Consider the following 57,671-nt stretch of genomic DNA (forward strand, 5'->3'; position numbering starts at 1 on the left):
GTGGCTTGTTACGTTCAAACTTGGCCTTTGCCATGGGTATTTCCTCTTTTTTTGGTGAATGATCAATAAAAAGCTGTTTAATGGCTCATAATAGAATTAAATCATCATAAACCTAGCTATCAACCGCACGAACCACTGCTTAAACAGTGCTCCGAACTAATTCTTGTATCCGTTATTATACGCTGACTTGTCTTAAATAGTCATACATCTCTCAATCGAAAACAACTTCTCTCTAATTAGTAGATATAGAGCTCGATTGATTATAACCTTTCTTATAACCGTATAATTATCTTGATATGCAAGGTCGCGATATTAGCTGACCGACATCATCAAACAATCCGTAAAATCCGTTAACATATGGAACAGCAATCCAGTTCCAATGATATTAAAAGGCTTACGAAGAAAGAGTAAAACAAAATACACTAGCATCGCATAATAAGTATGTAACGGATGAAAATTAATGCTACATCTATTTGCCTGAAATATTGGATTTGCTACCAGATGATCTATATCAACCAACATGGTTGCAAGCAAAATCAGATATGCTTTTTTCCACTCTTTTTTAAAAAACGCAATCGCGATAAAAAGAGGGAAACCAAAGTGCAAAAAGTAATGTATTAATGTCTGCATACTGGCCTATTAGCTTTAGTCTTCTCTATATAAGACCATCAAAACCAATATTTATTAATATACTGACAGCACTAAAAGGCAACACCTCAGTGTCACCTTTGAATCATTGTCTACCGCACTACTGTTATATATTTCAATATTCTATAATTTCGATATCGACGCAAAGTTATATAAATAGCAAAACAAGCATAAAAGGTATAAACAATAAATGGAGCTCATATCGAGAATTGAACTCGAGACCTCTCCCTTACCAAGGGAGTGCTCTACCGCTGAGCTATATGAGCGTATATTGAAACCTTTGAGCTGCACTAAAAAAAATATCACGATGCAGCAATAATTACTGACTCTCGTGATGATTTATTATGCTTTGCGATGGTGTATATATGGAGCGGGTGGCGGGAATCGAACCCGCGTCATTAGCTTGGAAGGCTAAGGTGTTACCATTATACCACACCCGCATTTACTCTTATTCAGGATAACTCTAATCGAGAGTATGCTTGGCGCTATGACAAACTTTAGAAAATATGGTGGTGGGAGAAGGATTCGAACCTTCGAAGCTTTCGCGACAGATTTACAGTCTGTTGGGTTTGACCGCTCCCCAACCCCACCTTAGGTTGCTTTGAACAAAGATGACTTACATTTAAGACAAATTTATAAAAAGCTACTTTAAGAGAGATGGTGCCGACTGCCGGGATCGAACTGGCGACCTACTGATTACAAGTCAGTTGCTCTACCAACTGAGCTAAGTCGGCTTGTTCTCTTAAAGTGGTGGCTATTCTATCAAATTTTTTGAGATGCGCAAGCACTTTTTCATATTTTTTTAAATTAATTTGATATAAATACTTAAGTTACTGATTAAGCTAGTTTTTTATAAATAAGAATATGCCAATAAGTTGGCTTTTTGCTTGTAGCCTTTATTTTTGCCATATCACTGGCTATTTAATTAGCGAATGCGCAAGCCATTACAGGCCATTTCTACCGCTTTTATTAAGGCCAATGCTTTTTTATTGGTTTCATCCCATTCTTTTTCTGGAACAGAATCAGCAACGATCCCTGCTCCGGCTTGAATATGTATCTCACCACGGCGCATAACCGCAGTACGGATAGCAATGGCAGTGTCCATATTGCCGTTCCAACCTAGATAACCAACTGAGCCACCAAATACTGTTCGACGTACTGGTTCTATTTCATCGATAATTTGCATAGCGCGGATTTTAGGTGCCCCCGACAGCGTTCCAGCTGGGAAGGTAGCGCAAAATACATCTAGTGCATCCTTATCAGCTCGTATCGTACCCTCAACATTAGATGCGATATGCATCACTTGCGAGTAGCGCTCTATAAACATCTTTTCTGTGACTTTAACACTGCCATACTCGCAAACGCGGCCAATATCATTGCGACCTAAATCAATAAGCATCAAATGCTCGGCTGTTTCCTTCTCATCATTTAACAGCTCTTGCTCAAGCGCTAGGTCTTCAGCCTCATCTTGGCCACGTTGCCGTGTCCCTGCCAGCGGCCTTACAGTCACTTTACCATTTTCGATACGGGATAGGATTTCAGGAGAAGCACCGATAATATCAAAGCGTTTGTGATCGTCGAGTGTATAACCATGCACCAAAAACAGATACGGTGATGGGTTTAGGTAGCGAAGCGCACGATAGACGGCTAGAGAGTCGCCTGTATAGTCCGCGGTCAAACGCTGCGCTGGCACTACCTGCATGACGTCACCTGCGGCGATATAGTCCTTTATTTTATTGACATCGCTACAGTATTTTTCGGCACCTGTTTGCGATACAAATTTAGGCGTAGGCATTACAGGTGCGCGCAAGTTGGACGGCTCAGCTAACTTTTCCTCGATTTGCTCTAACTCACGGATAGCTGAACTGTAGCCATCTTCAGACTGGCAATCAGCATAGACAATAATTGATAGCGTATTCTCTAAATTATCAAATACAATAACGCTCATCGAAAGCATCAGCCACATATCTGGCATCGACATTGGATTGGGCGCATCAGATAAGCCGACAATTGGCTCAATAATACGTACCATATCGTATCCAAAGTAACCAACTAGACCGCCACTAAAGCTAGGCATCGTCGGTACATCTTCAGCGGTTGGCATATGATATTGCGCCATCAGCTCACGCAGGTAATAAAAAGGATTCTCTACTGACTCTGTATCGATATGATCGTTTCGTTTGGTCGTCATATTGCCATCAGCGTACTGCAAAATCAGATCGCTACCCAATCCAATCATGGAGTATCGTGCCCAGCGCTCACCGCCTACCACAGACTCAAATAAATAGGCAGAGCCGTTTAGATCACGTACTTTGGAGAATACAGATACGGGAGTCTGCGCATCCATCAGACGCTTTTTTACTAGCGGTGCGTGACTAAAGCCTCTATCTCTAAAAGCTTGGTATTCTTCAAAAGTCATCATAATAGCGCTCTCTTAGCACCTTATAGGCAATAATAAAACTATAAGCTGCTCTAAAAATATAGCGCCAATATTCGCTAAAATATCGACGCTATAATGAGTCATTTGTTTAAAAAATGGTAAGTACAACAAGGGTTTCTGTCAAAAATTACGACAAAGACCTAGTGTAGAGTTGGATTATGCACCGCCCATATTAAACAACCATAATGCCAAACCGATAATTAGAATGGTCACGAATACCCATATAAACCAGCCGCCGCTCGCTTTTTTCTCTACATGATCTGCATGAGCAGGATTGCTGATTTCTTGATCCATCGCATTATTGCCTTCGGTACCAAGATCGCGCGGCTGCCCTAAATTAGCCGTGCCTGAAAATTGTGCACTAGCTGCTTGTTTGGCTTTTAAAACTTCAGGGTCAGCTTCTTCTTGTAACTCTGTTTTTGTCGTTTTGTCGTGCTCGTCTTGGACTGCTGGCTCTTCATGCATTACTGGCTGCTCTTCTACCACTGGCGCGCTATCAGTAGATGCTGCATGTGATGACTCTGTAGACGTCACAGCTTCTGTTTCAGTTGCTGTTGGTACAGATGTGTCATCTACCCCTTCTGTGGCAACTGGCGTTTCTTCTACTGGCGTAGGCGATGCCGCATCCGCGTCAGACAGTACTTCATCAATCCCTGTTTCTTTGACAACTGGCTCTGTAGAAACGGCTTCTTCAACATCTGGTTCTTCAAAAGCCGGTTCTTCAACAACTGGTTCAACGGTTTCGTGCGTAGGGGTTACTGATTCTTCGGTCATATCTGAGCCGGCACCTACAGGTACAGTATCATCTGTAGCAGGTAACATTTCTTCGATGCCAGTTTCTTTGATCACTGGCTCATTGCCTGTTTGCTCTATGATCGGCTCTTGTTCAATCGGAGCTTCTTTGCTCGAACTTTCCTCCAGAGCGTTTTTCTCAACTATCTGCTCTTCGGTCACAGGCTCACTAGCAGGAGTTTCTAGCACATTGGCTGTATCAGCATTTTCATGTGTATCTGCTATTGGCTCCTCTGTGGTCACTGGCGCTAGTGCCTCACTCTCCGTCGTCACTGGCTCAGCAGGTACCTGTACTTGAAAGCTAAAACTTGCAAAGCCAAGCGTATCGTCTGCTTTTAGATGACTAGATTTATTGCCCTCGATACGTTGCTCATTGATAAACGTGCCATTAGAAGAGTCTAAGTCTTTTACGTAGAGCTGACCATCTAGCACACTGAGCACCGCGTGATTGCGAGAAACCTGCTTGCTACCTAGCACTACGTCGTTATCACTACCACGACCTATAGATAAGCTATCACTAACTGTCAGTGTCAGGTCACCTAGCGCTTCCGTCAATGCATTCAGCTGCCAAGTTGTACTTGCTGCCGTATTCATACTTTCTGTCTCGTTTGTCATGTTATAACTCCTTATTTTTCTATTGAATATCCAATGATGCTAAAAATAATAACTCTAAAATATTACTGCCAATTTATGATAAGTATTGTCGCTATTTCTTTAATGATATTTGCCTAACACGGTTTATTAAGTACTTTCCTCAAACACCATACAGTATTTACTTTGGTATAAAGTGAGGTTTTATAACTTTGTCGAGCTTGCTATAGGGGATATTAAGGACAGGCATACCGTAAGCGTATGGACCGATAGAATAATGCTGATAACGAATGCTAACGCCTGTATCTGTCAAAGTCACATTATTGCTCAACGTAAATGGCCAGTTTTTCTCATAACTGCTCACGTCTTCGGCAACCGTTTTGACCCACGTTTTATAAGCATTATAGGCAAGCGCCTCAAAACGAGGTTTTTTACCTGAGATAAGCATGTCGTCAAGCGTGACTTGCTTCTTGGTACTTGGGTCAAACACTAGGTACTCGCTATAAGGCATGCCGTGTGCACCGCCAGTATAGACGTAAGAGCTTATCTCAAGCAGTTCAAAGTCATCGACATGACCTAGATAGTTGGGCTCTATCATCAGATTATAACCCCATGACACATCATCAGGCATATCTTGAAATTGCAAACTCACAAAGCTATCGAGAGCCGCCATAACCTCTTTTTCGCTACTTTTACCTTTGATAGGTACTGTCTCTGTCAACCGACTATTGACGACTAAATTATCGATACGGGCATTGGCAATCTCATCTATCCAGTTTTGACTGCTTTTGAGATATTTAACTTCAATCTCTGGACAGTTATCACGCTTGTCACACGTCTCTTGTATATTACTGGGTAGCTGATACGGTAGATACTCCGTGCTGCTAATAAAGCTTCCTGCATTTACTGGCATACTAACGGCAATTAACAATAGGCTGCCAGTCAACATAGCAACTGAACGCCTCTGGCTTACCTTTATCAAAAATAGATCAGCCGATATAGATTTATCATCAGTTTGAGTCGTAGTATGCATATGTCCTCTTTTGCAAATATAAAATGCCATTCAATATTCTATCGTAACAATTGCAATGTATTGTAGGAAGACTGTTCACGTTTTTGAGGTAATGTAAGCGAACGATTATCTGACTCTTACTATTTAAGTCGCCGATGCAGTTTAGGTCACAGATACAGGCAATAAAAAAGACACGGTTGGCGTGTCTTAATCAGTAAACGATATAAGCGTATAAATAAATTTAATGCTCGCGTGTGCTACTAAAAGTCACTTCTGGATAGCGGTCTTGCATCAGCTGTAGATTAACCCGTGACGGTGCAAGGTAAGTCAAATAACCACCACCATCTAATGATAATTGGTCATGGGCTTTTTTCTTAAATTTCGCCAAAGCTACTTCGTCATCGCAATGAATCCAGCGTACCGTAGCTATCGAGACTGGCTCAAAGGTACATTGAACCTTGTACTCTTCTTTTAGACGATGCGCGACCACTTCAAACTGTAGGACACCGACCGCACCCAAAACCAAATCATTATTAATCTGCGGCATAAACACCTGTGTTGCGCCCTCTTCACTCAACTGCTGTAGGCCTTTTTGCAACGCTTTTGATTTAAGCGGATCTTTTAGTACCACACGGCGGAACAACTCAGGGGCGAAATGCGGAATACCTGTAAAGCTTAACTCTTCGCCTTCAGTGAAACTGTCACCGATAGAGATGGTGCCATGGTTATGCAAACCAATGATATCACCTGGATAGGCTTCTTCTAGTGCCTCACGGTCACCTGCTAAAAAGGTCAGAGCATCAGCAATACGTACGTCTTTCCCCAGACGCACATGTTTCATTTTCATGCCCTTCTCGTACTTACCAGAGCACACTCGCAAGAACGCAATACGGTCACGGTGACGCGGATCCATATTGGCCTGAATTTTGAAGACAAAGCCCGTAAAATCTGTCTCGGTGGCTGATACTTCACGCTCAGTCGTTGGATGAGCTTTTGGCGGCGGTGCATATTTGACCAAGGTATCAAGTACCATGTTCACCCCAAAGTTACCCAATGCTGTACCAAACAATACTGGCGTCATCTCGCCAGCCAGAAATGCTTCAACACTGAACTCTTCTAGCGCCATCTGTACCAGCTCAAGCGACTCTTCGAAAGCGTCAAACATCAACTGTCCTAGACGCTCACGGATATCTGGATAATCGTAGCCTTCACGAGTCTCAGAGACCGTCATCTTGCCGCCATTACCTTTTTCATAAAAGTAAGTTTTATTTTCAGTCAAATGATAGACACCGATGAAGTCTTGACCCATACCGATAGGCCAAGTCACTGGGATACATTTGATTTTTAGAACGGCTTCGATTTCGCTAAGCAATTCAAGCGGCTCACGAATCTGACGATCTAGCTTGTTGACGAATGAGATGATAGGCGTATCGCGCATACGACATACTTCCATCAGCTTAATGGTTCGTTCTTCGACACCTTTTGCACCATCTACCATCATCAACGCACTATCCACTGCGGTTAAAGTACGATACGTATCTTCACTAAAGTCGGCGTGACCTGGGGTATCTAGTAGGTTGACCATGTGGTCTTTATACGGAAACTGCATGACAGACGTCGTAATCGAGATACCACGCTCTTGTTCCATGCTCATCCAATCTGAGGTTGCATGACGATCTGTCTTACGGCCTTTTACTTCGCCCACTACCTGAATCGCTTGACCCCACAACAGGAGTTTTTCGGTCATGGTGGTCTTACCAGCATCGGGATGCGAGATGATGGCAAAGGTACGGCGCTTAGCAACTTCTTTGTTTAATTTCTTTGGATCTACGCTCATAATTTTCAGCTTCAACAGTTATGTGATTTAGAAGTGACTCTAAATAAATAAAATAAATAATGGGCGTATTGTAGCGGATTTAGCATCAGGGTGCAGAATTAGCGTATAAAAAAACACGCCCCGTTATTTAAACGAAGCGTGTTTTTGGGCTTTTTAATTACGATCATCCTGCTTAATTAGCACGACTAATAGTCATCAATTCATCTCAATAGTAGCGTTCTATTTGCTCAGCCAAGAAGTCGCCAGCTATCTCATTGACGATTGTACAATCAACTACGTCAAAACGACTGTCTGTGTTCGGGTCGGTGCTACCTTTGGCGACATAGTTTGCCTCATAGACGTCTTTTCCATACTCAACACCGCTATATTCATAAGCAGGCTGATCATCATACTCAAAAAACATGACTTGCGCGGCTTGTTTCTGATTGCCTATGCCCACTCCGAACTGAGAGGTTCTATGATCTCTGTTGTCACTAGAGCGTTGTTTGGCTGCATCAAGCCATTCATCTATTGTAGCGTATCCGCTTTTGTTTTTCTCATTAAATGCCCAAAACGAGCGCTCACTGGTTACCACAGGGATATAACAAACTGACCCTTCAGGAAAGGCAACATTAGATGGAATATTAGAGTAATTGCTCAAATCAGTGAGAATACCTCGGCGGTCTTCGATATTCTTGCCAGCGCTATAACTGCGAGTCGTTAAACCTGACAAGTCAAATTTTTGATAGGTAGTTTCGTAGCCTAGTTTGTTATTACTGTTTTTTTCATAAATGGGACGTTTGACCGTACGACCACTGACCTCGATGTCTTTATTTTCAAGTCGACCCTCGAAATCATCTGCCAGCACGGTTCTGTCTAAATCATTCAGGCTTTGGTTGCTATAACTGTTGATGAGATTGGCTGTTTTGATCTAGCGCGCACCAGTACGATACGTTTCATCAATTCGCGCAATTGCCGTAGCATTGGCTTTGCTATCGTAACTATTAGCAAAGCTTGTCAATGTAATCTCGCTACTAGCCGTCCCATAAGCGCCGTCTTCTTCTTCGCACCCTATCAAAGCAAGCGTCGTCAAAAAGCAAACACTAGGTATCGCAATCCATCTATTCATCAAACAATGTCCTTATGATTCAGATTTCTATTATCTGTACTGATAATATATATGGCTCATTACCGCTATTGCACCTCTTTGACGACTGTACAATAAGCTTGTAAATCTAGAAACGAATAAAACTGTGCCCGAAATCTCATTTACAAACTAGTAGTATATATTTACTCCCAACGCACTGAGCTGCGCCTGCGATTTGTTATGCTAGGTTTCACGTTGAGATTTACCATTCAGATATAAACATAAAAACTCACAACAAAGGATGTGTTATGAAAACTCTATATTCTACCAAAGCAACTGTCGTGGGCGGCCGAGCAGGTTCAGTCAGCTTGAACGATAACGATCTTAGCATCAACATGGTACCACCAGGCTCCGGAAAAGAAGGTAATAATCCAGAACAACTTTTTGCCATGGGCTACAGCGCCTGCTTTGATAGTGCACTTGGTGCAGTCAAACAGATGGAAAAGGCAAAATTTGACTCGACTACTTCAATAGAAGTAGATTTACTACAAGGCGAAGGCCACGAATATAAGCTTGCAGCCAAAATTCATGTCATTGGTGAAAATACAGACTTGTCAGCGGATGAGTTTCAACAGTTAGTTGAAAAAGCGCATCAAGTATGCCCATATTCTAAAGCCACACGTGGTAATATCGATGTTGAAGTCTCTTCAGAAGTAAAATAACGTATTATGAGATCCATTATCAACTAATAATGAAAAATATATTAATTATAAAAGAACCCAGTTAGTCTGGGTTCTTTTTTTGTTTGAAATCTTGGTGAAAAAGATTATCGCTACAACATCTCGTAACGGTTAAGCAGTTCGGCACGCGCTGATTTTATCGTTATAATAAGCGTATATATTTTTATCTAATAGCTGATAAGTGACTTTTATGACTGATGACATAGCTGACAATACCACCGATAACGATCACAACTCTCACCAAGCGCTTGACCCCAAAGCATTACCGAACTTCGATACCATGCCTAACGTGGCACTGATGGATACCGGTCATGTAGACAAAGACCAGCCGCCTTTTATTTTGGTTGATGGCTCCTATTATCTGTTCCGCACTTATCACGCCTTGCCAAAAACCATGCAAAACTCGCAGGGCCTAATCACCAATGCGATACGCGGTACACTCAACGCACTACTCAAGCTGATGCGTCGCTATCACCCTACTCATATGGCCGTTTGCTTCGATACCAAATCACCGACTTTTCGCCATCATATGTCTGCTGATTACAAGGCCGCTCGTCCACCCATCGATGTCGAGCTGGTAGAGCAAATTCCTTATATTCATCGTTTGGTCACTGCATTAGGTATTCCGCTGTTGCGTATCGAGGGTGCAGAAGCGGATGATATCATCGGTACACTTGCCCATCGTGCTGTCGAGCAAGGCCATCATGTGGTCATCTCAACGGGTGATAAAGACATGATACAGTTGGTCAACGACTGCGTAATACTAGAAGACAGCTTCACAGGTAAAGTCACGGATACACCAGCGGTAATCGATAAGTTCGGTATTAACCCAAACCAAATGATCGATTTCCTAACGCTAATGGGTGATGCATCTGACGGTATCAAAGGCGTACCTGGTATCGGCAAAAAGACCGCTAAAGATCTACTCGTTGAGTACGGTGATATCGAAAATATGCTCAAGCATATTGGCTTTATCAAAGGTCGCGGGGCGAAGGGTCTGATCGAACACGCTGACGATATTCCTTTTAATAGACAGCTGGCCACCATAGTCACCAACTTAGCCATCGGTCAAGATTGGAATGATCTAAAAATCAATACCGACCCTTGTGCACACATAGATGAATTGCGCGAATTATATAATGAGCTTGAGTTTAGAAATGAACTGGCATCGCTTGATCATCCAAATCACCCTGCCAATGGCTCTAAAAGTGTTGCTGATAGTCAAGCCGATACTGAGTCACAGGCACAGGTGGCAAAATCTCTCCAATCAACCAAGAGCGACAATATCAAAGACAGTACTAATCATGATAAAGCGTGGCACACTGTACTCGACCAGCCAGCGTTTGATAGCTTGATCGAACTATTAGAAGCTGCTCCGCACTTTGTCATTGATACCGAAACCACTAGCGTTCATTGGCGTGACGCACAAATCGTCGGTTTGTCCTTTGCGTTGCAAGCACATGAAGCCTATTACATTCCGCTTACGCATAGCCTAGAAGGTGATGAGCTAATCGCCAAGCAGCTTGATCGTGATACGGTATTAGCTCGCTTAAAACCTGTCTTAGAGAATCCAAGTATTGGTAAAATCGGTCAGCATCTAAAGTATGATGCACACATCCTCGCTCACTACGATATCGATCTAATCGGCGCTATACATGAGCAGCCAAATAACTGGGCGATGGATACCATGCTTGCCAGCTATGTTATCAATGCGGCAGCCACTCGCCACGGTATGGATGATTTGGCACGCCATTATCTGCAAACGCAAACCATCAGCTTTGAAGATGTGGCAGGTAAAGGCGCTAAACAAGTTACCTTTGACCAAGTGGCCATCGATATCGCGAGCGACTACGCATGTGAAGATGCCGATATCACCTATCAGTTATTTGACGTGTTCAGCGTTGAGCTGACTAACGATGCCAATAATGCCAAATTGCTGCACGAGCTAGAGATTCCAACGGCAGAGATACTTTGCCAAATGGAAGCGCATGGTATTTTGATTAAACGCTCCTTCTTGAACGAGCTATCAAAACGCTTCGATGAAGAAATTATCGCTCTAGAAAAACGTGCTTATGAAGTGGCAGGTGAAGAATTTAACTTAGGCTCTCCTAAGCAGCTCGGTGAGATGCTTTTTGAAAAGCTAGGCGTCGCTGGTGGTAAAAAAACCAAGTCTGGTCAATACTCGACTGGTGAAGCGATACTATCAAAAATCGATCATCCATTGGTCGATATTACGCTAGAGTATCGCGGACTATCTAAGCTCAAAAGCACTTATACCGATGCGCTGGATAATGTCGCAGATAGCGAAACCGATCGTGTACATACTAGCTACCATCAGGCGTTAACGAGCACTGGGCGTTTGTCATCAACAGATCCTAACTTGCAAAACATCCCCATTCGTACTGCAACTGGTCGTTTAATTCGTCAAGCTTTTATCGCACCAGAAGGTCGCGTTATTTTGGCTGCGGATTATTCACAAATTGAATTGCGTTTAATGGCGCATTTCTCAGGTGATAAAAACCTAACTCATGCCTTTAATGAAGGGTTAGATATTCATGCGGCTACCGCTGCCGAAGTACTTGGTAAGGATGTCGCAGATGTCACTTCAACCGAGCGTCGTAATGCTAAAGCCATTAACTTTGGTCTGCTATACGGGATGAGTGCCTTTGGACTTGCCAAGCAGCTACAGATGAGCCGCGGCGAAGCACAAGACTATATTGATATGTATTTTGAGCGCTATCCAGGTGTCAAAAACTATATGATCAATACTCGTGCCAGTGCCTACGAGCAAGGCTATGTCGAAACAATATTGGGCCGTAAACTCTATACGCCTGATATCAATCACAGCAATCGTATGGTCAAGCAAGGTGCTGAGCGCGCGGCGATTAACGCCCCACTACAAGGCTCTGCTGCCGATCTAATCAAACTTGCTATGATTGCCGTTGATAAAGTGCTGCCAAAAGAGCAAGCTAAAATGCTGCTACAGGTTCACGATGAACTGGTGTTTGAAGTGAATGCCGATAAAGTAGACGAAGTTAGCCAGCTGATTACTGATGCAATGCAAGATGTATTGACGACTACAGCAGTAGAAAAAGGCTGGAATGTCGACTTTGCAGTGCCATTATTAGTCGAGACCGATAGTGGTCAAAACTGGGATGAGGCGCATTAATCACTAACTGATATTTTATTAAGCATGCAAGGTACGATTATTTATATACCTTGCAGATATGAGAGTTTTTGATAACTAATACTACAATAAATCATTATATATTGTTAATATTAACAATCACTTATGACCAGTTAGTTATATTTCATAACAGTAATATCTAGGTACGGGGTTTATAATAGGTCATCTATTAAACCTTAACTATTCGATATTTTTTGCTTTAAAGTGAGCCTTTGGGCTCACTTTTTTGTTTTTAACACATTCTTTTTGATACGCAGGAGCCAGTTATTTTGAGTTCAGATGGCATCATTGAAGTCCCTGGCATTATACTTTTGGTAGTATGCCTATTGCGCATTTCACAATATGTTATGAAAAGTCATGTCACACAAATTAAGGCTTTTTGGCTAGCAGCCGTACTTATATTTGTCTCTGTCATTCGTCGAGAGTTGAACTATCTACCAGACTTACTGGTTCCAAGCGATTTTTCGATGCTTGGTCAGTCTTATGACTGGTGGGAAGATAGCGTCCTTACCGTTATTTATCTCGTCGCGCTTGGTTTGTTGGTCTACTCAAGGCATTACCTGTGGGCAGTGCTAAAAAACGTGCCTGTTTCGCTCTATCTTAGCGTTACTGTACTGGCTATCATTCAGTACATGGGTGAGAACGCTATTATGTTCCCGCATACATTTGGTGAAATTGTCGAAGAGCTGGCTGAGACTGCAATTTATGGTATTGCCTTGACCTATTTATGGCGATTTAAACTGACTAACTATGAGTCATGTCTAGTACAGAAGTTAAATTACAAGTTCGACCATGCCAATAATTAACACTATAAGTTTGATTATTTATGTAGCGACTTTGCGACTTTGCGACTTTGCTATCGTACAAAGAATTAGCATAAATTTTATAAATAATTACGGCTGCTCATTTTGAGTAGTCGTTTTGCATTCTAGTCATCGTCTTACATTTTTTGAACATCCTGTCACACCTTACTACTAGTGAAAAGTTGGATAAGCGTACAAACTGAGAAGCATATTATCTACATTGCAATGAGCGATGCTTTAACAAGCCAGCACGATATTTTACTTCTAATGATGGCGACATCTAATAACTACAATAAGGAATTATTCATGGAAAACTCAAAAAACCCACTACCAGAAGAGATGGATCATATTGACGGTAATCGTCGTGACAACAATGACAACGTCGATAACTCAGATAATTTAGATAACAACAATCAGGATGAACAAGATAACCAATTGGTTGATTTGGACAATCCTATGCTGCATACCATTGATAACGATGATGTGATTGATAATAGTGCAGGATTTAATAACTCAGAAATCGGTAGTGATGCGACCCAAGGACTAACACCTGCGCATCGTCAAAATATCGATGAGTCACGTGTCGATGAGATTTTGGTTCAGGACAATCTTGATGACAGCGATTATCCAGATGCGATGGATATTGTTGATAGAGAAGCGGCTGAACGTAGCAACGACGATGATTTTTAGCACTTAATACAATTGTTAGTCTAGCTCTCTAAACAAAAAAAGCACGCTTAACTATATTAAGCGTGCTTTTTTTATTCTACTATTCAACTTACTAAAACAGCGAATTTCGACTGTCTAAACCCAGCCGTCTAGCGTGCCAGCCCAACCTTTTACTAGAGGCAAACTCAACGCTTCGAGCAATTCAATATGTGTCTCATCAAGGTTTAATGCAGGAATATAATGGTATTCTTGCCCGCCAGCATTGAGGAAGTTATCACGGTTCTCAATGGCTAGCTCTTCTAGTGTCTCTAGACAATCTGCCGAGAATGCCGGACTAATTACCTGTACCGAGCGCACACCTGACTTACCCCAACTCTCCAACACCACATCGGTATACGGCTTGACCCACTCTTGCTTACCAAAGCGTGACTGGAAACTGATAATCCATTCGTCATCGTTCAGGCCAAGTTCATGTGCCACTTGCGCAGCGGTACATTTACAACGCTTAGGATAAGGATCGCCTTTATCGGCATAAGGCTGCGGGATACCATGAAAACTAAACATTAATTTTTCAGGCTTGCCATGCTTCTCTTGAAAACGTCGAATAGAGTTGGCCAAAGCTTGAATATATAGTGGATGGGCAAAGTAGTCTTTGACAATCGTATAGTTTGGCAAGTTGCGTTGCTTGAGCGTCCACTTCGTCAGCGCATCATATACGGCACCGCCTGAAGAAGCCGAATACTGCGGAAACAACGGCAGGATGACAAAGTGATCGACCCCTTCACCACGTAGCGCATCCATGACGTCAGGCAAACCAGGATTACCATAGCTCATCGCAGGATGCACAGAGACTCGAAATGGTGCCACACTATCGGCCAAACGTGGTTCTAATAGCTCAACTTGGCTTTTTAGTATCTTACGAATCGGTGAGTCACCTTCCCAGATACTGGCGTAAGCCTTTGCTACGCGTTTAGGACGACTGGGCAAGACAAATAGATTCAGAATAATAGCCCATAGAAATTTGGGAATCTCAATCACTCGTGGGTCTGACAAGAACTGTTTGAGGTAGCGACGTACGGCAGGTGCCGTTGGCTCATCTGGTGTACCAAGATTCACTAACAAAACGGCAATACGTGGGGGCAATTTAGGTTTCATAGCAGCACTTTATTAGCAGTAAGTTATTAAGGGTGAGGTCAAAATAATAAGAGACGATACTGTTAAGACACAGTTGAATGAACACCTCATTAGTGTAGCATTTTATCCATTAATGACGCGGGCTAAAAGCGCACCTATACAATTTGATACGCAGTTGCTATTTATTGACTCTTGATTACTTGATGCTAGCGACTTACTCGTTATTCATTTATAAAGTATGTTCCATAAAAACTACGATCGATGCGCTCGAAAGGCGCGCTCGACGGTTGTACTCCAACGCGCATCACCATACAATAGGCAGGCCCAGTTTATAAAAACCGTGTAGGTAAAATAGCCTGTTAACAACGTGCCATTTTGCTTTTATTTTATTGATGATTGTAGTCTTGCGAGGTAGCTTTGAACGCACGCTCTGATAATACCAGTGAACAGCATCCTAATTCACAACCTCACTCTAATAGCTCAGCCAATACCGCCAGTGCTTTAGGATCAGTGGGTGTCGTTACGCCTCAGAATTTTCATTTCGCTGAGCCCTTAACGTTAGAATGCAACCGTACCCTGCCCTCTTTTGACTTGATGGTAGAGACTTACGGTACGCTCAATAGCGACAAATCAAATGCAATTCTGATTTGCCACGCGTTGTCGGGCAATCATCATGCAGCTGGCTTCCATAGTGCTGATGACAAAAAAGCAGGCTGGTGGGACAATATGATTGGCCCTAATAAAGCGATTGATACCAATCAGTTCTATGTAGTATGTGTCAATAATATCGGCAGCTGTTTTGGTTCAACAGGGCCTACCACTATTAACCCTGATAGCGTTGGTTCGGATAGTGTTAGTTCGGACAGCCTTGATTCAAATAGTAGCAATGAGCCACAAGTGTATGGCCCTGATTTCCCGCTGATCACCATCAAAGACTGGGTAAAAACCCAAGCCATGCTCTCAGATCGTTTAGGCATCGACGTTTGGCACGCCATTGTTGGTGGTTCAATGGGCGGTATGCAAGCGCTACAATGGTCTGTTGATTATCCAGAGCGATTAAAGCGCTGTGTGGTCATTGCCAGTACGCCAAAGCTATCTGCTCAAAATATCGCCTTTAACGAAGTAGCGCGCCAATCTATATTATCCGATCCTGACTTTAAAGACGGACGCTATATACAAGAAGGCACTTATCCTCGTCGCGGACTGATATTGGCGCGTATGGTTGGACATATTACCTATTTAACTGATGACGCGATGAAAGCCAAATTTGGCCGTGATTTAAAATCAGGTAAATTCATGTATGGCTACGATGTTGAATTTCAGGTCGAAAGCTACCTACGCTATCAAGGCGAACGCTTTAGTGAAAACTTCGATGCCAATACTTATCTACTCATGACTAAAGCCTTAGATTACTTTGATCCGACGCGCGACTACCCATCAACCGTAGCAAAAAATACTACAGAGTCGACAGTGCAAATAGAAGACTCAATCGCGGCGTCAGTCGAATCTAGTAAAGCGAATGCACAGAGTGAGTTAGAAGATGCAGTAACGACGATTGAAGATATTGAGTCTGATCGTCAACAAGAGCTTTCTGCGCTCAAAGCAGCCTTTGCCCATACACAATGCCAATATCTGGTCGTGTCATTTACCACTGACTGGCGTTTTGCACCTGAGCGCTCGCAAGAGATTGTCGATGCGCTCATGGCCACTGGCAAACCCGTCAGCTATATCAATATTGACGCGCCGCACGGACATGACTCATTCTTGTTTGATATTCCTCGCTACATGGGTGCGGTTAAAGGATTTTTGACTGCGCCATTTATTACCCCTAGCCGCCAAGCCACAGGAGAGCGCTCATGAGAATGGATCACCAACTGGCAGAGCGTTGGATTACGCCGCAAGCACATGTACTGGACTTAGGTTGTGGCAATGGCGAGCTACTTGCCCACTTACAGCAGAAACTAGGCGTGACAGGTTACGGACTAGAGATTGATGAAGACAAAATCAATGAGGCGATTGGTAATGGCTTATCAATTGTCGAGCAGGATCTCAACGATGGTCTAGCGCGCTTTGCTGATAACAGCTTTGACACGGTCGTCATGGCACGTGCCCTACAAGCAGTAAAAGCACCTGATGAATTGTTGCTTGATATGCTGAGAGTTGCCCGTGAAGCAGTCATCACTTTCCCTAACTTTGCGCATTGGCAAAACCGTATTCATTTAGGGCTTAAAGGTATGATGCCTGTCTCTGAAGCACTGCCTTACGAATGGTACAACACACCAAACATTCACCTATGTACTTTCAAAGATTTTGAACTGTTATGTGCGCAGCATGATATTCATATTATTAATCGTTTTGCCGTTAGTGATTCTGAAAAAGGTCATACACCGCTAATGAAGGCTTTAATAAGACAAGCCCCTAACTTGTTAGCAGACGTCGCTATCTACCGAGTGACCAAGAAATAACCGATAAATTCTCAGCTGTCTTTATGTTTTATAGAATGCTAAACAGTGTCATACAAGTTGGTATTAACCTTAATAGATTGTTAACTTAATATAATTTTTTAGTAACTGTCTGATTTTGTTAAGGACAATCAGGTACAAACGTCTATGAGACCTTGTAATTAGTATTTGAGTTTCGTAAGTTTGGGTGTTAAGCTAGCAAAATATTGTCAGCCACCCCACTATTACGACCGTTTGTCTAATCAGTTAGGGTGAAATCTCTGATTTAGAGATGACAACCCCTTTTTGCTAATGATTAGGTAAGTTCATATCGCAAGATTCCACCTAATTGTTATCGCCGTCTGACTGTCTTTAGCGAGACAATGTTTAGCGGTACAATTTTTTTTGCTTATTAACTGCCTAATTTTGGAGCTGCTATGAAATTATTAAAAGCTGCGTTGTTTACTGCATTATTTTCTTGTGCTGGTTTAGCCAATGCTGAGTTAATATCAAACGTACCGCTTGATACCTCACGTTTTGAGCTTATGCCTGTGAGCGAATTGTCTAGTCGTGCCGCTCAAGGTAACGATCACGCTCAGTTCTATTTGGCCAAGCGTTTGCAAAAAGGTGAAGGTATTGCTCAAAATACTCAACAAGCAATCCAGTGGTATACCAAAGCCGCTCAGCAAGGCGTTGCCCCTGCTCAGTTGAATCTTGCCATCATGTATTTGCGCGGCGAAGGTGTACAGCCTAATTTGCAACAAGCCCGTCTGTGGTTAGAAAAAGCTGCAATGCGTGGCGATAACCGTGCTAGCTACACGCTTGCGCTATTAGATGAAAAGCAAAAAAATCTGGTCGATGCCTATAAATGGTATGACTTGGCTGCCCGTGATGGCATGCTAGATGAAAAAGTGCGTAACAAAGCACGCGGTAAAATTGGTCAGTTGGCATTAAACTTATCAAGTGATGATATCGCTAGTGCTCGTAGCAAAGCGGATACTTGGTTCCAGAGTAAGTAAACTCTAACTAGATATTTAGCACATAGTAAAAATCCAGCCTTTGAGCTGGATTTTTTGTGTACGAAAGCAAAAAATTTATATAAAGTGAAATCAGCTTAATCATATACGCCTAATAAACTTGTAGCCTCCTAAGTCGAAGGAATGTTATGCAAACAGTTACCCCAATAATAAACCCATACCTATTTGAAAAACAGTACGATGCTTTTATAAAGTTTGTAGAAGAAAAGTCAAACATACCTTTTACGTCTTTTGCTTCACATCCTTACACAGATCAACAGGAAGGATATAAGTATCAGATTTATAGAGTTGCTCGCAATAAGCTTTCGTTTCATACATGGAAAAATTATGATATTGGAAGTGGGAAAATTATATTGGCAACCATCGAGGCCATTGAGTTTCCAGATAATAATTTAGTTCCATGGCAAAATCGCTATGGCGAACAAAATCGACCACATCAACCACTTTTTGAAGCAATTAGTAACCCCGTTAAGACAGAAGAAATTGAGAGCGTTTTATTTAACCTTTATCATTCATCAAATGACGAACAAATATTTGATAAGTTAATTAAAATTTTTGGAAGGAACTATTCTCTTTTAGCTTATCTTTATTTTATTAAAGATAACTCAAAATACTTACCTATCGCACCTACTTATTTTGATAGAGCATTCTCATTATTAGGAATAGAGTTCAAAACTAGTCAACGTTGTTCTTGGGAAAATTACTTTGTTTATTTGCAACTTATTAGTACTATCAAAATAATGTTAATTGAAGAACTCGAAAATGAGGTTAGCTTGTTAGATGCTCATTCGTTTGCTTGGATGCTTTCTGCACAAATGGAAAGAGAAGATAAGCTTGCTGATGTTAGTGAGTATTTAAGTCGTAGTAGTACAGAAAGAGACTCAATTGTAAAATCACGTATTGGTCAAGGTCAGTTTAGACAAAGTCTTATCGAATATTGGTCTGCTTGTGCTGTCACTGGATGTAAGGAACTAAAACTATTAAGAGCATCTCATATCAAACCTTGGTCTGAATGCGGAGACATAGAACGTCTTAGCCTTTACAACGGCTTACTTCTATCACCAAATTTGGATGTGTGTTTTGATGCAGGTTTCATAAGTTTCGATGATTTAGGTCACATACTAATCTCAAATAAAATCAGTGACGATGACCTTCAAGCCTTATCTATCAATAAAGAGATGAAGCTATCAAATATTTCGTCTGAGCATAAGAAATATTTACAATATCATAGAAAATTTATCTACAAACAAAGCTGAAAAATACTAAATTTTTCATATAGAGCTCAGTATTTTACTGGGTTTTTTTGTTTTCTATAACAAGAATCCAAACATTACAAGCTATTCAAAACCCTAGCAAAATTTGCTACACTACGCGCGCATTAATCAATTCCACAATTTTGTTAATGCTTTAACCTGAAAAGATACTTTAACCCCAACGCACTAGGTTTGCGACCTAGCCAGCAGGAGAAAGACATGAGCATCAACAAAGAAACTGCGATAACTGACAGCAATTCAGCCCCTGTATACGATAGTGTGACTAATAATATCGTCGTTGCCGCACTATATAAGTTCACGCGCTTTGCTGATTTTGAGCAATATCGTGAGCCTATCCTAAACACTATGCTCGATAACGATGTAAAAGGCACATTGTTACTTGCCAACGAAGGCATTAACGGTACGATTTCTGGTACGCGTCAAGGTATCGATACCGTACTTGACTACCTGCGCAGTATTGAGGCAATTGGTACGTTTACCTTTAAAGAATCCTATACTGACGCACAGCCTTTTTATCGCACTAAGGTGAAGCTAAAAAAAGAAATCGTCACTATGGGTGTCGAGAATATCGATCCATTGGAATCCGCTGGTCGCTATGTAAAACCAAGCGAGTGGAATGCGTTGATCTCAGATCCTGAAGTCACCTTGATCGACACGCGTAACGACTATGAAGTGCAAATCGGCACCTTCCAAAATGCGGTCAATCCGAACACTGAAACGTTCCGCGAGTTTCCAGAATACGTTTCAAAAGAGCTCGATCCAACCAAGCATAAAAAAGTGGCGATGTTCTGTACGGGTGGTATTCGCTGTGAGAAGTCGACTGCCTATTTACGCGAGCAAGGGTTTGAAGAGGTCTATCATTTAGAAGGCGGTATCCTAAAATACCTAGAAGAAGTTCCTGCCAGTGACTCTATGTGGCAAGGCGACTGCTTTGTTTTTGATAACCGTGTATCCGTCAACCACAACTTAGAAAAAGGCAGCTACGAGCAGTGTTTTGCTTGCCGTATGCCGATCACTGTCGATGAGATGCAAAGCCCTGCCTATATCAAAGGCGAGTCATGCCCACACTGTATCGACAAAGCGACCGACGAGCAGAAAGCCCGTTTCCGTGAGCGTGAGCACCAAATGCAGCTAGCCAAGAAGCGTGGCGAAGCCCATATCGGTAGTGACGTGATGGACGTGATCGAAAAACGTAAGGCCGCTAAGACGGAAGCGCGTCTACAGGCAGAAGCTGCAAACAATACTAAAGCCAATTAAACTTAGCATTAGTACAATAAAAAAGAAGTGAAATAAAAAAGAGAGGCTCTAATCAATAGAGCCTCTCTTTTTTTATGACAAACTTTCAATGCGTATCAAAGCTATTAGCCCTGATATAGTTAATCCAACTTTATAGTGGATTGACTATATTAGAATAAGATACGTACGCGGATAGTCTCTTCTACATCTTTTAATTGGTCTAGTGCAGCGGTCGAATCATTGTAATCAACATCCATCACTAGATAACCAACATCACCTTCTGTCATCAGGCTCTGTGCTAGGATGTTAATGCCAGCTTCAGCAAATAAACGGTTAATCTGAGACAGTACGCCTGGCACGTTTTTGTGAATGTGTAGTAGACGATGCGAGTTTTCTTTGAACGGAATAGAAACTTCTGGGAAGTTCACAGCCGTCGCCGTATCACCTTGGTCAGAGTATCTAACAAACTTATCTGCTACTTCCAGTCCGATATTGGCCTGTGCTTCTTGTGTTGAACCACCGATATGCGGCGTCAAAATCACATTATCAAACTTACGTAGTGGTGACTCAAACTCTTCGTCAGCTGACTTTGGCTCTTTTGGGAACACATCGATAGCCGCGCCCAAGATTTTACCAGACTCAAGCGCATCCGCCAGATCATCAATCTCAACACACGTACCGCGAGCCGCATTGATAAAGTAGCTACCTTGTTTCATTTGAGCGAACTGCTCAGCTTTCATCATATAGCGAGTGCTTGGTACATCAGGTACATGCAATGTCACAATATCAGCCGTTGATAGTAACTCTTCTAGGCTACCAACTTGTACCGCGTTGCCTAGTGGCAATTTGGTCACGGCATCATGATAGATGACTTTCATACCGAAGCTTTCTGCCAAGACAGACAGCTGCGAGCCGATAGAGCCATAACCGACGATACCGATAGTCTTGCCGCGCACTTCGTGTGAGTTAGTCGCAGACTTGCCCCAGCCGCCGCGATGTACAGTTGCATTTTTTTCAGGAATACCGCGGTACAGCATAATGGCTTCGGCCAATACTAGCTCAGCTACCGAACGGGTGTTCGAGAATGGCGCGTTAAAGACAGGGATACCAAGATCACGAGCGGCGTCTAGATCTACTTGGTTGGTACCAATACAAAAGCAACCAATGCCAATAAGCTTGTGTGCGTGCTCAAGTACTTCACGCGTCAACTGAGTGCGCGAACGAATACCGATAAAATGAGCATCTTTGATCTTTTCGATCAGCTCGTCTTGATCTAAGGCGTGACTGATATTCTCGATGTTGTGGTAACCAGCTCCTTCCAATACTTTTAGGGCATTGTCATGTAGACCTTCAAGCAATAAAAACCGGATTTTGTCTTTTTGTAGTGATAACGCCATATGAGAACTGTCCTATAATTGTTTTATAAGATTACCTGTTGGATAATCTATGATGGATGAAACGAAAACAGTCCCGATATCTTACACAAAATTTGAGGTCGATGTTAGCAGATTAGATGAATTATTGGTTATCAAGCCTGAAAAATTTTTATGCTATAGTGAATTATTCTGTTTAAAACCGCTCGAATCAATTATTTATTACTTACCTTTTCTTATAGGTAAAAATTATCATCCACTTATTACCTCTACGAGCTGACTCATCACTGAATTTATAGTTATTTCGCTATATAATAAACAGCCCCAGCATCGTGCTTACGCCAATATTGAGATTTGACCATGACGCCAACTACCGCTCAAAACACATCCGAAACTAATGCCGTGCAAACCATCTTGAGCACGCTCACTGATACCCATAGTTTCGACCCGACCCAAATCAAAACCGATGCTGAGAGTCTAGAGCATTGGGGCAAAGACTGGACCAAACACTTTGCCCCTGCTGCTGCTGCCATCGTCTTTCCAAAGACCACTGAGCAAGTACAGTCCATCGTACTGCTGGCCAATGAGCACAACGTCGTCCTAACCCCAAGCGGTGGTCGTACAGGCCTGTCTGCTGGTGCCGTCGCAGCCAACGGCGAAATCGTGGTTAGCATGGATAAAATGAACCAAATTGGACAGTTCTATCCTGCCGATCGAATAGTTGAAGTCGAAGCCGGTGTCGTCACTCAACAGTTGCAAGAATTCGCTGAATCAAAAGACCTATACTACCCTGTCGACTTTGCCTCAGCAGGCTCTAGTCAGATAGGCGGCAACATCGGTACTAATGCAGGCGGTATCAAAGTCATCCGCTACGGCATGACCCGTCAATGGATCATGGGTCTGACTGTTGTCACTGGTAAAGGTGATATCTTGCAGCTGAATCGCGGCATGGTAAAGAATGCCACGGGTTATGATCTGCGCCAATTGTTCATCGGTAGTGAAGGTACGCTTGGCCTTGTCACTCATGCGCAAATCAAACTTGAACGTCAGCCACAAGACTTAAACGTCATGGTGCTTGGCATGGACAGCTTTAACGATGTCATGAACGTACTCTCTGCCTTTCAAGCACAGATTGATTTGACCGCTTTTGAGTTCTTTGACGATGTAGCGATTGATAAGCTAATGGCACATGGTCAAGTACAAGAGCCCTTTGAATCACGTACCAAGTTTTATACGCTATTAGAGTTTGAAGCGCCTTACGAGCCAATTATGGACAAAGCCATGGCCATATTTGAGCATTGTATGGAGCAAGGCTGGGTCGTCGATGGGGTCATGAGCCAAAATCTCACACAAGCGGCAGAGCTGTGGAAGCTGCGCGAGTATATCTCAGAGACTATTTCGGTATTCACGCCTTATAAAAATGATGTCTCGGTGCTAATAAGTCACGTACCGACCTTTATCGAAGAGATTGATCATATTGTTAGCAGCAACTATCCTGACTTTGAAGTCTGTTGGTTCGGTCATATCGGCGATGGTAATTTGCATCTAAATATCTTAAAACCTGAGAATATGAATAAGGATGATTTCTTTGCAGAGTGTCAGGTCGTCAATAAATACGTGTTTGAGACGGTACAAAAATATGGTGGCTCAGTGTCTGCTGAGCATGGGGTGGGTATGACAAAGAAGCCGTACCTGCACTATAGCCGCAGTGAGACGGAGATTGATTATTTACGAGAAGTCAAAAAAGTATTCGATCCAAACAACATTATGAACCGTGGTAAGATTTTTGATATGTGATTAGCACGCTAAACACTTAACCTAAAAGACGCTAGCCCGAAAGGCTAGCGTCTTTTTTATGACTTTACAATTCGCAAAAACTACAATCTATAAATATAACAGTATCAATGCGACGACCAGTAATATGCTCAAAAACCCTTGAATAATCAGAAACGCCTGATGCGGTGCCGCGATATGACGCACCATATTACCCAATGCATTATAAGTAATACCTGCCGCCTTAATATGGGGTGGACTATCGAAAGTTTTGATAATTTGCAAAAACTGCTCAGTCCGATCAGATGACCAGCCGTGCGGCGCAAATGGTAAAAACGGAGATAATTGTACGGCCTGTTTCTTGGTCGCGGGTGACCATAACCAACGCTCTAAAAACAGCAAGCGCATACGCCAGTCGGCAAAGCTGCGATGATTGATGACTTGTAATAGCAACACTTCTACATTTTTATGACGACTATCGACGAAGATACGCTCTTGCAGATTAAATACGTCTGACTTTTTGCCTTCAATACATTGCAGAAAATGACCATTGCCGTAGCATAGCGTGCCTGTGATGTTATGCTGCTGATTGTAGTTACGTGCGTGACCTTCTACTTCATCAAAGATAGAGGTGCTTAGACGCGAGCCAAGAGTCAGCGTACTGACATAAACCAACTGAACCAAAGCGGAGTCATCTATGTCATCCCACTTCATGATTCTATTGGTATGATTTAAAGGCATAATAAAATAATCCTAAGAAGCCGATGAAATACGGCTAAACGAAACAAGCAACACAATACTATGCCTGAGTTGAACCAAAAAATTGACTCACAAAAACGTAGCAAATATTTACTACGTGAGACTGTTATTACCGTTACAGCTTGCTATGATAACAAGCAAAACAAAAGGTGCTGATAGATATTATTTAGATTCTATATTGAGATAATAAATAGCAAGAAAGTCGCAGATGCAAAGTTATGCGCTTATTGGTGTTCACAAATCTAATAGATATAGAGTGATTTAGAATGCGGCAGTCGCTATCTTTTAACCCTTTGTGTTAGTCAAAATTAGTACTAAATATAGTGAGCAAAACGGCCTAAGATGTCAACATAACCTATTGTAAATACGGCAATAAATTATTGTAACGACAATATCTTCCTATTGGAATGTTTTTATTACTTTTTTGCAAAAAAATCGGCACATCAATGTGCTATGACACCATTATTTGATAACACTACATCCAATAGCTATTTAAAACAGGAAACTTATGAGTAAGATGGAAAAACTAGATGACTTTCACCTCACGATTGCTGAGATTAAGAAAAAAGATTATCCACAATTAAAGGCATTGATGGATCGTGTCTATGTAAACTTGGGTGGCGCGTGGTCAAAGACAACCATTCATACTTTGATTGACGCTTTCCCTGAAGGTCAGATTGCCTTGTTTGATCATGATCAACTGATTGGTATCGTGCTCTCCATGCGCGTTGACTATGCCAAGTTTTCAAATCCGCATACCTATGACGATTTGATTGGGCAAAAAGAAATCATCAGAGACAATCCAGAAGGTGATGCCATTTATGGTTTAGATGCGCTCATCGACCCTGATTATCGTGGCTACCGCCTCGGTCGACGGCTGTATGATGCACGTAAGGAGCTATGCCGACAGTTAAATTTCCGCGCTATCTTAGCCGGTGGACGCATACCTAACTATCATAACCATAAAGATCTGACTCCAGGCGAATATATTGATGCCGTTGAAAGCCGTGAAATTCACGATTCAGCTTTGTCATTCCAGCTGTCTAATGGCTTTATCGTTAAACGTATTTTGACTGCTTATCTGCCAGATGATAAGCAGTCAAAGGGCTTTGCTACCTTGCTTGAGTGGGCAAATATTTATTATGAGCCTAAAGACTATAAGCCTAATACTCGCAAGTCTGAGGTTCGTATTGGTGGTATTCAGTGGCAGATGCGTGAAGTCGAATCACCTGAAGAATTACTGCAACAAGTTGAGTTCTTTGTTGATATCATGGCTGATTACAACTCAGACTTTGCTTGCTTACCTGAATTTTTCAATGCGCCATTGATGGGTCTGTGCGAAGAAACCGATCAAAATATTGCCATTCGATTTTTGGCAGGTTATACCGAGTGGTTCAAAAACGAAATCTCGCATTTAGCCGTCAGTTATAACGTCAACGTCATTACCGGTTCGATGCCGTTACTGGATGAAGACGATACCTTATACAACGTCAGCTATCTGTGCCGCCGTGACGGTACCGTTGAAGAGCAACGCAAAATTCATATTACTCCGCATGAGCGCAGCGCTTGGGTAATCGAAGGTGGCGATGAAGTCAAAGTATTCGACACGGATGCGGGTCGTATCGGTATCTTGGTTTGCTATGATGTTGAGTTCCCTGAGCTTGCACGTCTGATGGCACTTGATGACATGGATATCTTGTTTGTGCCCTTCTGGACCGATACCAAAAATGGCTATCTACGTGTCCGCCACTGTGCGCAAGCCCGTGCTATCGAAAACGAATGCTATGTGATGATTTGTGGTTCAGTCGGTAACTTACCGCAAGTTGAGAGTTTGGATATTCAGTATGCTCAATCGTCGATTTTTTCACCGTCAGACTTTGCATTCCCGCATGATGCGATTATGGCAGAGACCACTGCCAACACGGAGATGGTGTTCTTCTCTGATGTAAACTTAGACAAGCTGACTCACGTTCGTCATGAAGGCTCAGTACATAACTTAATCGACCGCCGTGATGATTTGTTCAGCTTAAAATGGAAGCGCAAGGCCAAAGTTCCAGCGAGCAAGTTGAGTGATGAAGAACGCCGCGAAAACTCAGGTAGCGTACTGATTGGTGATCCATTACAAAACCGAGCACAAAAGCCATAATAGGTTGACGTCGCACGCTTATAGTAGACTTTATAAATAACACGGCTGATTTTCAGCCGTTTATTTTTATCTACTGTCGACTCTTTGTGCAATGATCATATAGGCAATCACGATAAGATAAGCAGTGACGATAAGCCATCATTTGAAAATAACTTGCAAACTAAAAAGCGGACGTCATGACGACTGATATTGAGCAAATAGAAGTAAAGCCAAAGAAGCAGCCGAAGCCGAAGATATTTTCGATACTTAAAACGATAATATTATATGGTCTTATGTTTGTCGTGATCTATAGCGTGGTCAATTGGTGGCGACAGCCTATTATGCCTGCCAATCCTCAGTTGCAACTGACCGATTATCAAGGACAGACTATCGACCTAGCAGCGATGAGTCATGAGCGGCCTACACTGGTATATTTCTGGGGTACGTGGTGTTCAGTCTGTAGTTTTACTTCGCCCACCATCAATAAACTAGCTGCAGATAACTATCCCGTTGTCACTGTTGCCGTACAGTCAGGCTCAAACCAAGAGCTACGCAGCTACCTCGATCAACATCAGTTTGATTTCACCACCATAAATGATCAACAAGGCAATATCTTTGCAGATTGGCAAGGACAAGTCACACCGTCCTATGTGGTATTAGAGAATGGTAAGATGACACAAGGACTAACAGGGATTCAGCCATTATGGTCATTGAAACTGCGCTTATGGTTAGCATCTGTTTTTTAGCAGTTGAGCCGTACTTTATGTTTCGATAAATCATTATGTAAGGAGATTATGGTTACGTCTTCGCTAATGATATACGACACAGGTAAACGATTGATATTGGACAAAATTGGGTTAGCCTCGCACAGCTCTTTTTACCCTACCCTTTTTGTCATATAATAGCTGCCGATCTAAATATTTTTTTGAATTATTTTTACTAGCATATTTTATGTTGCAATCGTCTCGTTACCATTTATTATTGACGTAACTATTTACCGACTAATGAGCGACAATGGGTATTTATTGACATGATGGTTGATAAACCGACTATGATGAGCAATATACCTACTATTAGTAATTAAGCATTATCAATACCGCGTGACACTCAGTACTATATTGAACTACATTGAACATCAAGCCTTGTATCCGGTTTTGAACCGACACACAAACCTACCTTTTAAAAAGATACCTTCTATGACTGATAAAAGCACTGACACACCAAGCCAAGATTACAAAGACACGCTGAACCTTGCGGATACGCCATTTGCGATGCGCGCAAACCTTGCCAAACGCGAGCCAGATTGGTTAGCTGCTTGGGAAGCAGATGACGTGTACGGTAAAATTCGTCAGGCGCGTGCTGGTGCAACCAAGTATATTTTGCACGATGGCCCTCCATACGCCAACGGTCAAATTCACTTGGGTCACGCAGTCAATAAAGTACTAAAAGACATTATTGTAAAATCAAAAACCTTATCAGGATTTGATGCGCCTTATGTCCCTGGTTGGGATTGTCATGGTCTGCCAATCGAACAAAAAGTCGAAGCCAAGGTTGGTAAAGTCGGTCAAAAAGTGTCTGCTACCGAATTCCGTGGTCTATGCCGCGAGTATGCGAGTACTCAGATTGAACTGCAAAAAGCAGACTTCAAGCGTCTAGGTGTATTCGGTGATTGGGACAACCCTTATCTGACCATGAACTTCCATCAAGAAGCCAACATCGTACGTGCGCTTGCCAAAATCTATGACAATGGTCATGTGACTCGCGGTATGAAGCCGGTCAACTGGTGCTTGGACTGTAGCTCTGCCCTAGCAGAAGCTGAAGTAGAATATCAAGACAAAGTCTCTGACGCGATCTATGTCAGTTTTGATGTGCTCGGTACGGACAAAGTAACCACATTGGCAGATATCGCAGATAACATCGCTGCTGTTATTTGGACCACCACGCCATGGACACTACCTGCCAACCAAGCTATCTCAGTACATCCTGAGCATAACTATAGCGTGGTTGCTACCGAAAAAGGCAACTTACTACTCGCAGCGGATCTTGTCGAAACTGCGTTGAGTGAGCTAAAATTAGAAAATAACGGCATCCTAGCAACTGTATCAGGCAGCGAGCTTGAAGGCCTACATGCTCAGCATCCACTAATTGAAGTCCGTCAAGTGCCGCTCATCTTGGGCGATCATGTGACTACTGATAGTGGTACTGGTCTGGTACATACCGCACCTGGTCACGGTCTAGACGATTATATCGTTGGTCTAAAATACAACTTACCAGTAGAAAACCCAGTAAGCGGTACGGGTGTCTATCTAGATAGCGCTGCTGTATTTGCCGGCGAGCACATTTATAAAGCCAATCCAAAAATCATCGCTGCCCTACATGAAAATGGCCATCTAATCAGCCATACCAAAATTGAGCATAGCTATCCGCATTGCTGGCGTCATAAGTCGCCAATTATTTTCCGTGCTACGCCTCAATGGTTTATCAACATGGAAACCAAAGGCTTACGTGCTCGCGCGCTTGCTGACATTCCATCAGTAAGTTGGACGCCAGCGTGGGGACAGAACCGTATCGAATCAATGATGACGGGTCGTCCTGATTGGTGTATCTCGCGTCAGCGTACGTGGGGCGTACCGATTACTTTCTTTACGCACAAAGAAACCGGCGAGCTGCATCCAAACACGCTTGAACTAATGGAAACTGCAGCTCAAAAAATTAATGAAGGCGGCGTTGAAGCGTGGTTCGATGCTAGCTGTGAAGACTTCTTAGGTAGTGAAGCCGCTGACTATGACAAAGCAACTGACACATTGGATGTTTGGTTTGACTCAGGCACAACGCATTTTGCGGTACTTGATCAGCGTGATGAATTGACCAATCCAGCTGATATGTATCTAGAAGGCTCTGACCAGCATCGAGGCTGGTTCCAGACGTCACTACTGACGTCGGAAGCGATATATGAGCGTCCACCGTTTAAGCAAGTATTAACGCATGGTTTCGTGGTCGATGAAAACGGTCGCAAGATGAGTAAGTCACTTGGCAATATCATCACCCCGCAAGAAGAGATCAATAAAACAGGCGCGGATATGCTGCGTCTGTGGATTGCCTCAAGTGACTATCGTTATGAGATGAGCGCAGGTAAGACGGTCTTTAAAGGTGCGATCGATATGTATCGCCGTATCCGTAACACCTTACGTTTCTTGCTTGCCAATACCGATGACTTCAATCCAGCGACTGATAGCATTGATATCAATGAATTGGTTAGCCTTGATAAATTCATCATTGAGCGCGCACAAACCGTACAAGCACAAATCATTAGCGCTTATGATGCGATGGACTTCCACCAAGTCACTCAGCACGTCACGGCGTTTTGCTCGCAAGATTTGGGTAGCTTCTATCTAGATATCATCAAGGATCGCCAGTACACCACGCAGGCGGATGGACAACCTCGTCGCTCTGCGCAGACGGCTATCTACCATATCACTCATGCTCTGATTCGCTGGATTACACCAATTCTATCATTCACGGCACAAGAGGCTTGGGAAGTGCTGAACCAACGTGATGCGGATAAAGGCGGCTATGTATTTACTCAAGAGTGGTATGAGTTCCCAGCGTTTGAGCTAAGTGCCATCAGCAACGATGACTGGCAGCGTATTATGTTCGCCAAAGACATGGTAAACAAACATATCGAGACCGCACGTGGCGAAAAAATCATCAATGCCAACTTGTCTGCCGACGTGAGCCTATACGCTGACGGTGCTATGCATGAAAGCCTAGCTAAGCTTGATGAAGAGCTTCGTTTTGTACTAATTACTAGTAACGCTGCGCTAAAGCCAATGAGCGAAGCGCCTGCTGATAGCATCACACAGACAGATGATGTGACCGACACCAATACCGAAGAGGCTGTCGATTTAGTGGTCCAAGTAAACGCAGCTACTGGTACTAAGTGTGTACGCTGCTGGCACATTCGTGATGACATCGGTACAGATAGCGCACATCCTGAGCTATGCGCGCGCTGCGTGACCAATGTCAGTGGCGATGGCGAGGTGCGTCACTATGCCTAACCCAACTGATTCGCCTGAAAGCCAGAATGACCAGCAGCCGCAGGTTGAGGTTGACCATTCGCCTAAGCCTGCTCATGCAACCACAGGTAGCTCGACCACGCCCAGAAGTCGTCTGGCCAAGTCAACAAATAGGACACCAAAGCTGGTGGCCAATGGCAGTCGTGCTTTTATGTGGTATATTCTGGCATTGGTTATCGTCATCATCGATCAATGGACCAAATGGCTGGCGGAAACCAAGCTCACCTTTCACGATCCAGTACCAGTAATTGAGCCATTCCTCAATTGGACATTGGCTTATAACTATGGCGCGGCCTTTAGCTTCTTGGCGGACGCGGGTGGTTGGCAGAAGTGGTTCTTTTCGGGACTGGCATTACTCATGTCGTTGTTTCTAATCATCTATCTGATTAAAGCACCTCGCAAAGCCACACTGTTATCTTTCGGCCTAGCCTTAGTATTGGGCGGTGCAGTTGGTAATTTAATCGACCGCTTATTACATGGTCATGTGATTGATTTTATCCATGTGCATTATGCTGATGTTTGGCATTATCCGATTTTTAATATTGCGGATATCGGTATATCTATCGGTGTATTATTGATTGTCATCGATATGCTGTTTTTGGAAAAGAAGCGTGAAATGCCACGGTCATAACCGTCTATAGCTAGAGATAATAGTTCAATTTATAAATGAAAAAGGTGGGTTACGCAGTCGTAATCCACCTTTTTTATTTACTATTTCTGACGATTGAATATGTATGCTAATTTGACCTATCTGCACAATTTCTATTCATGCACCCAAATACCAGTCTCACCGACAAAGTAAGTGTGCGTGTCTTCGACCTCGATGTTATATACCGTCATAGTAAGAGAACCTTCGCCCTCTTCCCAATCTATAGTATCAGGATCTTTCCATTCACCTTGACGAAAACCAAAGAACTCAGCATGTTCACGTTCATCTTTAGGTGTTTGCTCTAATAGACGTTGCTCCCACTCCTTATCGTACTCATATAATTTGTCTGTCACTGCTTGATAAGTGACGCCATTTTTGATCTCTGCACCTGTGGTTAAATCAATCAGGCTGCCATATTGATTAGGACTGTCTTCGTCAAACTTTGGTACAAAACCAATATTTACCTTATCAGTTTTATAAATTTTACTTAGTGATGTAGTGTCATAGGGATTATTACCAGACTCAGACGAACACTTAGTCAAGTCTTTGTTAATTAAAACATCTTGAGACCTTACTTTTTTCGCTTGAGTCCACTTTGAGCTTTCAATCCATAATGGATGATTCTCTGTTATCAATAATCGAGTCAAAGGTTGGCAATCAGATAACTCTCTTAATCTAATTCTCTCTTTAATTGGTAAAGAAGAGTCTACAGCGACAGAAAGCTCAAGCAACCATACCGATATATTCTCAGTACTCATAGTATTAGTTATTGCTTTATATATCAGATCCCCCAAGCCATCGGCAGCTTTAGATAATACTTTATCACCAATTTTTAGTTGTTCTATTGGTACTAGCCCTGTTTCTGTATGTACTAAAGTGCCAGCAGTGAAACCTGACGTATTCATAATCACATTATCCATATTTGTGTCTTAGTTCTCATTTATAGCAACTCTGATAATAAATCAGTCAAAGTCTCTAACCCACCACCTGCCAATAAAAACAACAACCCTGCCATATTAATGACTACGGTCAAATAATAGGTGACGCGAAACTCAGGCTTTTGTGATTTGTGGCGCAGATACGTTTGTGCGAGCAACGCCCCTACCCAACCGCCAAGCGCGCTTAGTATATGCAGTCTAGACTCAGGCGTACGCCAGTCGCCACTTTGCGCAGCAGTTTTGTCTTTGGCATACATGCCATAAGTAATAATCCCTAGCACAACGTACCAGCCGACCACTAGCCAACTCAATTTATCTGCCGCTGCTAATAGAACTAAGACTCCATAAAAAGCCAGTCCAAGGAACGAGCGTTTCTTTTGTCCTGCTTCAAACTCCGCTTGATGGCTACGTCTTTGGTTGCGCTGATGGATTTGCTGATTTTTTTGTGCCATTTTCTGCTGCACAAAACCAAGTTCTTGTACTTGTTTGGCCTGCCTGCGCCCTTGATCGTCTTGTCCGATACTAAAGACCACTGCCTCACCGATATCAGGACGGCGCTGAGCCTTAAACTCACTCACATGAAAGAAAACAGACTCACCTGCTTCAGTTTCAATAAAGCCAAACCCTTTATCGTCCTGCCATTTTTTGACAGTGCCTTGTTGTTTATTCACCACCGACACCTCATATCTTTTAGAATTGCCAATTATAGTACATTATCTGCGTTACATTATTGACGCTTACATCTGGCCTTAGATGGCTTATTATTTCTTACATTATAATACGGCAATTAAAAACACTGTAATCCAACGCATTATTTTCTATTCTTTTATTCTAGCAACCGATGGCTTTTTATTATGACTCAATCTCAATTTATTAACCCAAACGAAGACACTCGTATCGCTCATGGTAGCCTTGTGAAGTTGCACTTTGAAGTTTCACTAGAGAACGGCACCATCATCGACTCAACCTTTAATCGTGATGCGCCTGTGTCTTTGACCATTGGTGATGAGAGCTTGTTACCTGGTTTTGAGCAAGTACTGATGAATCTACGCGCCGGTGATACTCGTACCGCACACCTTGAGCCAGAGCAAGCATTTGGTGAGTGGAATCCTGAAAACATCCAACATTTTAGCCGTACTCAGTTTGCGCTAGTCGCTGATAATCCAGAGATTGGCATGATGGTTGAATTCGAAGACAAAGGTAAAAATACCTTGCCCGGTACGATCAGTGCCATCAATGAAGACCAAGTCGAAGTCGACTTTAACCACCCACTGGCAGGACAAGACGTATTATTCAAAGTAAAAATCTTTAAAGTCACACCACCTGGTGTCACAGGTATCAAATTGATGTAGTCATTCAAAGACTAATAAAAACTCGTTAGACATTAACTAAGATAAAAGCTCGCGACGATAAAAATTAATATCGATAAAAACAGCCAAAAGGGAGACTTATATGCAGTATCAAACGTTACCGCAACTCGATGAAAAAGTATCTAAAATCTGTCTAGGCACGATGACATGGGGACAGCAAAATACTGAAGCTCAAGCACATGAGCAAATGGACATGGCACTCAGTGAAGGTGTGAACTTTTGGGATACCGCCGAGATGTACCCGTCACCGCCAGATAAAGATAAACAAGGCGATACCGAGCGCTTTATGGGCACTTGGTTTAACAAGACCAAACAGCGTGACAAAGTCATTCTCGCAAGCAAAATATCGCCAATGAATTTTTTGCGTGATGGACAAACACGCTTTAACGCCGATCACATCAGCAGCGCTATCGATGGTAATTTGGAACGTCTACAAACCGACTATATCGATATCTATCAGCTGCATTGGCCTGAACGCCAAGCGAATTTCTTTGGTCAGCGCGGCTATGATGAAGAGATGGCGGCACAGTCATTAGACGATTTAACCCCATTTTTAGAGACCATTCAAGCGTTGAACGATGAAATTAAAAAAGGTCGTATTCGTGCTTATGGTCTATCGAATGATACCGCGTGGGGACTGATGCGCTATCTATGGGAAGCAGATAAAAACGGCCTAATTCCACCACTTACCGTGCAAAACCCATATAGCCTATTGAACCGTTTATACGAAGTTGGTATGGCTGAGATTGCCCATCGTGAAAACGTGGGTCTACTTGCGTATTCACCGCTTGGTTTTGGTGTATTGTCTGGTAAATACCTTGATGGTAAACGTCCAGATGGCGCACGCTTGACGATGTATGATCGTTTCGGTCGTTATGTGAATGAGCAAGCCAAAGCAGCCACTGAGCAATATGCCAAGATAGCTGCTGATGCAGGTTTGGACATGGCGCAGATGTCATTGGCTTTTGTGAACTCTCGTCACTTTGTCACCAGTAACATCGTTGGGGCAACGACGACTGAGCAACTCAAATCAAACATCGATAGTGTCAATGTGGAGCTAACATCAGATGTCTTAGAAGCGATTGAAGCGGTGCATACACAGCAGCCTAATCCATCACCATAGTTGGTCTTTCATAGAGAGCAAATGTTAATAGAGCCTGCTGAATAAATAATATTATGTGTGCTCTATTAAATTTCCTATAGAAAAGGGCGCAAATCGTTTCGATTTGCGCCCTTTTATTAACTGGCTGAGATTAGCTACACTAGCTCAACTCTAACTAGTTCAACTGTAAGTAATCAGTCTTCAACTGGTGCGCTAAGGACTCTTGAGTGCAGCTCAGCCAATCCTTCATTCATGCGTGCTTGCAATAAATTGGTCAGCTCGCTTTTGTTACGGCCTTCTGGATCTATAGGCGCGAGTGGCAATACATAAGCGGTCACGTTTTTGCTATCGAGCACTTTTTTCATACTTTCTTTCATCGTCAGCTTACCATAGTATGGCAATGCGTCGCTTAGTGTGCCGTCTTTATTGACATAAGCGATGATGATCGGTCTGATAGGCACATCAGCATCTATGGCTGCTTGCAGTAATGTTCCATGAATGCGTTTTACTTTTTTACCACTAGTGGTCGTCGCCTCAGGGAAGAAAATAATCGAAAAACCTTTGGCTAAAAAGTCAGCAATCTGCGCCGATACTGAGCTTGCATCACCGGAACCACGCTCAATGAAAAGCGTCCCTGCGGCATGGGCAAGTTTGCCAAATACAGGCCATTCACCGATCTCAGCCTTGGATAAAAAGAACGCTGGGCTCACAGTACCAACGACAGGAATATCCATCCATGACACGTGATTCGATACCCACAAGCCATGGAACTGCTCTACAGGTTCCACTTCTACTACTTTTACACCAAAAGAGCCTGCCATCTTGCGGCAGAATGTCTGGATATAACGTGGTAGGGTTTCGCGTGGTGGCTGCTTAAATGCACCGATACGTTTCGCCGCGCGTATGCCGCCGACCATGGTCGTGGTCATACCAGCAACCTGTCTACCTCGGCTCAACTGTCGTCTGAGTGAAAAGCTTGATTTAGCTTGGCTCATCTTCGCCCTCATGATTAAATAACGGGTGTTTAATAGTCAAAAAACGAGCCCAGTATAACAAAGTTCGTACACTCAGTGATAGCTTGTTCACTCAGTGAATACCGACTTTTATACAAAGGGGTAATAAAGCAGATTTATAAAAAATTATCCGCAGCAAACGCTGTAACATAAAACCATCGCTAATTATGCTTATACCCTTTAATATCAAGTGATAAGACCACATATAGACAATCATATGAACGCTATATCAAAGTATACTGAACTGATAATAGCGATATATTTACTTTATTAAATAGGTGATACTCTTTGGATTATTTTGAAAGACATGAAGGTGGCGAACGCGCCATTATTGTACATTTAGACATCCGCCAAATTCAAGATCCTGATGATCTAGGCGAATTTGAACTACTAGCAGATTCAGCAGGTGCCGATCGCTTGGCATTGGTCACAGGCTCACGTGCACGCCCCGATGCCAGATATTTCGTTGGTAGCGGCAAAGCAGAAGAAATCGCAGAACTGGTGCGCGAACATGACGCAGATATCGTACTGTTCAACCATAACTTATCGCCATCCCAAGAGCGTAATATCGAAGCGCTAGTGAAGTGTCGTGTGTTGGATCGTACTGGTTTGATTTTAGACATTTTTGCGCAGCGTGCCCGTACTTATGAGGGTAAACTGCAAGTAGAGCTGGCTCAGCTTAACCACTTATCAACGCGTCTGGTACGTGGTTGGACGCATTTGGAGCGTCAAAAAGGGGGTATTGGTCTGCGTGGACCAGGCGAAACCCAGCTTGAGACCGATCGTCGCTTGCTACAAGTGCGTGTCATGCAACTTAAAAGTAGAATTGAGAAAGTCAGACAAACTCGTGCGCAAGGTCGAGCCCGTCGCCAAAAATCAGACGTACCAACTATCTCACTTGTTGGTTATACCAATGCGGGCAAGTCCACTTTATTTAATCGCTTGGTGGATGAAAACATCTACGCTGCTGATAAGCTGTTTGCCACACTCGATCCAACGCTACGCCGCTTAGACTGGCAAGGTGTGGGGCGTGTAGTATTGGTTGATACGGTAGGTTTTGTCCGTCATCTGCCGCATGAATTGGTTGAATCTTTCCATGCAACATTGGAAGAGACGCTAGAGGCAGATTTATTATTACATGTCATCGACTCTTCTAGTGATGACATGCATGAGCAGATTCAGGCCGTCAAAGATGTACTTGCTGAAATTGATAACGATGTGCCTGTGCTCAATGTCTATAATAAGATTGATGTGACTGATGAGCCTGCACGTATTAGTTATGCTAGCGAAGGTCAACCTAACCGTGTCTATGTGTCTTCTAGAGAGAACTTAGGCATAGAAGAGTTGTCATTAGCCGTGCAGCAGTTACTGACTGGCACATTAACCACTTTTGATTTGACGTTGCCCTATCATGCAGGACAGTTGAAAAACACTTTGTACGAGCTCGGTGTTATTGAAGAAGAAAGCTATGATGATAGCGGTCATGAGTGCTTAACCATTCGCTTGCCAAGCGATAGACTGAGACAACTACTCGGACAAGCCAATCTCAAGCCTGCCGATGTGTTACCGCTTGCACAAGCAACATTGCTGATGCCTGTACTTGAGGAGTTTGAGCAGCATGACGAACATGAAGTTGAAGAGTTGACAATGACAGCAGAAGAAGAAAGAGCATTTGACGAATTTAATGCACTCAACTCACAAACAGCTGATTCAGAAAAGTAGTAGCTGCTGAAAGTGATTGTTCGTGGCAGTCGTTGAATGAACGTTTGATTCATACTATTAGACAGCAAGCTTTTATACAGTAGGGTAAAATAGAATAGACGGTATCCATTGATATCGTCTATTTTTTTTGAATATAACTGGTCATGGTGCATAGGCTTTATTAGTTGCCTCACTCTCTATATAATCGCCTGTTATACATTCAACAAATATTGATAGATGGCGTTAATATCTCAAAAATGAATCATTGCTACCATCAGCACTCATAACATCATTTTCTACGTTGTGTTCTTGGTACAACCACGCATTTTGTTTTTTACACCATCCATTTATATCTGACTTGGCCAGAATTGCTTATGAAGCCTGCTCACTCCTCCCATATCCCACTGTGGCTTGCGTTAGTTCTAACGTTGACCATGGTTATCATTGTCCGAGAAACGGCGGTTATTATCTGTCAAATGGCAGGCATCGAAAAAGCAGCCAATATTGTCGGTTTAGTTGCGATGTTCGTTATTCTGATAGCGTGGCGACTGTTGAAGGGGTTGCCAAGCTGGCTCACACAGGCCAGTAATACTTTACTAGTCGATAGTGGTTTTGCCTTTTTACCTGTTTCTGCTGGTGCAGGTTTGTTGCTATTTGCTCTAGGAGATGAGCTATTGGGTGTGATGATAACGATGATTGTTAGTACGCTCATACCATTGTGGGGTCTGGCATTACTGGCCAATCGTTGGCTCAACCATGCTGCAAATACTGATAGTACGACTACTACTGAGCAAAAGGGACAGCCGTGAGCTGCGGAGAGATATTATGACTTTTGACAGCGTATTTATGGCAACCCTAGCCGCAATATTATTAACTTTGGCAGCACACGTAATTGCACGTGTATTGGCACGTAAATTATCATGGCTACCGATGGTCATTACCGCACTTGTCCTAGTGCTTGTTTTCCTATTTGTACTGCAGTGGGATTACAACAACTATTACAGCGCGGCGAAACCTGTATTTGACCATCTGTTGGGATATGTCACGGTACTCTTGGCTGTGCCATTGGCGGCGATGAATTTCAAAGGCTTACCAGTCAAAAAACTCACTCTAATTGTTGCTATTGCTAGCATCGTTGGCGCATTACTGCCTATGTCGTTGGCTTACTTATTTTCGCTCAGTCATGAGACCCTATTGGCTTTCGCTACCCGCTCTGTTACGACGCCGATTGGCTTGAGCGTAGCAGATTTAATCAAAGCACCATTGGCAATGGCTAACCTAATTATCATCGTCTCAGGTCTGATAGGTGGTACGGTCGCGCGATTTTTGTTCCGCGGTATCAATGATGACCGTGCTAAAGGTCTAGCACTGGGACTAGCGGCTCACGCATTTGGTACTGTAGAAGCATGGCAAATCAGTCACACAGCCGGACGTTATGCTGCATTTGGCTTGGCAGTGAACGGGTTGGTTACCGCGGTTTGGGTACCTATCTTTATCAGCGCTATTGGCATCTAGTCATCACTGAAAGTCTACCTAAACTATTCTTATATTTTTAAGAATTGAACCATTAATAGGCTTATCTACTGTTAATTTCAGATTGAAAATCACCTCGACTATTCAAATGTCATTATTATTTCTTAAAAAATTGAGACACTTTATTTGTCTAAATTTATCAACTCAAAAAACCCACTACAAATGGCTCATTAAGTCACTTAGAAAATTTAGTATATTGATTTATCTAAGATTATTTGACAATGAAAATTGAATTTTACAACTTAGTTTGTCAATCTGATGCGTCAAAAAGTTATTATATGTTATAGTAAGCAACTATTATTTTTTGTATCTATTGCAAGTGGTTTCTTATTGAAAGTGATAATTGCTCAGCTGCTGTCCTTACAGTGGGCTAAATAATTCTGCAAAATCAGTAACCGCTTAAGCGCCTAAATCAACGCATATGTAGGCAAAATAATTTGCTGTTATTCGATAAAAAGTGATTTTACTATGATAAATACGGCTACTTTGATTACTCGCTGCTTATCTCCCCTTTTACTAAGTGCTATTGCTCTTTCGACTTTTTCTGTCGCTGCCAATGCAGGCAACATGTATATCTACAAAGACAAAGGTGGACAAGTACTGTTGACCAACGTCAATCCTAGTGGAAATTTCGATAAGTTTACGAAAAAAGTAAAAGTAACTTATTATAAAGACTCTAAGATGTATGACGGAAGCAGCGATAGCTATGGTAGCAGTGCCGCTAGCAACAGCGGAAGTCGCAACTCTTACGACAGTTACATTCGTGCGTCCGCTGAGCGCAATGGTGTTGACCCTGCCCTAATGAAAGCGATGATGCACACTGAATCAGCTTTCAATCCAAACGCACGCTCACCAGTGGGCGCGCAAGGCCTGATGCAGTTGATGCCAGCGACTGCGCGCCGCTTCAATGTAAGCAATCCTTGGAACCCTGCAGATAATATCGAAGGATCAGCCAAATATATCGCGTGGCTCATGCGCCGCTTCAATAATAATATCGAACATGCTGTCGCAGGCTACAATGCGGGTGAAGGCAATGTCGATAAATACGGTGGCATCCCTCCGTTTAAAGAAACACGTAACTATGTTCAAAGAGTAATGAGCCGTTATCATAGCTTGTATAAGAATGATGCAGGACTGTTTGGTGCAAGTATCAGTGCTAACAATCAAGCTAGTAGCACCAGTACCAGTAATGGCTTACAGAATGTCAGTTACGGTACCAGCAGCAATGTGAATAGTGCTAGCTATGCCAACTCGGCCTATGCGGCTTTACGCTAAGCCAGTTATCTAAAAGTCAGACATAAAAAAGCCCATTAACGAATTAATGGGCTTTTTTATGTTTGGATGCTTTATATATTGATGCATTAAGAGTAATAAAGCCAAACTGTAAGCCACAATTAAGTACTCACAGCCTGATCCAATACTATTTGGTACTTACTTGTTAGCAGCCTGAGTTGCAGCAACTTCAGCAGCGAAGTCTTCTTGCTTCTTCTCGATGCCCTCACCAACTTCTAGACGTTTGAAGCCAAGTACTTTTACGCCTTCAGCTTTTAAGACTTCGCCAACTTTCTTGTCGTTGTCCATAACGTATGGCTGACGTAGTAAAGTTACTTCGTCTAGGTACTTACGTAGGCCACCTTCGATCATTTTTTCAACGATGTTGTCAGGCTTGCCAGACTCACGAGCTTTTGCTTCGATGATGTCTTTTTCGCGTGCCAATACGTCAGCAGCAACATCTTCATCATCTACAGCAACAGGGTTGAATGCAGCGATATGCATAGCAAGGTTTTTACCAGTGTCAGCGTCGCCGCCTTCATAAGATACAACTACACCGATACGTAGACCATGACGGTATGCAGCGATGTTAGCACCTTCAAGTGTTTCAACACGGCGAATCTGGATGTTTTCACCGATTTTCTGTACTAGCGATACACGTGCTTCTTCAACAGTCTGACCTTCGCCATAAGACAATTCAGAGATAGCAGCAACGTCAGTTACGTTGTTTTCTAATGCAAGGTTAGCAACTTTTTCTGCAAATGCAGTGAAGCTGTCATCTTTTGCAACGAAATCAGTCTGGCAGTTAACTTCTAGCAAGAATGCTTTGTTCTCGCCTTGAGCGATGATGATAGCGCCGTCAGCTGCGATGTTACCCGCTTTTTTAGCTGCTTTAGCTTGACCAGATTTACGTAGGTTATCAATGGCAACTTCAACATCACCGTTTGATTCTTCTAACGCTTTTTTACATTCCATCATGCCAAGACCAGTACGGTCACGCAATTCTTTTACCATTTTGGCAGATACTTTTACTTCTGTCATAAGAGTCACCTTAGTATAGTTATGTATAGGAGTGCTGTATTTCTATTCAATATCTTAGTATTACTTAAAATCTAGCAGACAGCTCGTTTTGAACGATTACTAATATAGCCATAAATGATGTCAAACAAATAACATCTATACAGTACAGCGATATAACCAGTAGGAGCGATAATACTCGCCCAATAGCTGCTCGCTTATATGCATGGCGTTATTAATAAGGCTTTATTCAATAACAAGGCATGACGAGTAAAACTACATCATGCCTATTATGAGCTTATACGCTGTTCAAAACATTATATGGATGCTGATAGATACACTATCAAGGCATCCTTACAAAGTTAAACTTTTTAAGTCAGCTACTTATTCTGCTGGAGTTGCAGCAGCTTCTTCTGCAGCTGGCGCTTCTTCAGTTGCAGCAGGTGCTTGCTCAGCTTTACCACCAGCTTGAGTTTGTGCGTATTCTTTACCAGCGATGATAGCATCAGCCATAGAAGTTACGTACAAAGTCACAGCACGGATAGCATCATCATTAGCTGGGATGATGTAGTCAACGTTGTCTGGGCTAGAGTTAGTATCAACGATACCGATAACTGGGATACCCAAGTTCTTGGCTTCTTTAATAGCGATAGCTTCGTGATCTACGTCTACTACAAAGATAGCGTCAGGTAGGCCGCCCATATCTTTGATACCACCTAGTGAACGCTCAAGTTTTTCCATATCGCGAGTACGCTCTAGTGCTTCACGCTTAGTCAGCTTAGCGAAAGTACCATCTTCTGCTTGCTTTTCTAGCTCTTTTAGACGGTTGATTGACTGACGTAGAGTTTTCCAGTTAGTCAACATACCACCTAACCAGCGATGGTCAACGTATGGCATGCCAGCGCGAGCTGCTTGCTCACGTACGATACCGCTTGCAGCGCGTTTAGTACCAACAAATAATACTTTGTTTTTCTTAGCAGCTAGGCCGTTTACGTAAGTCAACGCTTCGTTGAACGCTTTTACGGTGTGCTCTAAGTTGATGATATGGATTTTGTTACGTGCGCCAAAGATGTATGGACCCATTTTTGGGTTCCAAAAACGTGTTTGGTGACCAAAGTGAGCGCCTGCTTGTAGTAAGTCGCGCATTTCGATTTTGGTTGGATTCTTTGTAGCCATGAGAATATATCCTATTGGTTGGGTTATGCCTCCACATCACAAAAACAGCCTATTTAGCGACACGCATCTGCTACCGGTTAGTTTTCATTAGTAAAGCACTAACAGATCACAAATTAATCAAGTCGCCAAACACCCAGCAATTTTTTGCCATGATGTGTGTGTCATTGGTTGGTTTAAAAAAAGAAGCTATCGCTAGATTGAAGCAAATGCTCAAATCTAAACTATAAAGTGAATTATAAAAAATAGCTGCGCTGTATTTTATCACATAACGCTTCAGAATCTCCAGCAGTTTGTTTGTAGTGTATCAATAAGATAAAAACAAACTACGGCGATAATAAAACAAAAAAAAGCGACACATTTGCATCGCTTTTTTCATGATTATCTTTTTAATAGCTGTTTTTCAAGCAAGGTCAACACTGTCACTCTTTTATAGTTATCACTCGTTTATAGAGGACTGACTACAACTTATGCAATGCAAATACCAATGACCGCCTTGTAACCACGCCACGTAAATGGTGTGATATAGCTTTGACGGTCTTTAGGCAAATAAGACACGCTTGGCGCACTCTCCACAATGTGCGGCGGAGAGATAATAAACTCTGAACCAAACTCTGTCCGAGCGTTACCTGAGATTGTATTGGCCATTTCACCCAACAAATCTTTCATCATGGTGATTGAAGAGTCAGGCTCGCCCATCACTTTGATGACTTCTCGCAACATCACGCTTGGTGCACTGACATAGACGCAGCCTTCTAAAGGACCTGATATCTTAATGACACCGCTATAATCAAAGCCAATCGCGCTTTTGTTGTTGTTCAAGTAAGGGGTATCAATTGACACTTCCGAGCCATCGATTTGCGCAAAAAACGCATTGATCGAGCTTAGAAACACACCCAATTTTTCTACTTTAACCATAATATATTAATATCCATCTGTATTACGTGGCAGCATTAGTCTTGCAAACAAACCACAATCTCGCCTACTTGAGAATGCCAAGTGATGGGGATGATAAAAGAACGCTCATCGTTCGGCAATACAATACTTTGCGGCGCACCTTTGAACACAAATGGTACAGAGATATGAAACTCTGAACCAAACTCTTTGCGTGCATTGCCTGCGATGGTATTGGCCACTTCCCCAGCCAGATCTACATAGTTCTCTTCACTTTTATCGGTTTCGCCCATGCTGTCTAAGATTGAAGACAGCAAGTCACGCGTCGCCGAAAAATATACCACGCCTTTTTGGCCACCAGATATACCAATCACGCCCGTATAATCGTGGACTTTTGGCTGTTTGTTTTCTAGTAAGTAAGGAGTATCAGCAATAAGCTCTTCTCCCCCAAACTGGTCAAAATAATTACTAATAATACTTAAAAAAATCTGTAGCTTTTGCTCTTTCATAATGACATCTACTTTGGTCGATGAATGGTATTAGTCTTGCATCAGCTCATACAAAGACTCTACAAGCTCCTCTTCTGAAAAAGGCTTGCACAAAAAGCCGCTAGCACCTAGTGACAATGCTTCAATGCCTGTGGCTTTGTCCGATAATGCTGATACCACTAAAATGCGTACTTCAGGATCAATCGCGATGATTTTTTCAATACATTCTAGCCCATCCATTTGTGGCATGGTTAAGTCCATGGTGATCACATCAGGACGATGGACGTTGAACTTTTCGATGGCTTGGACACCACTGGTCGCTGTCGCAACCAGCATGAACTTTCCTGAATCGTATGCGCGCTGAATACGGTTTCTAATAATATTTGAATCATCAACAATCATTAACTTATGCATAACTTATCTACTACCTTTAATGAAGTGCTTGTCGTCCCTGACAATATAATTACTATTTTGATTAAGCTTTAGGTAAAGTAATGACAAACCGTGTCATCTGACCCAGCTCGCTATTTACGTTAAGCTTGCCATCATACTCTTTTACTTTCGCTTTGATGATATCAAGTCCGACACCGCGACCACCGTCTTCATCTGCATGCTCTTTGGTAGAGAATCCAGAAGAGAACAGCTGTTTGAGCAAGTCACCTTTGCTAAGCTGATTTGCCTCTTCCGTACCGAAACGACCTTCTTGAATCAGTTTATTACGGATGCTGTCATAGTTAATGCCTTGTCCGTCGTCTTGCACAACCAACATAAAGTTTGAACCGTTGTCTTGTACTTCCAAATCAATGGTCCCAACGTCAGGTTTGCCAGTAGCATGACGCACACTTGGCGACTCGATACCATGGACTACCGCATTACGCAGCAACTGAATACTGATTTCTTTGATTGGTTTTGCAAGATGCGCCGGAATGCTCGTTTGGGTCAGCGTCGTACTTTTTAGCTGTACTCGCTTGCCCTGTCTTGCAGCAATCTCTTTTGTAAATTCATTGTAGAAAGACAATAAATCGTCATCTGTTTCATTGTCTAAGTCGATATCTAGCCCACCATCAAAGTCAGCATTGCTAGCTACATGGTCTGCTACTGGATTTTGAGTAACGACTGGTGCTTGTACGGTTGACGACTTAGCTGCTGTCGGTGCTGAGCGGTTGATACGCTCACCCAACGTCGCAATCGTATTTGATAAGCTAAGCAAATCATCCAAATGTACCGCTAATGGTAAGAAGTCATTACCAGACAACTGACCTTGGTTTTGTAATGCATGTAACTTGTCTTCAGCATCAGAAGCAATCTTCGTAAAGCTGTGTAGTTTTAGTGCTGATGCCTCGCCTTTTAAGCTGTGCATTTCACGATAAATAGCTTTTAATTTACCTTCAAGCTCATACTGCGAGCTACCAGGATTTTTTAAGATATTATTCATCTTCTCGATATGCGCTTGGGTATTACCAATAAACTCATTAATAATTTTTGGATTCACATTCAAGATAGTCGTTAACATCTCAATCTGCATATCGTTTTGCGAACGCTCTTTTTCTAGGCGCTGTTCTAAATAGACTGCATCTGATACATCATTAACGTTGACCAAGATACGGGCAATGTCTTTATTGTCATAAACACGTGAGAATTTGAAATCTAAGAAGCGATTATCAAGACTCTTGTCTTCAGACAGGTTATGCAACATGACCTTATTCAACGGGTTAAGTGAATCTACCAATTTTTCTTTAACGCGAGGGTTATAGAGCTGTTCAATGAACTGCTGTGTGGTCTTGAGGTCTTTATCAGAGATACGGCCACGCAGGACATTGGTAAAGTTTTCCCCTGCCAAGCGATCAGAGCCGATGATATTGTTAAGCGCACGAGAATGCTGTTGACCAATATTCAAGTCTTTATCAAGTAGGAAAAGACCCGTATTTACCGTTTCCATAATCTCTTGCGTTTCTTGGCGAGCGGCAAGTGCTTCAGCATCCGTCTCACGTAGGCGACGTACAAAGAAGAATACGAAGATTAGGAAGTAGGTAAAGATAGCGGCAACACCAAGTACCTGGATAAGACGAATAGTAGTTGCTTGACGCTCTGCACTATTAAATACATCTTTTGTCAGACTATCTAAAGAATCGTTAATAAACAAACTTGATGTTTTAGCCTGCTCAACTGCTTGGGTCAATTCATCAGCAGAAGGCACCATAACGTTATCAGCATCTTTTAAGTATGCTTGAATTTTGGGTTCTAGCGCTTTCCATTGCTCATTGGCAGCAGCAATGTTGGTTTGTGCATTGCTATCAATTTTTGGTAAATCGTAGCTATTACCTTCTTCATCTGTGATCGTGCCACCTTGCTCAATCGCAGCAATAGAGTTGGTAATCAACGTCGTGTTTTGCTCTAAACGACTCAATGCTCGTTGTATGTGTGGAGACTTAGTATCCTCACCATAACTGCTATCCAAGTCGAAAAGATCTTTAATTACCGCCTGTGCACTGTTTGCAACTTGGTTGGTTTGGTCAATTAAAGCGGTATTTCTTTCTAATAAGTTTGAGGTATAAAACGTGAACGCAAGCAAAGCACCGATTAGAGATAAAAATAGTGCAATTGAAATAATCAGACCTTGATAGCGCTTATTGTCGACATTAGGTACGGTTGCCATCTTCAGAGTTCCTTAGTTCACTTGCTTAGTATTAGTATCAGAATCACTCTTTTCAGCAGACTCTGCTGCGCCCAACCAACGATTCTCAATCTCTTTAAACGTTCCTTTTTGTTTGAGCTTGGCAATACCTTCATCCACTTTACGAATTAGTTCATTATTGCCTTTTGCCATCAGAATAACTTGCTGTGCTGATGGGTTGTCTTCGCCCTCATAAGCGACGATAGTAACGTCATACTCTGGATGGTTTTTTGCTGTGAACTGTAGGATTGGTAAGTCATGCAAAATGACATCGACTTTGTCCTGCATCAAGTCTTCATACAATAAATAAGCAGTGCTTCGAGTCGTCAGTTGGCTGTATTTACCCATAGCGTTAAGTTGGTCTTCCTGCTTCGAGCCTTCCATCGCTGCCACATGCATGCCTTGCAAATCATCTATACGATTGATTTTCAAGTCAGCATTTTTGTACATAATTGAAGATGGGTTAAAGAAATAAGGACTAGAGAGTCCATATTTGACAGCTCGGTCATCTTTATAAGAAATACCTGATATTGCTAGATCACGACCACCAGACTCTACCGTGTCAAACATGTTCTGCCAGGTCTCTTTATAAAACTCGACTTTAAAACCTTGTTCTTCACCGATAGCACGAATTGAATCAATATCAATACCTTGCATATTTCCATAATCATCTTGAAACGAGAACGGCGGCATCGTACCGGTTGTAGCCACCTTTATAGTTGGCGCTGTATCAGGCAACTTACTCACAAAGCTATCTGTGTTTTCCTTTACTGGTGCGCTTGCGCTTTCTTGAGTAGAAGAGTTTCCACAGCCAAATAGGCCAACACTCAATAGAATCGGTAACGCTCGATATAACTGCATCATAATCTATCCTTGAAACCTAACGTTGGTTTACATCTTAATGAATGACAATCTAGCAATATTAAGTAATGTCTATACATATTTGCTTACAGAAAGTTACGTTAGATAATACTTGTCTAATTTTATGATTGCAATAATTATGTTTGGTCATTATCTACGGTTAGTTATATATAGCAAAGTCTGCATATATTTTTGAACAACATATACTTGTTTATAATCAATAAACTCCACTGTTCAGAGTACCTGTAGAATTTAGTTTTGCTCTGAATAAAAATATATAAAGCGCATAAAAAAAAGCACTCATACGTCTTGAACATATGAGTGCTTTTTAAAATATAGTTAACTTAAAATAGAGGTGCTTACTCTGCATCATCCAAGTTTAGGTTACGATCAATCTTCCAAATCAAGAAGGAACCGAGACTCATTAGTGAGAACATCGCGATACCGACCTTGAGCACTGGGTTGACTGGAAACAGGTTTAATAATAAACCGCCGAAGATGCCGACTGAGAACATCAACGAGCCTTGCAATGCACTTGCCATACCAGCACGGCGTTTTTGAAAAGCGAGTGCAATTGCAGAAGCATTAGGCTGAGTCAAACCCAATCCGGCAATACAAAAGAAAATACAGGCCAGCACCAGTGGTAACCAAGCATCGGTACCTAAGAGCAGACCAATCAGGAACAGCACCCCTGCAGAGACAACCTGCATCATCGTGCCAAATCGCAAAATACTTAATATACGGAAGCGATTGGTGAGCCATTGATTAAGTTGAGTCAAACCGACAAAACCCGCTGCATTCATGCCAAATAGCCAACCAAAATGCGTTGCTGAGACGCCGTAAGTATCCATAATCAGCTCAGAGGCTGAGCTGATATAGACAAACATCGCTCCCATCAACAATCCACCACCAATTGCTGGATAGTTAAAGGTTGGGTCTTTTAATAGATCCCAATATTGACTAAGCACTTCTCTTGCGGGACGTACATTACGATTTTCTTCGGCCAAGGTTTCAAAAAAGAAAAACTTGGTGAGTAGCAAGTTTAGAGCACCAAATGCTGCTAAAAACCAAAATATAGAATGCCAATCAAAAAACTGTAAGAATAGCGCGCCAAGCGATGGTGCTAATATGGGTGCTAAGCCCATCACTAAAATCATGATGGAAAAAGCTTTTGCCGTTTGCTTGGCCGTAAGGCGATCGCGAATTGCGGCACGAGTAACTACTGCGCCGACACAAGCGCCTAATGCTTGTAAGGTACGGCCTGCAAAAAGTACGTACTCATTATCAGTGGTCGCACAAAGAATAGAAGCGACAACATACAGCGTCATACCTATATATAAAGGTTTGACACGGCCAACACGGTCACTGAAGGGTCCGTAAAATAGCTGCCCAAATACCAAGCCCAAAAAGTATGCAGGAACAGAGTTGGCCATAAATGCCGTTGAAACACCGAAATCATCTGCCATCGATGGAAGTGCTGGCAGATACATATCAATCGATAATGGTCCTACCGCCACCATCAGCCCAAGCATCATAATCCATGCGACAGGCAAATCGGCAGAGCGCACTCGCTCAGAAGCGATAGGTTTGTTTGGGAGGGAGGGTTTTGAAGCAGACATATTTAGACCGTTTTATATAGTGGCTATTATTTTTAATATTTTATTTTTCGACGTTTAAGGGCTTGCACCTGTTATTCGGTAGGCTTTCGTCATTTTACTGGCTTATTCAGTATGAAAGATAGATGCCTTTAACAACAATAGTGCATCTTTACCCATATCAGTGCAAGCAGACAATGCTATATCGTGCTATTTGCTTGCATTTCAATGGCTATAAGATAGTAGCGAAACAACCGCTAACAATTAAAACTCATCAAAAAAAATTATCAAAATATGTCTGGTTTTCTTAGGCGGCAATCTCTTTTATCAGAATGAGTCAAACGAAAATAACACTAGCAAAACTTTAGCGGAATTGACGTTTACCAAATAAGGTGCTGGCCTGCTTTGCTTTTCTGAGGGCAAGCTTACGATTACGACCAAGCATCATTTTGAGCTGCCATGCTTTTTCTTTATATAAAGTCTTAGCAGGTTGATCATACATCGCATTTATCACGCGTTTACTTGCTAGCACCGCATCAGGAGAGCGCTCTGCAAACTCGGCAGCAAGCTTTTGCGCTTGTTCAAGAGGCGCTTCACTACAGTGGCTAATCAAGCCTAACTCTTTGCCTTTATTAGCATCGATGATACGAGCGCTCATGGCGAGCTCTTTTAGAGTATCTTCTCGTAGAACCCCAAATGCTGATTGGGTCAGTCCCATGTCTGGCACTAAACCCCACTTAGCTTCCATAATAGATAATTGACAGTCAGGGTGACTGATACGTACGTCACAAGCCAACGCCAACTGTAGTCCAGCGCCGATACAATATCCTTCCAATACCGCTATGACAGGTACTGGCAGATCACGCCATACCAAACATACTCGTTGGAACGCACTTTGCCATGGCTTAATTAACTCCCAAAGGGCAAATGCTGTGTTTTTTGGATGATTTAAGTCTCCTAAATCAATACCTGCACAAAACGTTCCCTCTGCCCCATTTAGAATGACTGCACGTATGGTTCTGTCTTTGCTAATGCGACCTGCTAGCTTAATCAGCTCATTGATTACCTGAAAGCTCATGGCATTTTTTTTATGTGGACGATTTAAGGTAACCGTCAGTATGTTGTCTGTAATACTAACTTGTAAGGTCTCATACTGGTAACTTGCAATCGCGTTCATAACAATCCTTATTAATGAATAAAACAAATATGGTTCTAATATTCACAATATTAGCAGGCTTGTCTTTGTTGTACCGTAGTAATAACTGACTGCCACGATACTATAGTCAGTTTCATATATAGCAGACACAGAGCACCTAGCTAATAGCGATAAGCAAATCTAACAAGATTACCTATCGCTCTCTGAACCTGAATGATTTTATCTATTTTACCTTACCGTCAACTTATATCATTTTCCACGTCATATCATTTTCGCTCAAGCGATGATAATTAAGCTGCGGATAAGAAGATAAATCCACCTTTTGCAAGTTGTCTAGCGCCGTTAATAGTGCCTCATAATAGGGCTCAATCATTGCAAACTGTACAGGCGTCGTATGCTGTACATTCAGCAAGCACTTATCTTCCAAATCTTGGCTAGCCTGACGCAGTTGCGGTACACCTGTATATCGACTACCGCCCAGTATACGATGGGCAATTTGTGCCAGCATATTGCGGTCATGCGCTTCCCATGCCTGAATGAGTGCCTGCTTTTCATCATTGATAGTATCGATCATCATGATAATAAGCTTGGCCGCCAATTCAGGTTTGTTCGCTGAACGAGTGAGCGCATCTTGCCAATCTAAAATGTTTGAGGTATCACTTTTGCTTATATTGTTGTGGCTAAGGTCATTATTAATTTGCTCATGTAGAGTCGAGTTAACATGAGCTGTTCTATCTTGAGAGTTTTGGTCTTGAGAGCTGTCGATAGACTTTGTTGGTGATTGTAATAGTGGCGACTGACCTTGTTTTTGTAGACGTAAGCTCTCATAGCGCGGTTGAATATCACGCGCAGTATCTCGTCTATAGCCGTCACGAGGCTGGCTATCACGCAGATAATCATCACGGATTTTTTTCAAGGATAATGGACGAGTGATTTTTGGCTCGCTACTGATAGAAGTGCTATCACGATCTACCCCGTCTCCTCTTATTATTGGATAAGTAGCGGTTGAATTATCTGAAGACATACCTGAACTGGCTTGAGTCTCTTGCCCATTTACATTATTAGAGAGTAAGTCGTTCGATAAATTATTATCATTGATTGAGTAACCGCGCAGTGAGTCAATAGCAGTTAGCTCAGCTTCTGTTGGGTCGATACTCTGTACATTAGCACCTTGTAAACTATCACCCTGCAAATCAGAATGCTGTAAGCCAAAGCTCTGCAAATCTGTATCAGGTAATGCGGTCAATTGTGGTGTGGTACTCTTACGACCAAGCCATTTCTGTAGCACCTGTAATAACTGAGGTTGGCTAATAGGTTTACCAACATAGTCATTGATACCGCTGGCTATAAGTTTGTCACGTTCATCTGCTAACCCATGAGCTGTCAGAGCGATAATAGGGATACGACTATCCGCATTTTCGATATTGCGGATTTGCTTGGCCGCCTCATGTCCTGACATACGCGGCATTTGAATATCCATAAATATCAAATCAATATTGTCTTTGTCTTGAGTAGCCGCTTTATCATCAGCGCTCGTGTCCTCATGATAGAACGCGCTATTTGTTTTCTTATTTATCTCATCACGTGTTTCTGCTTTAGAGAGTTGCGTTTTATTCGAGAGGCTTTGCTTATCGCTCTTGGCAGTTTTGATGTTTTTGGTTTGTTGTTTACTGATAATCTCAATAGCATCAAACCCACTGCTCGCCGTGACTACCTGAATACCCAGCTCGCTTAATAGAGCATCAAGCACTAGTAAATTAGGCAAATGGTCATCAACTGCCAGTACCGTGACCCCTTTCCAGCGTGGTTCCTGCAAGCTTTGCGGCGTACTACGACTTTGCGTATCGAGCATTGCATATAGCTGTCTTTTGTCTAATGGCTCATACAGTATATTGGCATGATAGCGGTTGAGTAGCGCTTGATCGGCAGCCACTTGATAGCCAAACACAGCAAGCTTGCCTTGATAATGCAGACGAATTTGCTTGAGGAGCGCCATCATATCGTCTTGGGTGTCATCATCAACGATGACCCAATCCCAATAGTTACCGTGCTCTTTTAATGACTCAAGTACACCCGGTAATGAGTTGGCTTGAGTTAGCTTAATTGGCAAATACTGCAAGCTGGCCTTTAGTACTTGTATCGAAGCAGTATGATTGATCCAAACCAGTACATTAAACTCATCGGTGTCGCTCGCCAGTGGCGCTAATACTGGTAATTCAATCGTTTGACCGGTGGCTGCCTCTAGCACATCGACATGGGCTGGCATGCGAAACCAAAACGTCGCACCTTGGTTGGCAATATTTTCTTGAGCATTATCGTGAAACCCAATATCACCGCCCATCAAGCGTGTTAACTGTTTGGAGATAACCAGACCCAACCCTGTACCGCCATACTGACGTGTGATTGATGGGTCGCCTTGGCTAAAGCTTTGGAACAGCATTTTTTGATCTGCCAGAGAAATACCTTTTCCGCTATCTTGCACGCTAATCATCAGATAATTATCACGGTGGTCATCTAAGCTCACACGCACCACCACATCACCACTATCGGTAAACTTAATGGCATTACCAACGATATTGGTCAATACTTGCTTAAGACGTAACGCATCGCCATTGATACGCATCGGCACATCATTGTAAAACAGTACTGCCATGCGTAAACCTTTCTCCGCAGAGACAGGAGATAACATATCGACCACATCATAGATAGTGTCGTAAAGGTCAAACTCATGGCGATCCAGCACTAGCTTACCTGCTTCAATCTTAGAAAAATCTAAGACATCATTTACCAAAGCGAGCAAATGTGCTGAGGACTTACGTATGGTCTGTACATACAAGTCCTGCTCAGGATTCAGCTCACCGTGACGTGCCAGCAAATTAATGAAACCATCGATACTGTTCAATGGTGTACGCAGTTCATGACTGATATTGGCTAAAAACGCAGATTTTGCTTGGCTGGTTGAAATCGCTGCATCGCGTGCATTTCGAATAGAGATGTTTTGCATCTCCATCTCATCAAATGCCAAACGTAAATCATCCTCAGTCTGCTCGGCATGGTCTTTGAGCTCTTGAAAGCTTCTATGCAAGCGGCGCAATGTTCTAACTAGATCTTGCTGTAATAGATTCAGTTCACCATCTGACTCAACGGGTACAGGTTGGTATAAATTATCGACATGGGTACGCTGCAACTGCAAACGCAGCTCATAAATGGGGGCAATCCAACGTTTCGAATAGATATTTAGGCTCAGTAGTAGAATCAAGATAGTAAACAAACCAGTAATCACTAACGCCATCGCAATACGGTAGCGTGCAATGTAGAGCGGCTCATTATCCATATCGACGAGCAACCACAATGTCTGCCCTTCAAACTCTCCCAATACACTGCCATACGCCGTACCTACAGGCGTTGGTCGTTGTGACAAAAAGCTTGCGGAATCACTGATCAAGGGCCATTCTTCATTTAAGCCATAACCGACTGTTGCCAGTATTTGATTGCCTTCATTAATAATAGCAATGCGCTGTACATGCTGCTCAGACTGCATACGTCCAAGCTTATCTTGGATACCTTCTAGCGTCGTCATTGCCGCTTGCTGGGTCCTCTCTGCACTACTCCCTACTTGCTGGCGCTCTTGTTCTAGCAGCTCAGGAATCAGTTCAGCTATGACTGGCGTATAGCGAATAAGTACCGCTTCGGCCAATACTTCTTGCTCCGAGTCGCTCGCACGCATGGTTTCGTGAAATACCAAAATGCCGCCCACTGCTGCCAACACACAGATAGGCAAAAACACCAGTATGATCAGCTGACCATAAGCACTACTGGTATCGAAACGTTTTTTATATGCCATGCTAGGTCTACTCTCTACTAAGGTTCTTGCCGTGAATTTTTGTGATAACGTCAGTATTCGTGATACTTGCAGCGCGTCATATCAGAGCATCTGGGTAAGACGCTATTCTTAATGAAGCTATTAATCGTTAATAAATTAACTGATTTTGACGAGGCAACTACTATACAGCTCAAGATTATCTTAACAGGATTCTCTAGGCTCTGGTTAGGCATTCCATGGGATGAACAACGTTATAATTAAAGTGCCAACCACTCTGTGTTAAAGAGAATATGGCTTTAAGCTATCAACTCTACTTTTGCAACCCTCAACGTAATATTGACATTGACCTGATACAGTGACTATTAATCTTTGATGCGATAAGCGCAGCTGAAAACAAAATGATATAATAAAGCCACTTTTTATTTACCACAATATATCGCTCATAGTCATAACATATGAGAGCGCACTCTAATGCCTTTCGTTTTTAGCTCGCTTATCACCGTAAACCTATAACCCAAGCGACTGTCTAAAATTATGATCAAACAATAAAAACAGCGCTTCCATCAAAAACAAGCCATTAAAAACATATTTAAAAAATAGAAAAGGATACTTTATGTCCACTACGGCCATGTCAAATGCTAACTTCATTACTCAAATCACTACCCTCGCTGATTGCGTTGGTCAAACGCCATTGGTGAAACTTCAACGCCTGCCTGAGCAAGAGCACATTGCCAATGGTGCCACAGTACTAGCTAAGCTTGAAGGCAATAATCCAGCGGGTTCTGTAAAGGATCGCCCTGCTTTTAATATGATTTATCAAGCAGAACAACGCGGTGATATTAAGCCTGGCGACATGTTGATTGAAGCCACTAGTGGCAATACTGGTATTGCATTGGCCATGGTCGCTGCAATGCGTGGCTACCCAATAACATTGCTGATGCCAACCAACTCTACCCAAGAACGTAAAGATGCCATGATTGCTTATGGCGCAACGCTGATTGAAGTAGACGAAGGTATGGAAGCTGCGCGTGATTTGGCATTACAGATGCAAGCAGATGGCAAAGGGGTTGTATTAGATCAGTTTAATAATCCTGACAATAGCCAAGCACATTACCTGACTACAGGCCCTGAGCTATGGGCACAGACAGAAGGTAAAATTACGCATTTTATTAGCTCGATGGGCACGACAGGTACGATTACCGGTGTGTCACGTTATTTAAAAGAGCAAAATCCAGACGTCAAAATCATTGGCCTACAGCCTGACGAAGAAGCCTCTATTGCTGGCATTCGCCGTTGGCCTGCTGCCTATATGCCAGGTATTTTTGATGCAGACTTGATTGATGAAATGATGGATATCGATCAGCGTATTGCCGAAGTCTATATGCGTAAATTGGCGAAGACTGAAGGTATCTTTGCTGGAGTATCTTCGGGCGCAGCTGCGTGGGCAGCGACCCAAGTGGCAAAAGCAAATCCTAATGCTGTTATTGCTTTTATTGTCTGCGATCGTGGCGATCGTTATTTATCAACGGGTTTATATAACGTTGACGATAGCAATACAGATAACAGCAGTGCAGAAGTTAATTAATGCATAAGAAATACCATTTAGTATCGTTAATTTAAAAAAGTGCAAAGCGACCAAGTGCAGATGTAAACGTAATACTTCAAGCAATGTTAACGCTGTTATTCTTTTATAATGAATTAACTATAAGCTCATAAATAGTCAGGATTATCTATGTCACAAGCGCTACCATCCGACCCTATATTGGTTTTTGATATCGAGACTGTCGCCGATGTCGATGCAGCACGCCGTATCTATCCGCAATTGGCCGATCTTAACGATGCGGATGCATTAAGTGCGCTGACAGCGATACGTACACAAGAGGCAGGGCACGACTTTATGCGCTTGCCACTACAGCGCATCGTCTGTATCTCAGCTCTGTATATCAAGGATGGGAAGTTATCGCTATTTTCTTTGACTGCCGATAAATTTAGTGAAAAAGAAATCCTAGCCAAATTCTTTAGAGCATTTAACGACATTGAGACACTGCCGCAACTTATTAGCTGGAATGGCTCAGGCTTTGACATACCTGTACTGATATATCGTGCCATGCAATATGATTTGTCAGCACCATGGCTGTTCGAAGAAGGCGAGCGTATTAAAAACATGCGCTTTGACAATTATGTTAATCGCTTTCATACGCGTCATCTAGACTTGATGGATCGATTTAGCCAGTACGGTGCTAGTCGCCGTGAAGCGATGGATATCGTCGCAAGTCTGTACGGATTACCCGGTAAAACTGATGTAGATGGCAGCATGGTTGGCGCGCTTGTTAGTAGCGGTGACTGGCAGACCCTATCTATATACTGTGAGTCTGATGTGATGAACACTTGGCTTATTTATTTACGCTGGTTACGTCTAACAGGACAGTTGTCTTCACAAGATTTTGATGCTTGGCAGCAGCAGAGCTATGACTATCTGGCTAAGTATACCCAAGCTGATGGTAGTCTGCGACATCAAGAGTTTATCGCTGACTGGTCATCGGCACCCGAATTATAGAAATCGCATTATTAGTAGTTTTTTATTCCCCTCTTCTAGTTATTTATTATTAAGGCAGGTTTATGCAACCCACCGATTCAAAAACATCTACAGCATCTGATATGGCAGCGCAAAACAGTAACGCTCAAACGAATGAAGCTCAAACAAACGACACCCAAACGATTGTCATTCCGCCTAGTAAGAAAAAATCAAAGCCATCATCAAAGACACGTCGTCGTCTAAAAGATGCAGAGCCAATTCCATTTAATATTGATGGCTTATCACATGATGGTCGCGGTGTTGCTGTGTATGGTAATGGTTTTGATGTTGCGGAAGGCCATGCTGAAGACAAGCACGGCAAAAAAATATTTGTTAGCTTTGCTCTACCCGGTGAAAGCGCCTTAGTAAAAATAACCAATAGCCGTGCTAGCTTTGAAGAAGGCGATGCCATTAGTATTACTGCCAACCCAAACCCTGAACGTGCTGTCCCACCATGCCCGCATTTTGGTACTTGCGGTGGTTGTAACTTGCAGCACTGGCAGCCAGATGGTCAGATAAACTTTAAGCAGTCGGTACTGGCTGAAATGCTAATGCATCAAGCCAACGCGGAACCTGACAATTGGCTCGCCCCTGTGGTCGGTGATCGTCTTGGTTATCGTACCAAAGCACGTTTAGGCGTGCGCTATGTTGTCAAAAAAGAAACCGCGCTTGTCGGCTTCCGTGAGCGTTCAAGTAATTTCTTGGCAGAATTAAATGAATGTCATATCTTGGATCCGCGTATTGGTTTCGAGATTGAAAACCTAAAAACGCTTATTAGCACTTTAGAGAGCCGTGACAAGATTGCTCAGCTTGAGCTTGCAATG

At 42.5% G+C, this 57,671-nt stretch carries 46 protein-coding genes and 4 tRNA genes (1 of these 50 running past the window's edge); 23 read left to right on the forward strand and 27 right to left on the reverse strand.

Annotated features, from left to right (window positions below; genetic code table 11):
- Window positions 1-312: 312 nt before the first annotated feature.
- The 11 genes from DXK30_RS07185 to DXK30_RS07235 form a co-directional block, all read right to left on the reverse strand.
- On the reverse strand, window positions 313-630 hold the full coding sequence (locus DXK30_RS07185) for a DUF6122 family protein (RefSeq protein ID WP_114701137.1): 318 nt from the start codon (window positions 628-630) through the stop codon (window positions 313-315).
- A 209-nt stretch (window positions 631-839) separates the two neighbouring features.
- Window positions 840-914: transfer RNA gene (locus DXK30_RS07190), tRNA-Thr, on the reverse strand.
- A 100-nt stretch (window positions 915-1,014) separates the two neighbouring features.
- A tRNA-Gly gene (locus tag DXK30_RS07195) sits at window positions 1,015-1,088 on the reverse strand.
- A 67-nt stretch (window positions 1,089-1,155) separates the two neighbouring features.
- Window positions 1,156-1,239, reverse strand: a tRNA-Tyr gene (locus tag DXK30_RS07200).
- Window positions 1,240-1,306: 67 nt separating this feature from the next.
- Window positions 1,307-1,382, reverse strand: a tRNA-Thr gene (locus tag DXK30_RS07205).
- 191 nt (window positions 1,383-1,573) lie between these two features.
- Window positions 1,574-3,070 (reverse strand): anthranilate synthase component I, encoded by a 1,497-nt coding sequence (gene trpE / locus DXK30_RS07210; protein ID WP_114701138.1) that lies wholly within the window; start codon window positions 3,068-3,070, stop codon window positions 1,574-1,576.
- 174 nt (window positions 3,071-3,244) lie between these two features.
- Complete coding sequence (locus DXK30_RS07215; protein ID WP_114701139.1) at window positions 3,245-4,495, reverse strand: FHA domain-containing protein; 1,251 nt, start codon at window positions 4,493-4,495, stop codon at window positions 3,245-3,247.
- Between the two features lie 157 nt (window positions 4,496-4,652).
- Window positions 4,653-5,504, reverse strand: a complete 852-nt coding sequence (locus DXK30_RS07220; RefSeq protein WP_114701140.1) for an RsiV family protein — start codon at window positions 5,502-5,504, stop codon at window positions 4,653-4,655.
- Window positions 5,505-5,724: 220 nt separating this feature from the next.
- Complete coding sequence (locus DXK30_RS07225) at window positions 5,725-7,320, reverse strand: peptide chain release factor 3 (protein ID WP_057758477.1); 1,596 nt, start codon at window positions 7,318-7,320, stop codon at window positions 5,725-5,727.
- A gap of 205 nt (window positions 7,321-7,525) precedes the next feature.
- Entirely contained in the window at window positions 7,526-8,167 is a 642-nt protein-coding gene (locus DXK30_RS07230; RefSeq protein ID WP_114701141.1) for a hypothetical protein, read from the reverse strand.
- 63 nt (window positions 8,168-8,230) lie between these two features.
- Entirely contained in the window at window positions 8,231-8,428 is a 198-nt protein-coding gene (locus DXK30_RS07235; RefSeq protein ID WP_114701142.1) for a hypothetical protein, read from the reverse strand.
- Window positions 8,429-8,694: 266 nt separating this feature from the next.
- On the opposite strand from DXK30_RS07235, the gene DXK30_RS07240 reads away from it, so the two are divergent.
- The 4 genes from DXK30_RS07240 to DXK30_RS07255 all read left to right on the forward strand — a co-directional run bounded on the left by DXK30_RS07240 (window position 8,695) and on the right by DXK30_RS07255 (window position 13,806).
- Entirely contained in the window at window positions 8,695-9,108 is a 414-nt protein-coding gene (locus DXK30_RS07240) for an organic hydroperoxide resistance protein (protein ID WP_114701143.1), read from the forward strand.
- Window positions 9,109-9,316: 208 nt separating this feature from the next.
- Window positions 9,317-12,295, forward strand: a complete 2,979-nt coding sequence (gene polA, locus DXK30_RS07245; RefSeq protein WP_114701144.1) for a DNA polymerase I — start codon at window positions 9,317-9,319, stop codon at window positions 12,293-12,295.
- A gap of 365 nt (window positions 12,296-12,660) precedes the next feature.
- Window positions 12,661-13,119: a hypothetical protein gene (locus tag DXK30_RS07250; RefSeq protein WP_201508108.1), complete on the forward strand. Its 459-nt coding sequence runs from the start codon at window positions 12,661-12,663 to the stop codon at window positions 13,117-13,119.
- 303 nt (window positions 13,120-13,422) lie between these two features.
- Complete coding sequence (locus DXK30_RS07255; RefSeq protein WP_114701145.1) at window positions 13,423-13,806, forward strand: hypothetical protein; 384 nt, start codon at window positions 13,423-13,425, stop codon at window positions 13,804-13,806.
- A 114-nt stretch (window positions 13,807-13,920) separates the two neighbouring features.
- Here the strand turns inward: DXK30_RS07255 and hemH are convergent, their stop codons facing one another.
- Window positions 13,921-14,940, reverse strand: a complete 1,020-nt coding sequence (hemH, locus tag DXK30_RS07260; RefSeq protein WP_114701146.1) for a ferrochelatase — start codon at window positions 14,938-14,940, stop codon at window positions 13,921-13,923.
- Window positions 14,941-15,429: 489 nt separating this feature from the next.
- On the opposite strand from hemH, the gene metX reads away from it, so the two are divergent.
- The 5 genes from metX (at window position 15,430) to trhO (ending at window position 20,928) form a co-directional block, all read left to right on the forward strand.
- A complete protein-coding gene (gene metX, locus DXK30_RS07265) occupies window positions 15,430-16,779 on the forward strand; it encodes a homoserine O-acetyltransferase MetX (protein ID WP_227670725.1) in 1,350 nt (449 codons plus the stop codon).
- Window positions 16,776-17,384, forward strand: a complete 609-nt coding sequence (gene metW, locus DXK30_RS07270; RefSeq protein ID WP_114701148.1) for a methionine biosynthesis protein MetW — start codon at window positions 16,776-16,778, stop codon at window positions 17,382-17,384. Before metX ends, metW begins: the two co-directional genes overlap by 4 nt.
- 413 nt (window positions 17,385-17,797) lie before the next feature.
- Window positions 17,798-18,379 carry a tetratricopeptide repeat protein gene (locus DXK30_RS07275; protein ID WP_057758462.1) on the forward strand — a complete coding sequence of 194 codons (582 nt, stop codon included), beginning with the start codon at window positions 17,798-17,800 and terminating at the stop codon, window positions 18,377-18,379.
- Between the two features lie 146 nt (window positions 18,380-18,525).
- Window positions 18,526-19,653, forward strand: coding sequence for an HNH endonuclease (locus DXK30_RS07280; protein ID WP_114701149.1), 1,128 nt, complete (start codon window positions 18,526-18,528; stop codon window positions 19,651-19,653).
- Window positions 19,654-19,869: 216 nt separating this feature from the next.
- On the forward strand, window positions 19,870-20,928 hold the full coding sequence (trhO, locus tag DXK30_RS07285; protein ID WP_114701150.1) for an oxygen-dependent tRNA uridine(34) hydroxylase TrhO: 1,059 nt from the start codon (window positions 19,870-19,872) through the stop codon (window positions 20,926-20,928).
- A gap of 149 nt (window positions 20,929-21,077) precedes the next feature.
- On the opposite strand, the gene serA is transcribed toward trhO, so the two are convergent.
- Window positions 21,078-22,304 (reverse strand): phosphoglycerate dehydrogenase, encoded by a 1,227-nt coding sequence (gene serA / locus DXK30_RS07290; RefSeq protein WP_114701151.1) that lies wholly within the window; start codon window positions 22,302-22,304, stop codon window positions 21,078-21,080.
- 336 nt (window positions 22,305-22,640) lie between these two features.
- On the opposite strand from serA, the gene DXK30_RS07295 reads away from it, so the two are divergent.
- On the forward strand, window positions 22,641-24,077 hold the full coding sequence (locus DXK30_RS07295) for an FAD-binding oxidoreductase (protein ID WP_114701152.1): 1,437 nt from the start codon (window positions 22,641-22,643) through the stop codon (window positions 24,075-24,077).
- An 87-nt stretch (window positions 24,078-24,164) separates the two neighbouring features.
- On the opposite strand, the gene DXK30_RS07300 is transcribed toward DXK30_RS07295, so the two are convergent.
- Window positions 24,165-24,794 (reverse strand): BLUF domain-containing protein, encoded by a 630-nt coding sequence (locus tag DXK30_RS07300; RefSeq protein ID WP_114701153.1) that lies wholly within the window; start codon window positions 24,792-24,794, stop codon window positions 24,165-24,167.
- A gap of 526 nt (window positions 24,795-25,320) precedes the next feature.
- Between DXK30_RS07300 and DXK30_RS07305 the strand changes: the two genes are divergently transcribed.
- From DXK30_RS07305 to lspA, 4 genes are all read left to right on the forward strand, one after another.
- On the forward strand, window positions 25,321-26,958 hold the full coding sequence (locus DXK30_RS07305) for a carbon-nitrogen hydrolase family protein (RefSeq protein ID WP_114701154.1): 1,638 nt from the start codon (window positions 25,321-25,323) through the stop codon (window positions 26,956-26,958).
- Between the two features lie 176 nt (window positions 26,959-27,134).
- Entirely contained in the window at window positions 27,135-27,683 is a 549-nt protein-coding gene (locus DXK30_RS07310) for a protein disulfide oxidoreductase (RefSeq protein ID WP_114701155.1), read from the forward strand.
- A 450-nt stretch (window positions 27,684-28,133) separates the two neighbouring features.
- Complete coding sequence (gene ileS, locus DXK30_RS07315) at window positions 28,134-30,995, forward strand: isoleucine--tRNA ligase (RefSeq protein WP_114701156.1); 2,862 nt, start codon at window positions 28,134-28,136, stop codon at window positions 30,993-30,995.
- A complete protein-coding gene (gene lspA, locus DXK30_RS07320) occupies window positions 30,988-31,644 on the forward strand; it encodes a signal peptidase II (protein ID WP_114701157.1) in 657 nt (218 codons plus the stop codon). Before ileS ends, lspA begins: the two co-directional genes overlap by 8 nt.
- Window positions 31,645-31,775: 131 nt before the next feature.
- Here the strand turns inward: lspA and DXK30_RS07325 are convergent, their stop codons facing one another.
- On the reverse strand, window positions 31,776-32,567 hold the full coding sequence (locus DXK30_RS07325) for a Hint domain-containing protein (RefSeq protein WP_114701521.1): 792 nt from the start codon (window positions 32,565-32,567) through the stop codon (window positions 31,776-31,778).
- Window positions 32,568-32,602: 35 nt separating this feature from the next.
- The gene (locus tag DXK30_RS07330; protein WP_227670700.1) at window positions 32,603-33,271 is read right to left on the reverse strand and encodes a DUF1294 domain-containing protein; all 669 of its coding nucleotides are present in this window, start codon (window positions 33,269-33,271) and stop codon (window positions 32,603-32,605) included.
- Window positions 33,272-33,454: 183 nt separating this feature from the next.
- Here DXK30_RS07330 and fkpB point away from each other — a divergent pair, with 183 nt between their 5' ends.
- Both fkpB and DXK30_RS07340 read left to right on the forward strand, forming a co-directional pair.
- Window positions 33,455-33,952, forward strand: a complete 498-nt coding sequence (gene fkpB, locus DXK30_RS07335; protein WP_114701159.1) for an FKBP-type peptidyl-prolyl cis-trans isomerase — start codon at window positions 33,455-33,457, stop codon at window positions 33,950-33,952.
- 100 nt (window positions 33,953-34,052) lie between these two features.
- A complete protein-coding gene (locus DXK30_RS07340) occupies window positions 34,053-35,093 on the forward strand; it encodes an aldo/keto reductase (protein ID WP_114701160.1) in 1,041 nt (346 codons plus the stop codon).
- 173 nt (window positions 35,094-35,266) lie between these two features.
- Here DXK30_RS07340 and DXK30_RS07345 read toward each other — a convergent pair whose 3' ends face one another.
- A complete protein-coding gene (locus tag DXK30_RS07345; RefSeq protein WP_057758444.1) occupies window positions 35,267-36,067 on the reverse strand; it encodes a lysophospholipid acyltransferase family protein in 801 nt (266 codons plus the stop codon).
- 306 nt (window positions 36,068-36,373) lie between these two features.
- Here DXK30_RS07345 and hflX point away from each other — a divergent pair, with 306 nt between their 5' ends.
- The 4 genes from hflX (at window position 36,374) to DXK30_RS07365 (ending at window position 40,594) form a co-directional block, all read left to right on the forward strand.
- Window positions 36,374-37,807, forward strand: coding sequence for a ribosome rescue GTPase HflX (gene hflX / locus DXK30_RS07350; protein WP_114701161.1), 1,434 nt, complete (start codon window positions 36,374-36,376; stop codon window positions 37,805-37,807).
- Between the two features lie 353 nt (window positions 37,808-38,160).
- On the forward strand, window positions 38,161-38,595 hold the full coding sequence (locus DXK30_RS07355) for a CidA/LrgA family protein (protein ID WP_114701162.1): 435 nt from the start codon (window positions 38,161-38,163) through the stop codon (window positions 38,593-38,595).
- A gap of 16 nt (window positions 38,596-38,611) precedes the next feature.
- Window positions 38,612-39,301, forward strand: coding sequence for an LrgB family protein (locus DXK30_RS07360; RefSeq protein WP_114701163.1), 690 nt, complete (start codon window positions 38,612-38,614; stop codon window positions 39,299-39,301).
- 486 nt (window positions 39,302-39,787) lie between these two features.
- A complete protein-coding gene (locus tag DXK30_RS07365) occupies window positions 39,788-40,594 on the forward strand; it encodes a lytic transglycosylase domain-containing protein (RefSeq protein WP_114701164.1) in 807 nt (268 codons plus the stop codon).
- A 156-nt stretch (window positions 40,595-40,750) separates the two neighbouring features.
- Here DXK30_RS07365 and tsf read toward each other — a convergent pair whose 3' ends face one another.
- The 10 genes from tsf to DXK30_RS07415 all read right to left on the reverse strand — a co-directional run bounded on the left by tsf (window position 40,751) and on the right by DXK30_RS07415 (window position 54,293).
- Window positions 40,751-41,632: a translation elongation factor Ts gene (gene tsf / locus DXK30_RS07370; RefSeq protein ID WP_114701165.1), complete on the reverse strand. Its 882-nt coding sequence runs from the start codon at window positions 41,630-41,632 to the stop codon at window positions 40,751-40,753.
- Between the two features lie 360 nt (window positions 41,633-41,992).
- Window positions 41,993-42,784: a 30S ribosomal protein S2 gene (gene rpsB / locus DXK30_RS07375; protein WP_057758431.1), complete on the reverse strand. Its 792-nt coding sequence runs from the start codon at window positions 42,782-42,784 to the stop codon at window positions 41,993-41,995.
- Between the two features lie 465 nt (window positions 42,785-43,249).
- Window positions 43,250-43,699 (reverse strand): chemotaxis protein CheX, encoded by a 450-nt coding sequence (locus tag DXK30_RS07380; protein ID WP_057758429.1) that lies wholly within the window; start codon window positions 43,697-43,699, stop codon window positions 43,250-43,252.
- Between the two features lie 35 nt (window positions 43,700-43,734).
- On the reverse strand, window positions 43,735-44,184 hold the full coding sequence (locus tag DXK30_RS07385) for a chemotaxis protein CheX (RefSeq protein WP_057758427.1): 450 nt from the start codon (window positions 44,182-44,184) through the stop codon (window positions 43,735-43,737).
- Between the two features lie 30 nt (window positions 44,185-44,214).
- Complete coding sequence (locus DXK30_RS07390; RefSeq protein WP_057758425.1) at window positions 44,215-44,577, reverse strand: response regulator; 363 nt, start codon at window positions 44,575-44,577, stop codon at window positions 44,215-44,217.
- Between the two features lie 61 nt (window positions 44,578-44,638).
- Window positions 44,639-46,819, reverse strand: a complete 2,181-nt coding sequence (locus DXK30_RS07395) for an ATP-binding protein (protein WP_114701166.1) — start codon at window positions 46,817-46,819, stop codon at window positions 44,639-44,641.
- 12 nt (window positions 46,820-46,831) lie between these two features.
- Window positions 46,832-47,701: a substrate-binding periplasmic protein gene (locus tag DXK30_RS07400; RefSeq protein ID WP_114701167.1), complete on the reverse strand. Its 870-nt coding sequence runs from the start codon at window positions 47,699-47,701 to the stop codon at window positions 46,832-46,834.
- 356 nt (window positions 47,702-48,057) lie between these two features.
- Window positions 48,058-49,317 (reverse strand): multidrug effflux MFS transporter, encoded by a 1,260-nt coding sequence (locus tag DXK30_RS07405; protein WP_114701168.1) that lies wholly within the window; start codon window positions 49,315-49,317, stop codon window positions 48,058-48,060.
- A gap of 340 nt (window positions 49,318-49,657) precedes the next feature.
- Window positions 49,658-50,470 carry a crotonase/enoyl-CoA hydratase family protein gene (locus DXK30_RS07410; protein ID WP_114701169.1) on the reverse strand — a complete coding sequence of 271 codons (813 nt, stop codon included), beginning with the start codon at window positions 50,468-50,470 and terminating at the stop codon, window positions 49,658-49,660.
- Window positions 50,471-50,693: 223 nt separating this feature from the next.
- Window positions 50,694-54,293, reverse strand: coding sequence for a hybrid sensor histidine kinase/response regulator (locus DXK30_RS07415; RefSeq protein WP_114701170.1), 3,600 nt, complete (start codon window positions 54,291-54,293; stop codon window positions 50,694-50,696).
- A gap of 607 nt (window positions 54,294-54,900) precedes the next feature.
- Here DXK30_RS07415 and cysM point away from each other — a divergent pair.
- The 3 genes from cysM to rlmD form a co-directional block, all read left to right on the forward strand.
- Window positions 54,901-55,857 (forward strand): cysteine synthase CysM, encoded by a 957-nt coding sequence (gene cysM, locus DXK30_RS07420; RefSeq protein ID WP_201508138.1) that lies wholly within the window; start codon window positions 54,901-54,903, stop codon window positions 55,855-55,857.
- 147 nt (window positions 55,858-56,004) lie between these two features.
- Entirely contained in the window at window positions 56,005-56,829 is an 825-nt protein-coding gene (locus DXK30_RS07425; protein ID WP_114701172.1) for a 3'-5' exonuclease, read from the forward strand.
- 62 nt (window positions 56,830-56,891) lie between these two features.
- Window positions 56,892-57,671: the start of a 23S rRNA (uracil(1939)-C(5))-methyltransferase RlmD gene (gene rlmD / locus DXK30_RS07430; protein WP_390178033.1), read on the forward strand. Its footprint extends 792 nt past the window's final position; only the first 780 of its 1,572 coding nucleotides appear in the window; its start codon is at window positions 56,892-56,894; its stop codon lies beyond the right edge, outside the window.

It is taken from the genome of Psychrobacter proteolyticus (assembly GCF_003350005.1).
In the GTDB taxonomy this organism is placed as follows: Bacteria; Pseudomonadota; Gammaproteobacteria; order Pseudomonadales; family Moraxellaceae; genus Psychrobacter; species Psychrobacter proteolyticus.

Excerpts from the sequence above, each read along its gene's own strand:
- DXK30_RS07185 (WP_114701137.1), bottom strand. The coding sequence starts at position 630 with ATGCAGACATTAATACATTACTTTTTGCACTTTGGTTTCCCTCTTTTT.
- trpE (WP_114701138.1), bottom strand. The coding sequence starts at position 3,070 with ATGATGACTTTTGAAGAATACCAAGCTTTTAGAGATAGAGGCTTTAGT.
- DXK30_RS07215 (WP_114701139.1), bottom strand. The coding sequence starts at position 4,495 with ATGACAAACGAGACAGAAAGTATGAATACGGCAGCAAGTACAACTTGG.
- DXK30_RS07220 (WP_114701140.1), bottom strand. The coding sequence starts at position 5,504 with ATGCATACTACGACTCAAACTGATGATAAATCTATATCGGCTGATCTA.
- DXK30_RS07225 (WP_057758477.1), bottom strand. The coding sequence starts at position 7,320 with ATGAGCGTAGATCCAAAGAAATTAAACAAAGAAGTTGCTAAGCGCCGT.
- DXK30_RS07235 (WP_114701142.1), bottom strand. The coding sequence starts at position 8,428 with ATGAATAGATGGATTGCGATACCTAGTGTTTGCTTTTTGACGACGCTT.
- DXK30_RS07240 (WP_114701143.1), top strand. The coding sequence starts at position 8,695 with ATGAAAACTCTATATTCTACCAAAGCAACTGTCGTGGGCGGCCGAGCA.
- polA (WP_114701144.1), top strand. The coding sequence starts at position 9,317 with ATGACTGATGACATAGCTGACAATACCACCGATAACGATCACAACTCT.
- DXK30_RS07250 (WP_201508108.1), top strand. The coding sequence starts at position 12,661 with ATGAAAAGTCATGTCACACAAATTAAGGCTTTTTGGCTAGCAGCCGTA.
- DXK30_RS07255 (WP_114701145.1), top strand. The coding sequence starts at position 13,423 with ATGGAAAACTCAAAAAACCCACTACCAGAAGAGATGGATCATATTGAC.
- hemH (WP_114701146.1), bottom strand. The coding sequence starts at position 14,940 with ATGAAACCTAAATTGCCCCCACGTATTGCCGTTTTGTTAGTGAATCTT.
- metW (WP_114701148.1), top strand. The coding sequence starts at position 16,776 with ATGAGAATGGATCACCAACTGGCAGAGCGTTGGATTACGCCGCAAGCA.
- DXK30_RS07275 (WP_057758462.1), top strand. The coding sequence starts at position 17,798 with ATGAAATTATTAAAAGCTGCGTTGTTTACTGCATTATTTTCTTGTGCT.
- DXK30_RS07280 (WP_114701149.1), top strand. The coding sequence starts at position 18,526 with ATGCAAACAGTTACCCCAATAATAAACCCATACCTATTTGAAAAACAG.
- trhO (WP_114701150.1), top strand. The coding sequence starts at position 19,870 with ATGAGCATCAACAAAGAAACTGCGATAACTGACAGCAATTCAGCCCCT.
- serA (WP_114701151.1), bottom strand. The coding sequence starts at position 22,304 with ATGGCGTTATCACTACAAAAAGACAAAATCCGGTTTTTATTGCTTGAA.
- DXK30_RS07295 (WP_114701152.1), top strand. The coding sequence starts at position 22,641 with ATGACGCCAACTACCGCTCAAAACACATCCGAAACTAATGCCGTGCAA.
- DXK30_RS07300 (WP_114701153.1), bottom strand. The coding sequence starts at position 24,794 with ATGCCTTTAAATCATACCAATAGAATCATGAAGTGGGATGACATAGAT.
- DXK30_RS07305 (WP_114701154.1), top strand. The coding sequence starts at position 25,321 with ATGAGTAAGATGGAAAAACTAGATGACTTTCACCTCACGATTGCTGAG.
- DXK30_RS07310 (WP_114701155.1), top strand. The coding sequence starts at position 27,135 with ATGACGACTGATATTGAGCAAATAGAAGTAAAGCCAAAGAAGCAGCCG.
- ileS (WP_114701156.1), top strand. The coding sequence starts at position 28,134 with ATGACTGATAAAAGCACTGACACACCAAGCCAAGATTACAAAGACACG.
- lspA (WP_114701157.1), top strand. The coding sequence starts at position 30,988 with ATGCCTAACCCAACTGATTCGCCTGAAAGCCAGAATGACCAGCAGCCG.
- DXK30_RS07325 (WP_114701521.1), bottom strand. The coding sequence starts at position 32,567 with ATGAATACGTCAGGTTTCACTGCTGGCACTTTAGTACATACAGAAACA.
- fkpB (WP_114701159.1), top strand. The coding sequence starts at position 33,455 with ATGACTCAATCTCAATTTATTAACCCAAACGAAGACACTCGTATCGCT.
- DXK30_RS07340 (WP_114701160.1), top strand. The coding sequence starts at position 34,053 with ATGCAGTATCAAACGTTACCGCAACTCGATGAAAAAGTATCTAAAATC.
- DXK30_RS07345 (WP_057758444.1), bottom strand. The coding sequence starts at position 36,067 with ATGAGCCAAGCTAAATCAAGCTTTTCACTCAGACGACAGTTGAGCCGA.
- DXK30_RS07355 (WP_114701162.1), top strand. The coding sequence starts at position 38,161 with ATGAAGCCTGCTCACTCCTCCCATATCCCACTGTGGCTTGCGTTAGTT.
- DXK30_RS07360 (WP_114701163.1), top strand. The coding sequence starts at position 38,612 with ATGACTTTTGACAGCGTATTTATGGCAACCCTAGCCGCAATATTATTA.
- DXK30_RS07365 (WP_114701164.1), top strand. The coding sequence starts at position 39,788 with ATGATAAATACGGCTACTTTGATTACTCGCTGCTTATCTCCCCTTTTA.
- tsf (WP_114701165.1), bottom strand. The coding sequence starts at position 41,632 with ATGACAGAAGTAAAAGTATCTGCCAAAATGGTAAAAGAATTGCGTGAC.
- rpsB (WP_057758431.1), bottom strand. The coding sequence starts at position 42,784 with ATGGCTACAAAGAATCCAACCAAAATCGAAATGCGCGACTTACTACAA.
- DXK30_RS07380 (WP_057758429.1), bottom strand. The coding sequence starts at position 43,699 with ATGGTTAAAGTAGAAAAATTGGGTGTGTTTCTAAGCTCGATCAATGCG.
- DXK30_RS07385 (WP_057758427.1), bottom strand. The coding sequence starts at position 44,184 with ATGAAAGAGCAAAAGCTACAGATTTTTTTAAGTATTATTAGTAATTAT.
- DXK30_RS07390 (WP_057758425.1), bottom strand. The coding sequence starts at position 44,577 with ATGCATAAGTTAATGATTGTTGATGATTCAAATATTATTAGAAACCGT.
- DXK30_RS07395 (WP_114701166.1), bottom strand. The coding sequence starts at position 46,819 with ATGGCAACCGTACCTAATGTCGACAATAAGCGCTATCAAGGTCTGATT.
- DXK30_RS07400 (WP_114701167.1), bottom strand. The coding sequence starts at position 47,701 with ATGATGCAGTTATATCGAGCGTTACCGATTCTATTGAGTGTTGGCCTA.
- DXK30_RS07405 (WP_114701168.1), bottom strand. The coding sequence starts at position 49,317 with ATGTCTGCTTCAAAACCCTCCCTCCCAAACAAACCTATCGCTTCTGAG.
- DXK30_RS07410 (WP_114701169.1), bottom strand. The coding sequence starts at position 50,470 with ATGAACGCGATTGCAAGTTACCAGTATGAGACCTTACAAGTTAGTATT.
- DXK30_RS07415 (WP_114701170.1), bottom strand. The coding sequence starts at position 54,293 with ATGGCATATAAAAAACGTTTCGATACCAGTAGTGCTTATGGTCAGCTG.
- cysM (WP_201508138.1), top strand. The coding sequence starts at position 54,901 with ATGTCAAATGCTAACTTCATTACTCAAATCACTACCCTCGCTGATTGC.
- DXK30_RS07425 (WP_114701172.1), top strand. The coding sequence starts at position 56,005 with ATGTCACAAGCGCTACCATCCGACCCTATATTGGTTTTTGATATCGAG.